The organism is Sphingomonas sp. 37zxx (assembly GCF_000786205.1).
Taxonomy (GTDB): Bacteria; Pseudomonadota; Alphaproteobacteria; order Sphingomonadales; family Sphingomonadaceae; genus Sphingomonas.
In genome coordinates, this window is the sequence record NZ_JROH01000008.1 from 1 (window position 1) to 54,436 (window position 54,436).

The 54,436-nt window shown below is 65.2% G+C and carries 61 protein-coding genes (1 of these 61 cut by a window edge); 28 read left to right on the plus strand and 33 right to left on the minus strand.

The features are described from left to right. Positions 1 to 108 precede the first annotated feature (108 nt). The 3 genes from QU44_RS04635 to QU44_RS04645 all read right to left on the minus strand — a co-directional run bounded on the left by QU44_RS04635 (position 109) and on the right by QU44_RS04645 (position 1,809). Positions 109 to 393 (minus strand): XRE family transcriptional regulator, encoded by a 285-nt coding sequence (locus QU44_RS04635; protein ID WP_033920494.1) that lies wholly within the window; start codon positions 391 to 393, stop codon positions 109 to 111. Then, positions 386 to 739 carry a type II toxin-antitoxin system RelE/ParE family toxin gene (locus QU44_RS04640; RefSeq protein WP_033920496.1) on the minus strand — a complete coding sequence of 118 codons (354 nt, stop codon included), beginning with the start codon at positions 737 to 739 and terminating at the stop codon, positions 386 to 388. The genes QU44_RS04635 and QU44_RS04640 overlap by 8 nt, the downstream gene beginning before the upstream one ends. A gap of 62 nt (positions 740 to 801) precedes the next feature. Beyond that, complete coding sequence (locus tag QU44_RS04645) at positions 802 to 1,809, minus strand: tyrosine-type recombinase/integrase (protein WP_081987864.1); 1,008 nt, start codon at positions 1,807 to 1,809, stop codon at positions 802 to 804. 220 nt (positions 1,810 to 2,029) lie between these two features. Here QU44_RS04645 and QU44_RS04650 point away from each other — a divergent pair, with 220 nt between their 5' ends. From QU44_RS04650 to QU44_RS04660, 3 genes are all read left to right on the plus strand, one after another. Then, positions 2,030 to 4,732 carry an ATP-dependent DNA helicase gene (locus QU44_RS04650; protein WP_033920497.1) on the plus strand — a complete coding sequence of 901 codons (2,703 nt, stop codon included), beginning with the start codon at positions 2,030 to 2,032 and terminating at the stop codon, positions 4,730 to 4,732. Between the two features lie 11 nt (positions 4,733 to 4,743). Further along, positions 4,744 to 5,283: a SixA phosphatase family protein gene (locus QU44_RS04655; protein WP_033920499.1), complete on the plus strand. Its 540-nt coding sequence runs from the start codon at positions 4,744 to 4,746 to the stop codon at positions 5,281 to 5,283. 86 nt (positions 5,284 to 5,369) lie between these two features. Next, positions 5,370 to 6,728 carry an ABC1 kinase family protein gene (locus QU44_RS04660; RefSeq protein WP_052134339.1) on the plus strand — a complete coding sequence of 453 codons (1,359 nt, stop codon included), beginning with the start codon at positions 5,370 to 5,372 and terminating at the stop codon, positions 6,726 to 6,728. Here QU44_RS04660 and QU44_RS04665 read toward each other — a convergent pair. From QU44_RS04665 to rpmF, 5 genes are all read right to left on the minus strand, one after another. Further along, positions 6,697 to 7,041: a MerR family transcriptional regulator gene (locus QU44_RS04665; RefSeq protein WP_033920500.1), complete on the minus strand. Its 345-nt coding sequence runs from the start codon at positions 7,039 to 7,041 to the stop codon at positions 6,697 to 6,699. The two genes, QU44_RS04660 and QU44_RS04665, sit on opposite strands and share 32 nt — an antisense overlap. 11 nt (positions 7,042 to 7,052) lie before the next feature. Beyond that, complete coding sequence (locus QU44_RS04670; protein ID WP_033920502.1) at positions 7,053 to 7,352, minus strand: integration host factor subunit alpha; 300 nt, start codon at positions 7,350 to 7,352, stop codon at positions 7,053 to 7,055. A gap of 99 nt (positions 7,353 to 7,451) precedes the next feature. Beyond that, complete coding sequence (locus QU44_RS04675; RefSeq protein WP_033920504.1) at positions 7,452 to 8,423, minus strand: beta-ketoacyl-ACP synthase III; 972 nt, start codon at positions 8,421 to 8,423, stop codon at positions 7,452 to 7,454. Then, complete coding sequence (plsX, locus tag QU44_RS04680) at positions 8,420 to 9,451, minus strand: phosphate acyltransferase PlsX (RefSeq protein ID WP_033920505.1); 1,032 nt, start codon at positions 9,449 to 9,451, stop codon at positions 8,420 to 8,422. Before plsX ends, QU44_RS04675 begins: the two co-directional genes overlap by 4 nt. Positions 9,452 to 9,479: 28 nt before the next feature. Then, complete coding sequence (gene rpmF, locus QU44_RS04685) at positions 9,480 to 9,659, minus strand: 50S ribosomal protein L32 (RefSeq protein WP_033920507.1); 180 nt, start codon at positions 9,657 to 9,659, stop codon at positions 9,480 to 9,482. A 213-nt stretch (positions 9,660 to 9,872) separates the two neighbouring features. On the opposite strand from rpmF, the gene QU44_RS04690 reads away from it, so the two are divergent. Continuing rightward, complete coding sequence (locus QU44_RS04690; protein WP_033920704.1) at positions 9,873 to 10,310, plus strand: MAPEG family protein; 438 nt, start codon at positions 9,873 to 9,875, stop codon at positions 10,308 to 10,310. Positions 10,311 to 10,405: 95 nt separating this feature from the next. On the opposite strand, the gene QU44_RS04695 is transcribed toward QU44_RS04690, so the two are convergent. Beyond that, complete coding sequence (locus QU44_RS04695; protein WP_033920509.1) at positions 10,406 to 11,068, minus strand: MBL fold metallo-hydrolase; 663 nt, start codon at positions 11,066 to 11,068, stop codon at positions 10,406 to 10,408. 78 nt (positions 11,069 to 11,146) lie between these two features. Between QU44_RS04695 and pabB the strand changes: the two genes are divergently transcribed. Genes pabB through QU44_RS04715 form a run of 5 tightly spaced genes read left to right on the plus strand, consistent with a single transcriptional unit; the run spans position 11,147 to position 15,492 of the window. Further along, the gene (pabB, locus tag QU44_RS04700; RefSeq protein ID WP_033920510.1) at positions 11,147 to 12,895 is read left to right on the plus strand and encodes an aminodeoxychorismate synthase component I; all 1,749 of its coding nucleotides are present in this window, start codon (positions 11,147 to 11,149) and stop codon (positions 12,893 to 12,895) included. A gap of 35 nt (positions 12,896 to 12,930) precedes the next feature. After that, on the plus strand, positions 12,931 to 14,133 hold the full coding sequence (locus tag QU44_RS04705; RefSeq protein WP_033920512.1) for a pyridoxal phosphate-dependent aminotransferase: 1,203 nt from the start codon (positions 12,931 to 12,933) through the stop codon (positions 14,131 to 14,133). 44 nt (positions 14,134 to 14,177) lie between these two features. Continuing rightward, positions 14,178 to 14,456: a hypothetical protein gene (locus QU44_RS18120; protein ID WP_156140935.1), complete on the plus strand. Its 279-nt coding sequence runs from the start codon at positions 14,178 to 14,180 to the stop codon at positions 14,454 to 14,456. 48 nt (positions 14,457 to 14,504) lie between these two features. Continuing rightward, positions 14,505 to 15,164 (plus strand): peptide-methionine (S)-S-oxide reductase MsrA, encoded by a 660-nt coding sequence (gene msrA / locus QU44_RS04710; protein WP_033920514.1) that lies wholly within the window; start codon positions 14,505 to 14,507, stop codon positions 15,162 to 15,164. A gap of 55 nt (positions 15,165 to 15,219) precedes the next feature. Further along, positions 15,220 to 15,492 (plus strand): CsbD family protein, encoded by a 273-nt coding sequence (locus QU44_RS04715; RefSeq protein WP_033920516.1) that lies wholly within the window; start codon positions 15,220 to 15,222, stop codon positions 15,490 to 15,492. Between the two features lie 138 nt (positions 15,493 to 15,630). Here the strand turns inward: QU44_RS04715 and dinB are convergent, their stop codons facing one another. Genes dinB through mgtE form a run of 3 tightly spaced genes read right to left on the minus strand, consistent with a single transcriptional unit; the run spans position 15,631 to position 18,558 of the window. Beyond that, positions 15,631 to 16,716 carry a DNA polymerase IV gene (gene dinB, locus QU44_RS04720; RefSeq protein ID WP_033920517.1) on the minus strand — a complete coding sequence of 362 codons (1,086 nt, stop codon included), beginning with the start codon at positions 16,714 to 16,716 and terminating at the stop codon, positions 15,631 to 15,633. Then, positions 16,713 to 17,117, minus strand: coding sequence for a DUF1489 family protein (locus QU44_RS04725; RefSeq protein WP_033920519.1), 405 nt, complete (start codon positions 17,115 to 17,117; stop codon positions 16,713 to 16,715). The genes dinB and QU44_RS04725 overlap by 4 nt, the downstream gene beginning before the upstream one ends. A 31-nt stretch (positions 17,118 to 17,148) precedes the next feature. Beyond that, positions 17,149 to 18,558, minus strand: a complete 1,410-nt coding sequence (gene mgtE, locus QU44_RS04730; RefSeq protein WP_033920521.1) for a magnesium transporter — start codon at positions 18,556 to 18,558, stop codon at positions 17,149 to 17,151. A gap of 137 nt (positions 18,559 to 18,695) precedes the next feature. Between mgtE and QU44_RS04735 the strand changes: the two genes are divergently transcribed. After that, positions 18,696 to 19,151 (plus strand): peptidylprolyl isomerase, encoded by a 456-nt coding sequence (locus QU44_RS04735; RefSeq protein ID WP_033920523.1) that lies wholly within the window; start codon positions 18,696 to 18,698, stop codon positions 19,149 to 19,151. A 213-nt stretch (positions 19,152 to 19,364) separates the two neighbouring features. On the opposite strand, the gene QU44_RS04740 is transcribed toward QU44_RS04735, so the two are convergent. Beyond that, a complete protein-coding gene (locus QU44_RS04740; RefSeq protein ID WP_033920525.1) occupies positions 19,365 to 20,255 on the minus strand; it encodes a LysR substrate-binding domain-containing protein in 891 nt (296 codons plus the stop codon). Between the two features lie 292 nt (positions 20,256 to 20,547). On the opposite strand from QU44_RS04740, the gene QU44_RS04745 reads away from it, so the two are divergent. After that, positions 20,548 to 22,839 (plus strand): CDC48 family AAA ATPase, encoded by a 2,292-nt coding sequence (locus tag QU44_RS04745; RefSeq protein ID WP_033920526.1) that lies wholly within the window; start codon positions 20,548 to 20,550, stop codon positions 22,837 to 22,839. Between the two features lie 28 nt (positions 22,840 to 22,867). On the opposite strand, the gene QU44_RS04750 is transcribed toward QU44_RS04745, so the two are convergent. Beyond that, complete coding sequence (locus QU44_RS04750; protein ID WP_052134358.1) at positions 22,868 to 24,130, minus strand: MFS transporter; 1,263 nt, start codon at positions 24,128 to 24,130, stop codon at positions 22,868 to 22,870. 172 nt (positions 24,131 to 24,302) lie between these two features. Here QU44_RS04750 and QU44_RS04755 point away from each other — a divergent pair, with 172 nt between their 5' ends. The 6 genes from QU44_RS04755 to QU44_RS04780 all read left to right on the plus strand — a co-directional run bounded on the left by QU44_RS04755 (position 24,303) and on the right by QU44_RS04780 (position 30,477). Beyond that, positions 24,303 to 24,950, plus strand: a complete 648-nt coding sequence (locus tag QU44_RS04755; RefSeq protein WP_033920529.1) for a class I SAM-dependent methyltransferase — start codon at positions 24,303 to 24,305, stop codon at positions 24,948 to 24,950. A 75-nt stretch (positions 24,951 to 25,025) separates the two neighbouring features. Then, complete coding sequence (locus tag QU44_RS04760) at positions 25,026 to 26,099, plus strand: type III polyketide synthase (protein ID WP_033920533.1); 1,074 nt, start codon at positions 25,026 to 25,028, stop codon at positions 26,097 to 26,099. Continuing rightward, positions 26,096 to 26,785, plus strand: coding sequence for a methyltransferase domain-containing protein (locus QU44_RS04765; RefSeq protein ID WP_033920538.1), 690 nt, complete (start codon positions 26,096 to 26,098; stop codon positions 26,783 to 26,785). Before QU44_RS04760 ends, QU44_RS04765 begins: the two co-directional genes overlap by 4 nt. After that, on the plus strand, positions 26,770 to 27,879 hold the full coding sequence (locus QU44_RS04770) for an NAD(P)/FAD-dependent oxidoreductase (protein WP_052134340.1): 1,110 nt from the start codon (positions 26,770 to 26,772) through the stop codon (positions 27,877 to 27,879). Before QU44_RS04765 ends, QU44_RS04770 begins: the two co-directional genes overlap by 16 nt. 4 nt (positions 27,880 to 27,883) lie before the next feature. Continuing rightward, complete coding sequence (msrB, locus tag QU44_RS04775) at positions 27,884 to 28,282, plus strand: peptide-methionine (R)-S-oxide reductase MsrB (RefSeq protein WP_033920550.1); 399 nt, start codon at positions 27,884 to 27,886, stop codon at positions 28,280 to 28,282. A 50-nt stretch (positions 28,283 to 28,332) separates the two neighbouring features. Beyond that, the gene (locus QU44_RS04780; protein ID WP_033920553.1) at positions 28,333 to 30,477 is read left to right on the plus strand and encodes a transglycosylase domain-containing protein; all 2,145 of its coding nucleotides are present in this window, start codon (positions 28,333 to 28,335) and stop codon (positions 30,475 to 30,477) included. Here QU44_RS04780 and QU44_RS04785 read toward each other — a convergent pair. From QU44_RS04785 to QU44_RS04795, 3 genes are read right to left on the minus strand one after another with little or no spacing between them, the layout of a single operon-like run. Continuing rightward, positions 30,450 to 31,082, minus strand: coding sequence for a YgjP-like metallopeptidase domain-containing protein (locus tag QU44_RS04785; RefSeq protein ID WP_052134341.1), 633 nt, complete (start codon positions 31,080 to 31,082; stop codon positions 30,450 to 30,452). The genes QU44_RS04780 and QU44_RS04785 overlap by 28 nt on opposite strands. A gap of 47 nt (positions 31,083 to 31,129) precedes the next feature. Next, positions 31,130 to 31,579 (minus strand): YcgN family cysteine cluster protein, encoded by a 450-nt coding sequence (locus QU44_RS04790; protein ID WP_033920554.1) that lies wholly within the window; start codon positions 31,577 to 31,579, stop codon positions 31,130 to 31,132. Then, positions 31,576 to 32,172, minus strand: a complete 597-nt coding sequence (locus QU44_RS04795) for an SCO family protein (RefSeq protein ID WP_231621611.1) — start codon at positions 32,170 to 32,172, stop codon at positions 31,576 to 31,578. Before QU44_RS04795 ends, QU44_RS04790 begins: the two co-directional genes overlap by 4 nt. Before the next feature lie 84 nt (positions 32,173 to 32,256). On the opposite strand from QU44_RS04795, the gene QU44_RS04800 reads away from it, so the two are divergent. Next, positions 32,257 to 32,883, plus strand: a complete 627-nt coding sequence (locus QU44_RS04800; RefSeq protein ID WP_231621612.1) for an ankyrin repeat domain-containing protein — start codon at positions 32,257 to 32,259, stop codon at positions 32,881 to 32,883. 18 nt (positions 32,884 to 32,901) lie between these two features. On the opposite strand, the gene QU44_RS04805 is transcribed toward QU44_RS04800, so the two are convergent. The 11 genes from QU44_RS04805 to QU44_RS04855 all read right to left on the minus strand — a co-directional run bounded on the left by QU44_RS04805 (position 32,902) and on the right by QU44_RS04855 (position 39,733). Continuing rightward, positions 32,902 to 33,384 (minus strand): MmcB family DNA repair protein, encoded by a 483-nt coding sequence (locus QU44_RS04805; RefSeq protein WP_231621613.1) that lies wholly within the window; start codon positions 33,382 to 33,384, stop codon positions 32,902 to 32,904. An 82-nt stretch (positions 33,385 to 33,466) separates the two neighbouring features. Further along, the gene (locus tag QU44_RS04810) at positions 33,467 to 34,252 is read right to left on the minus strand and encodes a cell wall hydrolase (protein ID WP_231621614.1); all 786 of its coding nucleotides are present in this window, start codon (positions 34,250 to 34,252) and stop codon (positions 33,467 to 33,469) included. Positions 34,253 to 34,299: 47 nt separating this feature from the next. Continuing rightward, positions 34,300 to 34,635, minus strand: a complete 336-nt coding sequence (locus tag QU44_RS04815; RefSeq protein ID WP_033920560.1) for a DUF1491 family protein — start codon at positions 34,633 to 34,635, stop codon at positions 34,300 to 34,302. After that, positions 34,632 to 35,093: a PaaI family thioesterase gene (locus tag QU44_RS04820; RefSeq protein WP_033920561.1), complete on the minus strand. Its 462-nt coding sequence runs from the start codon at positions 35,091 to 35,093 to the stop codon at positions 34,632 to 34,634. Before QU44_RS04820 ends, QU44_RS04815 begins: the two co-directional genes overlap by 4 nt. Beyond that, positions 35,080 to 35,538 carry a PTS sugar transporter subunit IIA gene (locus QU44_RS04825; RefSeq protein ID WP_033920711.1) on the minus strand — a complete coding sequence of 153 codons (459 nt, stop codon included), beginning with the start codon at positions 35,536 to 35,538 and terminating at the stop codon, positions 35,080 to 35,082. Before QU44_RS04825 ends, QU44_RS04820 begins: the two co-directional genes overlap by 14 nt. Before the next feature lie 35 nt (positions 35,539 to 35,573). After that, entirely contained in the window at positions 35,574 to 36,176 is a 603-nt protein-coding gene (gene hpf, locus QU44_RS04830) for a ribosome hibernation-promoting factor, HPF/YfiA family (RefSeq protein WP_033920562.1), read from the minus strand. 52 nt (positions 36,177 to 36,228) lie between these two features. Next, positions 36,229 to 36,909, minus strand: coding sequence for a DNA polymerase III subunit epsilon (dnaQ, locus tag QU44_RS04835; protein WP_033920564.1), 681 nt, complete (start codon positions 36,907 to 36,909; stop codon positions 36,229 to 36,231). 7 nt (positions 36,910 to 36,916) lie between these two features. Next, positions 36,917 to 37,516 carry a dephospho-CoA kinase gene (gene coaE / locus QU44_RS04840; protein ID WP_033920566.1) on the minus strand — a complete coding sequence of 200 codons (600 nt, stop codon included), beginning with the start codon at positions 37,514 to 37,516 and terminating at the stop codon, positions 36,917 to 36,919. Further along, positions 37,513 to 38,322 carry a shikimate dehydrogenase family protein gene (locus QU44_RS04845; protein ID WP_033920568.1) on the minus strand — a complete coding sequence of 270 codons (810 nt, stop codon included), beginning with the start codon at positions 38,320 to 38,322 and terminating at the stop codon, positions 37,513 to 37,515. The genes coaE and QU44_RS04845 overlap by 4 nt, the downstream gene beginning before the upstream one ends. Continuing rightward, on the minus strand, positions 38,319 to 38,915 hold the full coding sequence (locus QU44_RS04850) for a Maf family protein (RefSeq protein WP_081987872.1): 597 nt from the start codon (positions 38,913 to 38,915) through the stop codon (positions 38,319 to 38,321). Before QU44_RS04850 ends, QU44_RS04845 begins: the two co-directional genes overlap by 4 nt. Next, the gene (locus QU44_RS04855) at positions 38,912 to 39,733 is read right to left on the minus strand and encodes a pyruvate, water dikinase regulatory protein (protein ID WP_197054242.1); all 822 of its coding nucleotides are present in this window, start codon (positions 39,731 to 39,733) and stop codon (positions 38,912 to 38,914) included. Before QU44_RS04855 ends, QU44_RS04850 begins: the two co-directional genes overlap by 4 nt. Before the next feature lie 330 nt (positions 39,734 to 40,063). On the opposite strand from QU44_RS04855, the gene hemE reads away from it, so the two are divergent. From hemE to rho, 4 genes are all read left to right on the plus strand, one after another. Beyond that, entirely contained in the window at positions 40,064 to 41,098 is a 1,035-nt protein-coding gene (gene hemE, locus QU44_RS04860; RefSeq protein ID WP_033920714.1) for a uroporphyrinogen decarboxylase, read from the plus strand. Further along, the gene (locus tag QU44_RS04865; protein WP_033920572.1) at positions 41,095 to 41,550 is read left to right on the plus strand and encodes a CopD family protein; all 456 of its coding nucleotides are present in this window, start codon (positions 41,095 to 41,097) and stop codon (positions 41,548 to 41,550) included. The genes hemE and QU44_RS04865 overlap by 4 nt, the downstream gene beginning before the upstream one ends. Positions 41,551 to 41,610: 60 nt before the next feature. Next, complete coding sequence (locus tag QU44_RS04870; protein WP_033920574.1) at positions 41,611 to 41,976, plus strand: hypothetical protein; 366 nt, start codon at positions 41,611 to 41,613, stop codon at positions 41,974 to 41,976. A gap of 197 nt (positions 41,977 to 42,173) precedes the next feature. Next, positions 42,174 to 43,430: a transcription termination factor Rho gene (rho, locus tag QU44_RS04875; RefSeq protein WP_033920576.1), complete on the plus strand. Its 1,257-nt coding sequence runs from the start codon at positions 42,174 to 42,176 to the stop codon at positions 43,428 to 43,430. A 138-nt stretch (positions 43,431 to 43,568) separates the two neighbouring features. Here rho and QU44_RS04880 read toward each other — a convergent pair whose 3' ends face one another. Continuing rightward, positions 43,569 to 44,267, minus strand: coding sequence for a dienelactone hydrolase family protein (locus QU44_RS04880; RefSeq protein WP_033920578.1), 699 nt, complete (start codon positions 44,265 to 44,267; stop codon positions 43,569 to 43,571). Between the two features lie 105 nt (positions 44,268 to 44,372). Between QU44_RS04880 and QU44_RS04885 the strand changes: the two genes are divergently transcribed. From QU44_RS04885 to QU44_RS04910, 6 genes are read left to right on the plus strand one after another with little or no spacing between them, the layout of a single operon-like run. After that, positions 44,373 to 44,606, plus strand: coding sequence for a DUF6489 family protein (locus QU44_RS04885; RefSeq protein ID WP_033920579.1), 234 nt, complete (start codon positions 44,373 to 44,375; stop codon positions 44,604 to 44,606). A 1-nt stretch (position 44,607) separates the two neighbouring features. Continuing rightward, entirely contained in the window at positions 44,608 to 45,903 is a 1,296-nt protein-coding gene (gene mnmE / locus QU44_RS04890; RefSeq protein ID WP_033920581.1) for a tRNA uridine-5-carboxymethylaminomethyl(34) synthesis GTPase MnmE, read from the plus strand. A 54-nt stretch (positions 45,904 to 45,957) separates the two neighbouring features. Then, positions 45,958 to 47,799, plus strand: a complete 1,842-nt coding sequence (gene mnmG / locus QU44_RS04895) for a tRNA uridine-5-carboxymethylaminomethyl(34) synthesis enzyme MnmG (protein ID WP_033920582.1) — start codon at positions 45,958 to 45,960, stop codon at positions 47,797 to 47,799. After that, positions 47,796 to 48,416 (plus strand): 16S rRNA (guanine(527)-N(7))-methyltransferase RsmG, encoded by a 621-nt coding sequence (gene rsmG / locus QU44_RS04900; RefSeq protein WP_033920584.1) that lies wholly within the window; start codon positions 47,796 to 47,798, stop codon positions 48,414 to 48,416. The genes mnmG and rsmG overlap by 4 nt, the downstream gene beginning before the upstream one ends. Next, positions 48,413 to 49,195: a ParA family protein gene (locus QU44_RS04905; RefSeq protein ID WP_033920586.1), complete on the plus strand. Its 783-nt coding sequence runs from the start codon at positions 48,413 to 48,415 to the stop codon at positions 49,193 to 49,195. Before rsmG ends, QU44_RS04905 begins: the two co-directional genes overlap by 4 nt. Continuing rightward, positions 49,192 to 50,118, plus strand: coding sequence for a ParB/RepB/Spo0J family partition protein (locus tag QU44_RS04910; protein WP_033920589.1), 927 nt, complete (start codon positions 49,192 to 49,194; stop codon positions 50,116 to 50,118). The genes QU44_RS04905 and QU44_RS04910 overlap by 4 nt, the downstream gene beginning before the upstream one ends. Before the next feature lie 32 nt (positions 50,119 to 50,150). Here QU44_RS04910 and holA read toward each other — a convergent pair whose 3' ends face one another. The 4 genes in view from holA to QU44_RS04930 are tightly spaced (at most 13 nt apart) and all read right to left on the minus strand, a layout consistent with a single transcriptional unit that may run on beyond the window. Next, entirely contained in the window at positions 50,151 to 51,167 is a 1,017-nt protein-coding gene (holA, locus tag QU44_RS04915) for a DNA polymerase III subunit delta (protein WP_331377428.1), read from the minus strand. Then, the gene (lptE, locus tag QU44_RS04920) at positions 51,164 to 51,664 is read right to left on the minus strand and encodes an LPS assembly lipoprotein LptE (RefSeq protein ID WP_033920591.1); all 501 of its coding nucleotides are present in this window, start codon (positions 51,662 to 51,664) and stop codon (positions 51,164 to 51,166) included. The genes holA and lptE overlap by 4 nt, the downstream gene beginning before the upstream one ends. Continuing rightward, a complete protein-coding gene (gene leuS, locus QU44_RS04925; protein ID WP_033920593.1) occupies positions 51,661 to 54,246 on the minus strand; it encodes a leucine--tRNA ligase in 2,586 nt (861 codons plus the stop codon). Before leuS ends, lptE begins: the two co-directional genes overlap by 4 nt. A 13-nt stretch (positions 54,247 to 54,259) precedes the next feature. Further along, positions 54,260 to 54,436: the 3' portion of a DUF3576 domain-containing protein gene (locus tag QU44_RS04930; RefSeq protein WP_033920595.1), read on the minus strand. Its footprint extends 249 nt past the window's final position; the window shows 177 of its 426 coding nt (coding positions 250–426); its start codon lies beyond the right edge, outside the window; it ends in the stop codon at positions 54,260 to 54,262.

The following is a 54,436-nucleotide window of genomic DNA, read 5'->3' on the forward strand; positions in this document are numbered from 1 at the left end:
ATAGCCAAGCCCTTTTTCAGCAGCCTGCTAGAGGCTTGGGCTGCGAACCGAAGGTGCAGTTCGACGTCCGACCCTGCGTGTAAGGGGCCGTAAGACCTTCCGTCTGGGTCACACCAGTTGAAGTTGCACCCTGCGGCCCACGATCTCGGCTGCTCGTTGCAAGGTTTCGATGGTCACATTGCCGTCGGTTGGATCGAGCACGCGGTTCACCTGCGTGCGACTCGTGTGCATCAGCGTCGCAAGGCGGCTCTTGCTAAGCTTGCGCTCCTTCATCGCTTCGGCGAGCTGCCACGCGATCACCTCCTTGATTGCCTTCGCCTGAAATTCGGCGAGGACGCCTTGTTCCTCCAGGAAACTGTCCAGCGATGAACCTCGATGCTGGTTGTCAGCCATTCGTGACCTCCTTCATGCGCTCACGCGCCAATTTCAAATCGGCCGGAGGTGTCTTCTGCGCCTTCTTGATGAAGCCATGCAGCGCGAAAAGTTCACCGCCATGGAAGCAGAACAACGCTCTGGCGATGGTGCCATCCGGTAGGTTCGTGCGAACCTCGAACAACCCTTTGCTCATTGGCCGGACGAGTGGCATGCCCACTGGCCAGCGATATTGCACTCTCTGCAAATCGAGGCCGATCAGGCGACGATGCTCATCCGGAGCACCCAGCAACCAATCTCGGACCGGTTCATTGCCCATTTTGCTCTTATAGAAGACCAGCTCGATCTTCTGCGGCACCTGATCCACATCCGTACCTTATATAGTTCATGCACCTTATAAAGTGCAATGTCAATCTTGAAGTGGGCGAGTCAGCGTCGCGCTGACTTCTTCCGCACAGGGCGTCCCATCGCCGCCGCGATCCGACCAGACGACCGCTCGGCTGCTCGTTTCGCTGGACCCATCTGAACATGGGCATAGATCTGCGTCGAGCGCGGGTTCTTGTGGCCCAGGATGGCGCCGGTCAGCGCCAATGCCTGACCGGCGGATGTCGACGTCGATCCCATCGTGTGGCGGAGGGTGTGCGGCGTCACGTCGGGTAGCTCGGCGAGGGTCTTCACGCGTGGCCAAATCTTCTTGGTACCCTGATAAAATGACTCCCCCGTCGTCGACGGAAAGACGAAGTCGGACCCGTCCTGCTTGGCGATTGAGCGGAGGATTTCAACCGCGGCCATGCCCAAAGGGCGCACCGACCGCCCTGTTTTGGTGCTTCGCAGGATGAGGAACCCGCGCTCGAGATCGACCTCGCTCCAAGTGAGCTCCGCAATCTCGTTGCGGCGGCAACCGGTCAAGGCCCACAACCGTGAAATCGCGATCGCCTTCGGATTGGCCCCCTCGGCCTCGAGTTGATTGAACGCTTCGCCGAGACGTTGGACCTCTTCGACACTCAGGTAGCGCTCGTTTTGGTTGTCGGTTTTGCGCACAGCTGCTTTGTCGACCGGGTTTCGGTCGATGAGCTCGTACCGCATGGCAAAGCTGAACATCGCCGAGAGATCGCGCAACGCCTTCCGAGCCGCGCCTTCGCCCCCGCGAACGATGATCCTTTTGCGCGGTCCGACTTTCTCGTCCTTGGCGGTCTTCCCTGCGGTCACATCCTTGGCGAACTGTTCGACGTCGGGGATGCGAATGTCGCCCAGGCGCTTGCGGCCCAGCAGGGGAACGATGTGGTGATCAATCCGGGAGAGCGTGTATTGCTTGGTCAGCGGCTGCATCGGCTGGCCAATGCCAAATGCCAGCTTCGAAAGCTGCCCTCGTCGGGGTGCTGCTTGATCAGCCACGACGTGACCACATCCAGCGCCGAACCGCTGGTCGCCAAACATGCCGATCCTTGCCGCGCGTCAGCCAGTACGGGTCGATTAACCCAGGTCTCCTCCCGGCGCCTGAATCAAATCACCACACCCACACCAGCAGGCCTTGATCCTGGCGATCATACCTGGTCGCGGCAGACGTTTTCTTTCTGTTCCGTCTGGGGTAATGCTTGAAGGTGATCGATTACCCCCAACCCGTTCATGCTGAACTTGTCGAAGAGGGTAAGGCGCGATGACCCTCCCCCACCCCGCGCTCCACGCCAGCCATTCGGGCGTCTGGCTCGCCGACGCAGACGGGGTGCGCGAAGTTTCGCGCGGCGCGGCGATCCGCGCTGCCGCTGACACCCCGGTGATCCTGCTCAACGCGCCGCTGGTCGGCCAGCGGCTGGGCCATCCCGAATTGTCGGGACTCGACCTGCTCGAACTTTACGCCTTCCTCTTCCCCGCGCGCTTCATTGTGCCCACCCCCGCCGGCATCGCCCGCGCCTGCGCGCTGCCGGTGCCCGCCAGCGACGGCGAGATTGCCGCGATGCTGCGCGCTGCCGCGATCGCGCTGCTCGACATGGCAAGCGGCGACTGGCCCGAGCGCGAGGGGGCATGGACCGCCGCGCAATCGCTTGCCCGCGCGCGCTGGCCCTGGGCGCCCGTGGTCGGCCCGCGCCTGACCAAACCCGCCACCGCCGAACGCTGGCTGTTCTCCAAACTGCCCGAATGGGACGAAGCCGCGCCGCGCCCAGCCCCGCGCACCGTTCAGGTCGACGAGGATGCGGTGCTCACCCGCCTCCACGCGCTCACCGGCACCGGGGCCGAGATCCGCGCCGGCCAGCGCAGCTTCGCCACTACCGTAGCACAGGCCTTCGCCCCGCGCGCGATGCGCGACACCCCTAATATGGTGATGGCTGAGGCTGGCACCGGCATCGGCAAGACCCTGGGCTATCTCGCCCCCGCGTCGCTCTGGGCCGAGCGCGCGGGCGGCGCAGTGTGGGTGTCGACCTTCACCAAGGCGCTGCAACGCCAATTGGGGCATGAAGGCGCGCGGCTGTTCCCCGACGCCGCCGAGCGAAAGGCGCGGATCGTCACCCGCAAGGGGCGCGAAAATTACGTCTGCCTGCTCAATCTGGAGGATGCGTTGCAGGGCGGGTTCGCCGGGCGCGCGGCGATCCTGGCGCAGCTCGTCGCCCGCTGGGCGGCCTATACCGCCGATGGCGACATGATCGGCGGCGATCTGCCCGGCTGGTTGCCGCAGTTATTCCGCCGCAACGGATCGACCGCGCTGACCGATCGGCGCGGCGAGTGCGTCTATGCCGGCTGCCCCCATTACCGCAAATGCTTCATCGAACGCGCCGCCCGCGCCAGCGCCGACGCCGATATCGTGATCGCCAATCACGCCCTGGTGATGGTGAACGCCGCACGCGGGCGCGAAGCAACGACCCGCCCCACCCGCTATGTCTTTGACGAAGGGCATCACCTGTTCGAGGCCGCCGATTCGATGTTCGGCGTCGCGCTATCGGGGGCCGAGACGATCGAGGTCCGCCGCTGGATCATGGGGCCTGAAGGATCGGGCCGTGGCCGCAGGCGAGGGCTGGCGGCACGCTTGTCCGACGTCGCAAGCTATGACGAACAGGGCGGCGTCGCGATCGGCGAGGCGGTCGATGCGGCGCGCGCGCTGCCCGCCGATGGCTGGATCGGCCGCGTGCTCGAAGGCCAGCCTTTCGGCCCGATCGAACATCTGCTCGCCGCCGTGCGCGGCATGGTCTTCGCGCGCGACGAAAGCGGCGGGGTCGATGCCGGCTATGGCCTTGAGACCGAGCTGGCCGAGCCTGATCCTGCCTTGATCGAGGCCGCCGCCGCCGCCGCGGTCGCGCTCGACGCGCTGCTTCGCCCGCTGGTGGTGCTCGGTCGCCGGCTCGAAGCCGTGCTGTCCGACGCTCCCGATTGGCTCGATGGCCAGGCACGCGCACGGATCGAGGGCGCGGTGGCGTCGCTTGGCTGGCGCGCCGACATGGTCGGGGCGTGGAGCGCCTTGGTCGCCCGCATCGGCGGCCCCGCCGACCCCGATTTCGTCGATTGGCTCGCGGTCGAACGCTATGAAGGCCGCGAATTCGACATCGGCATTCACCGCCGCTGGCTAGACCCCACCCGCCCCTTTGCCGATGCGGTGCTCAAGCCGGCGCATGGCGTGCTGATCACCTCGGCGACGTTGCGCGCGGGCGGTGACTGGGACATCGCCGATGCGCGGGTGGGCGCGCCGCATCTGATCCGCCCGCCGCTGCATTTCGAGGCGCAAAGCCCGTTCGACTATGCCGGCCAGGCGCAGGTGCTGATCGTCACCGACATCAAACGCGGCGACCTGCCCGCGCTCGCCAACGCCTATGCCCGGCTAATCGTCGCCTCGGGCGGCGGCGCGCTCGGGCTGTTCACCGCGATCCGGCGCTTGCGCGGTGTCCATGCCCGCATCGCCGATCGGCTGGCGCGCGAGGGGCTGACCCTGCTCGCGCAGCATGTCGATCCGATCGACACCGGCACGCTGGTCGACATCTTCCGCGACGAGCCGGCAAGCTCGCTGATCGGCACCGATGCACTGCGCGACGGCGTCGACGTGCCCGGGCGTTCGCTGCGGCTGGTGGTGATGGAGGGGGTGCCCTGGCCCAAGCCCAGCGTGCTCCACGCCGCGCGGCGACTGGCCAATGGCGGCAAGGATTATGACGACCGGCTGGTGCGCGCGCGGCTGGCGCAGGCGTTCGGCCGGCTGATCCGCCGCGCCGACGATCACGGCGCGTTCGTGCTGCTGTCCTCGGCCTGCCCGACGCGCCTGCTCACCGCTTTCCCCGCCGGCACCCCGATCCGCCGAGTCACGCTCGACGAAGCGGTCGAGATATCGCGCGGGCTGGCCATCGCCGCGACGCTGGGGCAAGAGAACCGCGAGACAGCCTGACGGAGACGACGATGCCCAGCCTGACGTTGCTTCGCCACGCCAAATCGAGCTGGAACGACCCCGTCACCCGCGATTTCGATCGCCCGCTCAACGCGCGCGGCCAGAAAGCCGCCAGGACGATCGGCCAGCATCTTCGCGCCGACCACATCGCCTTCGACCATGTCGTCGCCTCCCCGGCGGTCCGGGCGATCGAAACGCTCGACCAATTCTACACCGGCTATGGGCAGAAGCTGGAGCCCGTCTGGGATCGCCGTATCTATCTGGCCTCCGCCGCCACGCTGCTCGACGTCTTGCATGGCTTGCCTGCCCAGGCGCAGCAGGCGCTGATGGTCGGCCATAATCCGGGGCTTGAGGATCTGGTGCTGCTGCTGGTCGCGGAATCGCACGACAATGCCCTGCGGAACGAAGTCGAGCTGAAATACCCCACCGCCGCGCTGGCCGTGCTCGAATGGGACGGCGGCTGGGCCGAGGCCACTGAAGGGGCCGCGCGACTCACCCGCTTCGTGCGCCCGCGCGATCTCGATCCGGCGCTCGGCCCCGACGACGACTGACCCGCCGCGATACCACCGATAGGTCAGCGTTGATCGCAGCGCCGCCGCCGCCATATCGGGCCTGTCTGTACCGCGAGGATTTTCCCATGACCGACTCCCGCGATACCCGCGGCCGCGCCGTTCCCGCCAGCCGGCTGGCGCGCTTCGGCGCGTTCGGCAAGCTTGCGGGCGGTCTTGCCGGCGGCATGATGGCCGAAGGCGCACGCCGCCTCGCCGATGGCCAGCGCCCCAGCATGGGCGAAATGATGCTGACGCCGCGCAACATCACCCGGGTCGCCGACCAGCTCGCGCACCTGCGCGGTGCGGCGATGAAGCTGGGGCAGATGATTTCGATGGACGCAGGCGACGTGCTCCCCGCCGAACTCACCGACATCATGGCACGGTTGCGCGAGCGCGCGCACCATATGCCACCAGCGCAATTGCAGACGGTGCTGATCGCCGCCTGGGGCAAGGATTGGCGCACCCGCTTCCAGCATTTCGAAGCGCATCCGATGGCCGCCGCCTCGATCGGCCAAGTCCATCGCGCGACGCTGCCCGATGGTCGCTTGCTCGCGATCAAGGTGCAATATCCCGGCGTCGCCGCCAGCATTGATGCCGATGTCGACAATGTCGCGACATTGCTTCGCGTCTCGGGGCTGATGCCCAAGCGCCTGGACATCGCGCCCCTGCTTGCCGAGGCCAAGCGCCAGTTGCACGAAGAAGCCGATTACATCCGCGAAGGCGAACAGATCGAGCGGTTCGGCGCGCTGCTCGCCGATGACTCGCGGTTCAAGGTGCCAGCGCTCGAACGCTCGCTCACCACGCCGCAGGTGCTGGCGATGGAGTATGTCCCCGGCGTCGCAATCGAAAGCATCGTCGATGCGCCGCAGGCCGAACGCGATTCGGCAATGCACGCGATGATCGAGCTGGTGCTACGCGAATTGTTCGAATTCGGCTGGATGCAGACCGATCCCAATTTCGCCAATTACCGGATTCAGCGCGAAACCGGACGAATCGTCCTGCTCGATTTCGGGGCAGCGCGTCCGGTCACCCCCGAAACGCGCGATGCCTATCATGCGCTGCTGATGGCGGGGCTGGACGGCGACCGCGATCGCGCGCGGGATGCCGCGGTCGCGTCGGGGTTCCTGGGCGAAGCGGCAGTGCAGCGCCACCGCGCGCTGATCGACCGGATGATCGACGTGGTGATCGGCGAACTCGGCCGCCCCGGTGCATTCGACTTTGCCGATCGTTCGTTCGTCGGCGTGCTGCGCGAACAGGCGATGACGATGGCGAATGATCGCGACACCTGGCACATCCCGCCGGTCGAAACATTGTTCGCCCAGCGCAAGATCAGCGGCACTGCTTTGCTTGCGGCCCGGCTGAAGGCGCGGGTGGAGGTGACCGGGATGGTCGAGCGGTATCGCGACGCTGCGTTCAGCGCCGATCGCGTGCCAGTGCCTGGCTAAGCCGGTCGCGAATCCTGATCAGCGGCAATTGTCGCTGGCTTGCTGGCGTCCTGGTCTTGCCCGCCCCCTCGGCGGCCAGCAATCGCTGCACCCCCAGGATGGTATAGCCCTCCTGGTTCAACAAACGCTGGATCCGCCGCACCAATGCGACATCATCGGGCCGATAATAGCGCCGCCGGCCCGCGCGTTGGATGGGGCGAAGCTGGGGAAAGCGTTGTTCCCAATAGCGTAGCCGGTGTTGCGGCAGCCCGGTTTCGATCGCCAGTTCGCCGATCGTGCGAAACGCAGTTGCCGCTTTATCCGAACCCGCCATCTAATCGTCCGTCAGGCCCCCGCGACGATCCGCTCACGCATCATCTGGCTGGCCCGAAAGGTTAGCACGCGGCGCGGTGCGATCGGCACTTCGACCCCGGTCTTGGGATTACGACCGATACGTTCACCCTTGTCACGCAGGATGAAGCTGCCAAATCCCGAAATCTTGACGTTCTCGCCCTTGGCCAGTGCCTCGCACATATGGCCGAGTATATCTTCGACCATCTTCGAGGAATCGGTACGCGAAAGCCCTACCTCGCGATGCAATGCATCGGCCAGATCGGCCCTGGTCAGCGTGCCGCTCGATTCCATACCAACTGATCCTTCAACCTGTTCTTAATATTATAGCTAGCACATCGTGCAAATGGAGCAAATACAGTCGGGTGATAGCATTATCCGGTTCGGCGCGACTTAATAACGGACGATCGCCGCGCCCCAGGTGAAGCCGCCGCCCATCGCCTCCAGCACCAGCAAATTGCCGCGCTTGATCCGTCCGTCGCGCACCGCGACGTCGAGCGCCAGCGGCACCGATGCTGCCGAAGTATTGGCGTGCTGGTCGACCGTGACGATCACCCGCTCGGGCGGCAGGCCCAGCTTGCGCGCGGTGGCATCGAGGATACGCGCATTCGCCTGATGCGGCACGACCCAGTCGACCTCGCTGGCATCATGCCCCGATACTGCCAGCGTCTCGGTCATCACCGCCGCCAGATTGACGACGGCATGGCGGAACACCTCGCGCCCCTTCATCCGCACCTTGCCGACCGTGCCGGTGGTCGAGGGGCCACCATCGACATAGAGCAGCTGGTTATGCCGCCCATCGGCATGCAGCCGCATCGCCAATATGCCGCGATCGGCTTCACCCTCGGCCAGCTCCTGCGCTTCGAGCACGATCGCGCCCGCACCGTCGCCGAACAACACGCAGGTGGTGCGATCCTCCCAGTCGAGGATTCGCGAAAAGGTTTCGGCTCCGATCACCAGCGCCCGCCGCGCCGCGCCCGACCGCAGCATCGAATCGGCGACCTGCAGTGCGTAGAGGAAACCCGAACACACCGCGCCGACGTCGAAGGCGACGCAATCGTCGATGCCAAGTGCCGCCTGCACCTTGGTCGCGGTCGCGGGGAAGGTCTGGTCGGGGGTCGCCGTCGCCAGCACGATCAGGTCGATCGCCTGCGCCTCGATCCCGGCGGCGGCCAGCGCCGCGCGGCAGGCATCGATCGCCAGGGTGCCGGTGGTTTCACCCTCTCCCGCGACATGGCGGAAGCGGATGCCGCTTCGCTCGACGATCCATTCGTCCGAGGTATCGACGGTTTCGGCGAGTTCGGCATTCGAGACGCGGCGCTGCGGCAGCGCCGAACCGGTACCGGTAATGATCGACCGAATCACGCTGCCTTTGCCTCGAAATTACCCATGTCGTCGGCGATTCGCCGCCCCAGATCGTCGCGCGCCAGCTTGGCTGCCACCGCGATCGCGTTTTCGATGCCGATCGCATTGGCACCGCCATGACTCTTCACGACCAGGCCGTTGAGCCCCAGGAACACCGCGCCATTGTGATTATTGGGATCAAGATGATCGCGCAGCAATTCGGTCGCAGGCTTCGAGATCAGGAAGCCAACCTTCGATCGAATCGAGCTGCGAAAGGCGCGCTTGAGCAGGTCGGCGACGAATCGCGCGGTGCCTTCGGCGGTCTTGAGCGCGATATTGCCCGAAAAACCGTCACACACGATCACATCGACTTCGCCGCGCGACAGCCGGTCGCCTTCGATGAAGCCGACGAATTCCAGCGGCAGATGCGGCGCGGCACGGATCGCGGCGGCGGCATCGCGAATGATGTCGGTGCCCTTCAGATCCTCGGTGCCGATATTGAGCAGCGCGACTCGCGGCCGCTCTAGATCGAGCGCGGTACGCGCATAGGCCGCGCCCATCACCGCGAACTGCACCAGATTGCGCGCATCGCACTCGGTGTTCGCGCCCAGATCGAGCATCACGGTGTCGGTTTCGCCGAGCGAAGGCATCAGCGCCGCCAGCGCTGGCCGGTCGATCCCCGGCATGGTGCGAAGCGACAGCTTGGCCATCGCCATCAATGCACCGGTATTGCCCGCCGACACGGCGGCTGCGGCGCGGCCAGCCTTTACCTGCGCGATGGCGATGCCCATCGACGTGGTCTTGGCGCGGCGAATCGCCTGGCTCGGCTTGGCATGTGATTCGACCACTTCGGGCGCGTGCAGCACTTCGGCTGCCGCGCTCAAATTGGGGTGGCTGTTCAGCCCGTCGCGAATCGCGGTTTCGTCACCGACCAGCACGAACTGCATGTCGGGGAAGCGAGAGCGCGCACGCGCGACGCCGGCAAGCATGACAGCCAAGCCACCGTCACCGCCCATCGCATCGACGGCGATCCGTGTACTCGACCCCATCTAGCTACCGCCTCTTGGGTGACGTGGCTTACGCCCCGATCGCCAAAATTTCACGGCCGTTATAATGGCCGCACGAACCGCACAGGATATGGGGACGCTTCAGTTCGCCGCAATTGGGGCATTCCTGAAACGACTCGACCGACAGCGAATCGTGCGACCGGCGCATGCCGCGCTTCGACGGCGACGTTTTTCTTTTTGGAACGGCCATGTCGGCAAACCTTCTACGATATTCATCAAAACGTTCGGGGTCGCGATACGCTGCGCCGGCAATAGGGGCAAGCGGCACGGGCAAGCCGGCCGCATACCGGACCGGCGGCCGGGCAGGTCACGAAGCGAGGGTGCGCCTATACCGATTTCCCACGCGGTTGCAAGGCTTGGGCTGTCGTGCGAGGCTTCTGGCAAGACAATGGGGGCAGATGCGATGCATGGTTTGATGTTGCCGATCACGTTGACGACCGTCGGACTCGCCGCCTTGATCAACCTGTGGCTGGGCATCCGCACCATCCGCGTCCGATTGAGCGACGGTGTCGCGCTGGGCGATGGCGGCAACAGCAATCTGCTCGCCCGGATGCGCGCGCAGGCCAATTTCGCCGAATACACGCCGATCGTGCTGCTGCTGATCGGCGGCATCGAGCTGGTTCGTGGCCCCTCGACGCTGCTGGGGGTTGCGGCGGTGGTGTTTCTGATTGGTCGGCTGTTTCACCCCTTCGGCATGCAGGGGCGGCTGTGGCCGCGCCAATTGGGGATGATCACGACGCTGACGGTCACCGCGCTGCTGGCGGGCTATGCGATCTTCATCTCGCACAGCCCCGAACCGCGCGCGATCGAAACCCCCGCGCCCACCGCCCTGAAAGGCTGAGCCCCTCCGCCTTCGTCACCCCGGACTTGATCCAAGGGTCGATGCGATTCGCTGTCACAACGCGGCACGCTGGTTGCTCATGGCTCGATGCCGGATCACCCCTGCGCCAACACCCGATCGGCAACAAACGGGTTGGTCAGCCGCTCGACCCCGAACTGGCTTGGCTCGCCATGGCCGGGCAAAAACACCGTATCGTCGCCCAGCGGCCATAATTTGGTCACCACCGAATCGATCAGCGCCTGGGTATCGCTCAGCGGAAAATCGGTGCGGCCGACCGATCCCTTGAACAACACGTCGCCCACCACCGCCAGTTTCGATTCGGGGTGGTGAAACACGACATGCCCCGGCGTGTGGCCCGGCGTTTCATAAACATCCAGCACCAGCTCGCCCACCGTGACCATATCCCCCTCGACCAGCCAGCGCGCCGGCTCGAACGGCACGCCGCGAATGCCATAGTTGCGCCCGTCCTCGTCCAGCCGGGCGATCCAGAAGCGATCGGCCTCGTTCGGCCCTTCAATCGGCACGCCCAGCGCGTCGGCAAGCGGCTTAGCCTCGCCGCAATGGTCGATATGGCCATGCGTCAGCAGGATTTTTTCGACCGTCACCTCCGCCTGCGCGATCGCGGCGTGAATGCGCGGCAAATCACCGCCGGGGTCGATCACCGCCGCGCGCATCGTCTTGGTACACCATAGCAAGGTGCAGTTCTGCTGGAGCGGGGTGACGGGGATGATCGCGGCGCGAAGCGGATGGTCGGTCATGTCGCACGGCATAGGCACCACGCGCATGTACCACAACCGCCCTTGCCCCCGCGCCCGCATCGCGTCAGTGCTGGTGCGATGATGCCCTCCGCACCTTTCGTCCTGCTCGACGACGCGCGTCCGGGGGGCACCTCGCGACTATATCGCGATCCGGTGCAGGTGCTTGCCACGTCAAGCGTGGCGGAAATCCCGGCGATGCTCGAGCAGATCCGCGCCGCAACCAGGGCCGGGCTCCACGCCGCTGGATTCCTGACCTATGGAGCCTCGCCCGCGTTCGAAGCCAAGGCACCGCCAAGCGCGCACGATCCGCTGCTGTGGTTCGGTCTGTTTGGCGATCCAGCGCCGTTCGACCCTGCCACCCTGCCCGAGCCGCGCGGTGCCTGGGTCGGCGCTGCCACCCCGCTGATCGATCGCGGCACCTATCTGCGTCAGGTCGCGGCGGTGCAGGCGTTGATCGCCGCCGGCGACATCTATCAGGCCAACCTCACCTTTCGCGCGACGGTGCGGCTCACGGGCGATCCGCTTGCCGCCTATGCCCGGCTGCGCGCCGCCTCGGGTGCCGGCTGGGGAGCGATCATCGCCACGGGAGAGGCAATGCATTTGTCGCTTTCCCCCGAGTTATTCTTCGCGCTCGAGGGCGGCAAGCTGACCGCGCGCCCAATGAAGGGCACCGCCCCGCGCCAGGCCGATCCCGCCGCCGACGATGCCGCAGCCACCGCGCTGCGCGACGATCCCAAGCAACGCGCCGAAAACCTGATGATCGTCGATCTGATGCGCAACGACCTGTCGCGGATCGCGGTGCCGGGCAGCGTCGCGGTGCCCGAATTATTCGCGGTCGAACGCTACCCCACCGTGCTTCAAATGGTGTCGACCGTCACCGCCGACCTCGCCCCCGGCCATGACGCCATTGATGTGCTGGCGGCGCTGTTCCCCTGCGGATCGATCACCGGCGCACCCAAATTGCGCGCGATGCAGGCGATTGCCGAGATCGAATCCGGCCCGCGCGGCCTGTACACCGGCGCGATCGGCTGTTTCGACCCCGGCGGCGATGCGCAATTCAACGTCGCGATCCGCACGCTGACGCTGCACGGCGACCAGGCAACGCTTGGCCTGGGTTCCGGGATCGTCGCCGATTCGGTCGCCGCTGACGAATGGGACGAATGCCTCGCCAAGGGCGCGTTCCTTACCGCAGCACCGCGCGCGTTCGACCTCATCGAAACCATGCGCTTCGACCCGCGCCAGGGGATCGCCTTGCTCGACCGGCATTTCGAACGGCTGCGGGCAAGCGCCAAGCATTTCGGCTTCTCCTTCGATCGCCACGCCACCCGCAACGATCTGCAAGCCGCCACCTTCCGCCTAGAATCGGCTGCCAAGGTCCGGTTGCTGCTTGCCCCCAGCGGCACCGTCGCGATCGAGGTCGCACCGCTGCCACCGCCGCCGACCGCCCCGGTGCAGGTCGCGCTGGTGCCGCACATTGTTTCGCCCGCCGATTTCCGCCTGCGACATAAAACCAGCGACCGTGCCTTTTACGACGACCCCCGCCGCGCCTCGGGCTGTTTCGAAGTGATCTTCGTCGATCCCGAAGGTTTCGCCACCGAAGGCAGCTTCACCAGCATCTTCGTCGAGCGCGACGGCATCCTGATCACCCCGCCGCTGTCGCGCGGCCTGCTCCCCGGCGTGCTGCGCGCCGATCTGATCGCCACCGGCCGTGCGATCGAGGGTGAGCTTACCCCCGCCGACCTCGCGCACGGCTTCTTCATCGGCAATGCGCTGCGCGGACTGGTATCAGCAGTTACGGTTGCGAACCCATCGGACGCGAGCGTATAGGCCGCGCGCGCCTCCTTCCCCGAAAGCCCACGCCCATGAAGCCCTCCGCCGCGCTCGACCGCATCAGCCCCTCGGCGACCCTCGCGATCACCTCGCGCGTGCTCGACCTGAAGCGTGCGGGCGTCGATGTGATCGGGCTTGGCGCTGGCGAACCCGATTTCGACACCCCCGATTTCGTCAAGGAAGCCGCGATCGCCGCGATCCGCGATGGCAAGACCAAATATACCAATGTCGACGGCACCGCCGAGCTGAAGGAAGCCATCGCCGCCAAATTCGCGCGCGACAACGGGCTGACCTATGCCGCCAACCAGATCACGGTGAATGTCGGCGGCAAGCACACTTTGTTCAACGCGCTGGTCGCGACGATCAACCCCGGCGACGAAGTGATCGTGCCTGCCCCCTATTGGGTGAGCTATCCCGACATCGTCGAATTCGCCGGTGGCAAGCCGGTGTTCATCGCGGCAGGGGCCGATCAGCAGTATAAGGTCACGCCCGAACAGATCGAGGCGGCGATCACGCAGAACACCAAATGGCTGATCCTCAATTCGCCGTCGAACCCCACCGGCGCGGCCTACACCGCCGATGAGCTGCGCGCGATCGGCCGCGTGCTCGAACGCCATCCGCATGTGTGGATCATGGCCGACGATATGTACGAACATATCGTCTATGACGGTTTCGAATTCGCCACGATCGCGCAGGTCTGCCCGACATTGTACGATCGCACACTGACGGTGAATGGCTGTTCCAAGGCTTATGCGATGACCGGCTGGCGGATCGGCTTTGCCGGCGGCGCGCCCTGGCTGATCAAGGCGATGGCCAAGCTCCAGTCGCAATCGACCTCGAACCCCTGTTCGATCGCGCAAGCCGCCGCCACCGCCGCGCTGAACGGCGACCAGTCGTTCCTGAAGGAGCGCAACGCCGCGTTCCAGATCCGCCGCGACCTGGTCGTCGGCATGCTCAATGCAATCCCCGGCATCACCTGCCCCACGCCCGAGGGTGCGTTTTACGTCTATCCCGAATTTTCGGCCCTGATCGGCAGCCAGACGCCCGGCGGCGTGGTGATCGACAATGACGAAGCGTTCGTCACCTATCTGCTCGACGAAGCCAAGGTTGCCTGCGTTCAGGGCGCGGCGTTCGGCGTCTCGCCGGCGATGCGGATCAGCTACGCCACCAGCGATTCGTTGCTCCGCGAAGCCTGCACGCGGATCGCGACCGCGGTCGACGCACTGAAACGCTGAGTTTCCACTTGCGCTGCATTGCAGCGCAGCAATCCGAACCTTAGATGAACGATCACGCAAGCGGTCGTTCACCGCGCACCCTTATAGAGTTGCTGGCAAGGCATGGGGACATTTCCCGTGCCCGGACCGATCGTCGCACAAAGGCGCTGCCTTTGGCCCAGCAAGGAAGAAAGACGATGCTCAAGTTCCTGCGCGCCGGCTATTTTCGGCATTTCCTCAGCGGCTTCGCGATCGGCGCCATCGGCCTGGTCGCGGCGCAGACCGCACAGTCCGAAAGCCCGTCGCCGCATGCGGCCAGCATTGTGGCCGAATCGGTCGGCTGACCCTATCTGGATAGCATTGGGCGATCCGCCCCGCCCCGGAGCAGCCCCATGTTGAAGCCGATCCTGATCGTCGCCGCCATCGCTGCCGCTGCGATCGCGGTGTTGCCCGTCGCCGGTCATGCCGAGCGCGCCGTGCCGATCCCCGCCCCCGCGATCGACGTTCCTGCGGCCAAGGGTCAGGCAGTGGCGATCTTTGCCGGTGGCTGTTTCTGGGGGCTGGAGGCGGTGTTCGAACAGGTGAAGGGCGTGCGCCAGGTCGTCAGCGGCTATGCCGGCGGCACCCGCGACACCGCGAACTATGCCGCGGTCAGCAGCGAAAAAACCGGTCATGCCGAAGCGATCCGCATCGTCTATGACCCCGCACAGGTGAGTTACGGCACCTTGCTGCGCGTCTTCTTCTCGGTCGCGCACAACCCAACTGAATTGAATCGCCAGGGGCCGGATACCGGCCCCAGCTATCGCTCTGCGATCTTCCCGCAAACACCGCAGCAAAAGACGGTGGCGCAGCGCTATATCGCGCAACTCGGCCAGACCAAGGCATGGGACAAGCCGATCGTCACCCGGATCGAAAGCGGCGGCTTCTTCCCGGCAGAGGCCTATCACCAGGATTTCTACCGCAAAAATCCCTATCATCCCTACATCGTGCGCTGGGACAAGCCCAAGGTCGCGGCGTTCCGCGCCGGTTTCCCCTCACTGGTGCGCGGCTGACGCAACCTTCGATCGCCAAGCGCGTAGTAGCGCCGACGTTGCACAGGAGATTGCCGTGAATCAGAACATCCTAGAAGGCACTGGCCGCGACATTGGCGGCTCGCTCAAGCAGGCAGCCGGCGACGTGCTCGACCGCAATGACCTCAAGGCCGAAGGTTCGGCGGACAAGTTCGGCGGCAAGACCCAAAAGGCAGCCGGCCACGCCCAGGCCGCGGTCGAGGACATTGCCGGCCCCGTCGTCGATTTCGTTCGCCGCCAGCCCTTGATCTCGCTCGGTATCGCCGGCGTGCTCGGCTATCTGTTGCTGTCGGGCGGTCGCAAGGACTGATCGCAACCCGAACCGTTCTTCCTGAGTAGGGACTGAGCGAAGGCGAAGGCCCGTATCGAAGGACATGCCCCAACCGGGCGGATGCTTCGATACGCCGCTTCGACAAGCTCAGCGTCTACTCAGCACGAACGGGGCTTCCTACCCCAGCGGCAACCCCGGCTGTAAATCCTCCTGCGCCGCCTCCCCAAGCGCCGACAGCGTCAGCCCCAACAGCCGCACCGGCATTTCGACCGGATACAAAGCGCGCAACAGCAGATCGCCCGCCGCGCCAAACGCCGCGCGGTCGCTCACTCCTGCCGCCAGCGTCCGCGCCCGCGTGATCGTGCGAAAATCATTATACCGCAGCTTCAGCGTCACGCGCCGCCCCCATGCTTGGTGCCGCTCGATCCGCACCCACGCGGCATCGGCCACGCGCTCAATCGCTGCGTGCAGCGAATCCCAATCGGACAGGTCATGTTCGAACGTCCGCTCGGCTCCGATCGACTTTGATTCGCGATTCACCCGCACCGGGCGGTGATCCTCGCCCCGCGCCGCCGCATAAAGATAGTCGGCGAAACTGCCGAACGCGCGGCGCATCTCGTCGATCGTCAGCCCGGCCAGATCGGCCCCGGTCGAAATGCCCATCCGCTCCATCTTGGCGGCGGTCACCGGCCCCACGCCGTGAAACCGCCGCACCGGCAGGCTGCCGACGAACGCCGCGCCCTGCCCCGGCGGGATCACGCACAGGCCATCGGGCTTGTTCTGGTCCGACGCCAGCTTGGCGATGAACTTGTTGTACGAAACACCCGCCGACGCGGTCAGCCCGGTTTCGGCGGCGATCCGCTCGCGGATGGCGGCGGCCGTATCGCGCGCCGATCCGATTCCCGCCAGATCGGCACTGACGTCGAGATACGCCTCGTCCAATGACAGCGGTTCGATCAGCGGGGTGAACTCGGCAAAGATCGCGCGGATCTGCCGCGACACCGCGCTGTAGACGTCGAATCGCGGCGGCACGAACACCAGTTCGGGGCATCGCTTGGCGGCGGTGACCGACGGCATTGCCGATCGCACCCCGAACTTGCGCGCTTCATAGCTTGCCGCCGCCACCACGCCGCGGGCACGCGATCCGCCCACCGCCACCGGCTTGCCGCGCAATTCGGGAAAGTCGCGCTGCTCGACCGATGCGTAAAAGGCATCCATGTCGATATGGATGATCTTGCGAACGCCTTGCGCGGCTGCGGTCACAGCAGCGCTAAGGCGTGCAATTCCCCGATCAACGCCGACGGCATCGCCGCAATTGCCGCGCCTGCCTCCCCCAGGTCGCGTGGCGCATCGGCTGCCTCCAGATAGCGCCAGCCCTGATGCGCGCGCTTGGGCCGCGCCTCGACCAGCACCAGCGCGGGGTCTAGCAGGATCGCTACCCGCCCGCCCTCTGCCTCACCGAACCCCAGGATCGGCGATCGCGCGACCAATTGATGCTTCAGGATCCAGAACAAAGATCCCTGCCCCGCGACCTCGGCATGCCGTTTGGGCAGGTAGCGGGTGGTGAGGAACACCGGCCCCATCTCGGCCCGCGCGGCCAGGCGGCTACGCAAATGGTCAACGCTGTCGGCGGCGAACGCCACTTTGGTCAGGTGCAACGGCATCGGCTGCACTTGGGCAGCCGCACGGTTTCGATCAACCCATCGAGACCAGGCCGCTGAGCACCGCGAGGCCAAGAAACGCCAGGAACCCCATCGAATCGGTCACCATCGTCACGAACACCGACGATGCGACCGCCGGATCCTGCTCCAGCCGTTCGAGCACCACCGGCACCAGCACCCCGGCAAGCCCCGCGACCAGAATGTTGAGCAGGATCGCCGACGCGATCACCATCCCCAGCATCGGACTGGCATAGAGCAGCGCCGCGCCGCTTCCCAACAGCACCGCGATCGTCAGCCCGTTCATCAGCGCGACCAGGATTTCGCGGCGGATCGTTCGCAGCGTGTTCGATTTGGTCAACTGGTTGGTCGCCAGCGCGCGCACCGCGACCGCCATCGCCTGCGTGCCCGCATTGCCGCCGATCGACGCGACGATCGGCATCAGCACCGCCAGCGCCACCATCTGCTCGATCGCCCCACCAAACGCCGCGATGATCCCTGAGGCGAGCAACGCGGTGAACAGGTTGGCGATCAGCCAGCGGACGCGCGCGCGATAACTGTCGGCGATCGGCTCGTTGATGTCGCCATCGCCCGCGCCCGACATCAGCAGCGCGTCTTCGCCCGCTTCCTGGCTGATGATGTGAACGATGTCGTCCACCGTCACCACCCCCACCAGCCGCCCGCTCGAATCGACCACCGCCGCTGAAATCAGCGCATATTTCTGGAAGCGAAGCGCGACTTCCTCCTGGTCCATGTCGACCGGGATCAGCGTCTGTTCGCGCTTCATCACGTCGGTCATCGCCACCACGCGCGGGGTGCGAAGAACCCAGGAAAGATTGCAGGTGCCCACCGGCCGATGCGCCGGATCGACGACGAAGATTTCCCAGAAATCGGTGGTCAGCTGATCGTCGCCGCGCAGATAATCGAGCACGTCGCCGACGGTCCAATGTTCAGGCACCGCGATCAGCTCGCGCTGCATCAACCGGCCCGCCGATTCCTCGGGGTAGGACAGTGCCTCCTCGATCGCCGCGCGATCATCGGGGTCGAGCGCGCGCAGCACCGCGCGCTGGTCTTCCTCGTCCAGATCCTCGATAATCGCGACCGCGTCGTCGGTGTCGAGTTCGCCCGCAATGTCGGCGAGCTGGCGCGGGTTGAGCGCCTCGACCAGGGCATCGCGCACCCAGTCGTTCATCTCGGCGAGCACGTCGCCGTCGATCCGCTCCGAAATCGCCGCCGCCAGCGATGCGCGCATGTCGGCCGGCGCGATTTCGATCAGATCGGCGATGTCAGCGGCGTGCAGCGGCTCGACCAGCGCATTCGCGCCCTCGGTATCGCCGGCCTCGACCGCCTCCAGGATTGCGCGGACAAAGGCCGGTTTCAGCCGGTCGTCCTCGTCCAGCCCGGTTTCGCGCAGCTCGTCGATGGGGGGAAGCTCGGCCTCACTCATGTCGTGCCCTCCCGTTACGCTGCGCCAATACCCGGCCTTAGCCCAGCCGATTCGGACTGCCAATGCGCACCCGGTCGTTGCCAGCACCGGCAGGGGCGCTTAAGGGGCGCGCAGTTGATTTCCCGGAGAATGCTGTAATGTCCGACGCCCCCGCTACGCTGACCCTCACCCTCGATGGCGGCGATGTCACGATCCGCCTTCGCCCCGATCTTGCCCCCAACCATGTCGAGCGGATCACCACGCTGGCCAAGCGCGGCTTCTATGACGGCGTCGTCTTTCACCGCGTGATCGACGGCTTCATGGCGCAGGGCGGCGATCCCACCGGCACCGGCACCAGCGGTTCGGACCTGCCCGACGTCGCCGCCGAATTCAGCCGTGAGCCGCACAAGCGCGGCGTATGCTCGATGGCGCGCACGATGAACCCGAACAGCGCGAACAGCCAGTTCTTCATCTGCCTCGACGATGCGACCTTCCTCGATGGGCAGTACACCGTGTGGGGCGAAGTCACCGACGGCATGGAGCATGTCGACGCACTGCCAAAGGGCGAGCCACCGCGCGCACCGGGCAAGATCGGCAAGGCGACCGTCGCCTAAAACATGATCCGCGCGCGTTGGGTGGCGCTAGCCGTCCAGCGCGCACGACATGTGGATCAAAGGCGGCTCGCATGGATGCCGGATCAAGTCCGGCATGACGAATAAGAAACTCGTCACCCCGGGCTCGACCCGGGGTCCATGCGAATAGCGTTCCGCGCGCGATACACCCCTGAAAAACGGCACGGCGGCAAGGCCGCACCCGGCCTGCTGAAGCTAAGCCTCCGGCTCAGGCCCCATCACCTCGACCAGCCAGTCGTGGAAGATCTTCACCGGCCGGGTCGTCAGCGCGCGCGGGCGGCAGACGAACCAATAGCTGTAATCACTCGCCACCGGCTCGAACAATCGCACCAGCCGCGGATCGCGCGCGCCTTCGTAATGCATTTCCAGCATGAAGGCGACGCCAAGCCCCTGCGCCGCCGCCTCGAGCATCAGCGGCCCCGAATCGAAATGATCGACCGCTTGGGGCTCGAGCGTCGGAAATCCCGCCGATCGTCGCCACTCGATAAAGGTATCGGGCATGTCGCGATGCACCAGCGCAGTCAGTCCGCCCAATTGCTCAGGGGTGGTGATCGGTTTTGGTCCTTCCAGCAGCGTCCTTGCCCCGATCACATAGACCCGGTTGCGGTCGAGCCGCCGTGCATACAGCGCCGGATCGACCTCCTGCGCCAGGATGATCGCGGCATCGAGCGTATCGCCCAGCCGCGCCTGTCGCCGCCCAGCGGTATCGACATCGATGTGCAGTTGCGGATGCGCGCGTCGCAATTCGCCCAGCCGCGGCATCAGCCGCTGCGAGGCATAAAGCGGCAGCACACCCAGACGCAGTCGCAGCAATTCGGCGCTGCTGCTCATCGATTCGACCGCGTCGCTCATCGCGTCGAGCGCGGGGGCAATCTGCGCCAGCAGCCGCTCGCCATCGGCGTTCAGCAAAATCGCCTGGTGCCGCCGTTCGAACAGCGGCTTGCCGATGAACCGCTCAAGTGCCTGCACCCGGCGGCTGAGGGCAGGCGAAGACAATGCCAATTCGACCGCAGCCGCCTTGATCGACCCAAGCCGCGCCACCTGGACGAACGCTTCGATGGCGGAAAGGGGTGGAAGGCGGCGCATGCTGGTGATTGTGCATCGCACCAGTGGGAAAATCCATGCCCTTGCACATGTCGTGCGCGCAAGCAGGCAAGCGATTGCAGTTTATGCAATCATCATACAATTATTCGCACTTGCGAAAATTCATGCTGCACTGCACATAGGTGAGGCCTTTCAGGCATCCTCTCCTAAACCTTTCACGGCCGGTCCCCAGGGATCGGCCTTTTTTTTGGTCCGATCGACATTCCTCTCGCGTCGGCGGAACCCCGCCCCCATCTCGCCCGCTTCCTAATCCCACGCGGGAGAGAACGATATCATGGCCGACGACGAAGACAGCCGCACGCGCAAGCTGCAAGTGGCCAATGCCCGATCCGAAGACAGCGGTCGCGGCGTCGCGCATCTGCCGCGCGCCCATATGACGGCGCTTGGCCTGTTGGAGGGCGATGTCATTGAGATCGTTGGCAAGCGGGTTACGCCAGCGCGCGCCGTGCTGCCCTATGCCGAGGATGAGGGGCTCGAAATCCTCCGCCTCGACGGGTTGCAGCGCGCCAATGCCGGGGTCGGATCAGGCGATTTCGTCGAAGTGCGAAAGGTCGAATCGAAACCCGCGACTCGAGTCGTGCTGGCACCGGCTTCGGCCAATCTGCGGCTTCAGGGGTCGGCAACCGCCCTCAAGCGCACCTTCCTCAATCGTCCCCTGTGCCAGGGCGACACTGTGTCGACCGTCGGGCAACAGCGAGTCGCGAACATCCCGCCCAATGTCGCACAGCATCTGCGCGCGCCGGCCTATGCGCTGCAGGAAATCCGCCTCGCGGTGATCTCGACGGTCCCGCGCGGCGTCGTCCATATCGACGACGCCACCGAAATCGAGCTTCGCGCCGATTACGAAGAGCCAAAGGAAGCGCGCCGCGCCGACGTCACCTATGACGATATCGGCGGCATGACCGCGACGATCGACCAATTGCGCGAGATGGTCGAATTACCGCTGCGCTATCCTGAATTATTTCAGAGGCTTGGCGTCGATCCGCCCAAGGGCGTGTTGCTGCACGGCCCCCCCGGCACCGGCAAAACCCGGCTGGCGCGCGCGGTCGCCAATGAATCCGACGCCGAATTCTTCCTGATCAACGGGCCGGAGATCATGGGTTCGGCTTATGGCGAATCCGAAAAACGGCTGCGTGAGGTGTTCGAGGAGGCAACCCGCGCGGCCCCCTCGATCGTGTTCATCGACGAGGTCGATTCGATCGCCCCGCGCCGTGACCGCGTTCAGGGGGAGGCCGAAAAGCGGCTGGTTGCGCAATTGCTTACCTTGATGGACGGGCTCGAATCGCGCGCCAATCTGGTCGTCATCGCCGCCACCAACCGGCCCGAGGCGATTGACGAGGCGCTTCGCCGTCCCGGTCGCTTCGATCGTGAGATCATCGTCGGCGTTCCCGACGAGCGTGGCCGGCGCGAGATTCTGGGCATCCACACTCGCGGCATGCCGCTGGCCGAGGATGTCGACCTCGACGAGCTTTCGCGCACCACCTATGGCTTTGTCGGTGCCGATCTTGCCGCGCTCACCCGCGAGGCGGCGATCGATGCGGTGCGCCGGATCATGCCCCGCCTGAACCTCAGCGACCAGACGATTCCCGCCGAAGTGCTCGACACGCTGTCGGTCAGGCGCAGCGACTTTATCGAAGCGCTCAAGCGGGTCCAGCCTTCGGCGATGCGCGAGGTGATGGTGCAGGTGCCGCAGGTGCGCTGGAGCGACATCGGCGGCATCGATGCGGCACAGGAACGGCTGCGCGAAGGCGTCGAGCTGCCGATGCGCGAGCCCGCCGCGTTTCGCCGGATGGGAATCCGCGCCGCACGCGGCTTCCTGCTCTATGGCCCGCCCGGCACCGGCAAGACCCTGCTCGCCAAGGCGGTGGCACGCGAATCGCAAGCCAATTTCATCGCCATCAAATCGAGCGACCTGCTCAGCAAATGGTATGGCGAAAGCGAACAGCAGATCACCCGGCTGTTCGCCCGCGCGCGCCAGGTCGCGCCGTGCGTGATCTTCATCGACGAACTCGATTCGCTGGTGCCCGCACGCGGCAGCGGTGCCGGCGAGCCGCAAGTGACCGAGCGCGTGGTCAACACCATCCTTGCCGAGATGGACGGGCTTGAGGAACTGCAATCGGTGGTGGTGATCGGCGCGACCAACCGGCCCAATCTGATCGACCCGGCGCTGTTGCGTCCGGGCCGTTTCGACGAACTGGTCTATGTCGCGGTGCCCGATGCCGCCGGGCGCAAGCGGATCCTCGAAATCCAGACCGAAAAAATGCCGCTTGCGGGCGATGTCGATCTGGCATCGATCGCCAATCGTGCCGAACGCTTCACCGGGGCCGATCTCGAGGACATTGTCCGCCGCGCCGGGCTGATGGCGCTGCGCGAATCGATCGCCAGCACGCAAGTGAACATGCGCCATTTCGAAGCAGCCTTGGGCGAATCACGCGCAACGGTGACGCCCGAGATGGAGCAGGAATATGAGCAAATGGCATCGCGGCTGAAGCAGGATTCGGTGTCGCTGCAACCGATCGGCTTCATCGCGCCGGGGATGCTCCAACCGCGCGGTGCAAAGGACTAGGCGAGGAAGGATTCCCCGCCTGAGGGGATCAACGCTGCCGCAACGTCGCCCAGGCATAGCCCAGCAACAATACGAGTGCGGCCGCTGCCACCAGATAGGGCAGCGGCCGCCATAGTTCATACAGCCCCACCCCGATCGACGGCCCGAGCACGAACGCCGCGCCGTTCACCGACGTCACCTTGCCCGCGACCGATCCTTGCGCCGCCGGCCCCACCGCCAGCGATGCCCCGGCGGTAAAGCCCGGCCGCAGGAAGCCGAACCCCATCGACGCCAATCCAAAGCCCATCGCAATTCCGTACAGCGACGCCGCATTGCCGACCGCGACGCACCCCAATGCGGCGAACACGCACCCGGCAAAGATCAATGCGGCGGGCTTGAGGTTCAGCAACGGGATAAAGCCCCATTGCACCAGCAGCGACGCCCCCGCACCGATCATCAGCACGATGCCGGTCGGCCCCAGCGCCTCGATCGGCGGCACTGCCAGCCGGTCGATGATCAGGAATCCGATCGCCTGGCCGGTCATCGCCTGGGCATGCCCCATCACCAGCCCTATGATCATCCAGGCGCGGATCCGCGCGTCGAAAAAGCCGATCTGCTCGATATTGGGTTGCGTGGCGGCGGTGATCGCCGCGCCCGAAGACTGGCCGCCGATCGATGGATAGCTTTGCGCCGCGCCATGCCCCTCGGTCAGTTCGTCCGCGCCGTTATCGTCGGTCGATCGGTCATCGGGCAGCATCCGCCACACCACGATCGTCATCGCCAGCCCGAACAGCCCGAACAGATATGCCGGCCCCGACAGCCCCACCTCGACCGCGCCGATGCTGCCCAGCACCAGATACGGCCCGATCGCCGGCCCCAGGATCGTTCCCAGCCCGAATGCCGAGCCCAGCAAGGCCAGCGCCTTGGTCCGTTCCTCGCGCGTTGTCTGCCCCGCCACCATCGCCTGCACCGCCGGCGGTGCCGCCGCGCCCAGGCTGCCATAGATCATCCGCCCGCCGACAAAGGCGACGAACGCCGCGGTAGGCGCGATCCAGCCGTTGATACCGGCCATCAGAAACACGGCGCAAACGAACAGCGACAGGGTGAAACCGCACAGTCCCAGCAGCACCATCGCCCGCCGCCCACGCCGATCCGATCGGTTGGCCCAAAATGGGGCAGCCACCACCCACAACAGCGCCGAGATCGAAAAAGCGGCGGCAACCGCGCTATCGGCCACCCCCAATGACCGCCCGAGCGCGGGCAGCACCGATTGCAGCGCGGTATTCCCTGCCGCGATGGTGAGCATCACCATAAACAACAGGGCAAAGGTGCGATCGAGCCGTTCCACCCCCCTGGATTAACCGCCCAGCGGATCGGTGCAAGCCATCGCACGCTGCAACCGCAGGACGTCGCCGATCGTTACAACTTTACGACTCCGTCATGACACGGCATGGTCGCCACACTTTTCCCAGCATGAGTTTGCGATGACCCCTGTAACGACGACGCCTTCCAGTCGCGCCGCCCGACGATCGGATGCGACCCCTTCGCCCTGGGGCATGTTCCTGCGCGGTTTTATCAAACACCCGGTGATGGTCGGTTCGATCGTGCCATCATCGAAGAAGTTGATGGATCGCATGCTCGATCGGGTCGATTGGTCGGCGACCAAATTATTCGTCGAATATGGCCCGGGCACCGGCAATTTCTGCAAGGCAGTGCTCGAACGCCTCGCCCCCGATGCGACCTTGCTGGCGATCGACACCAATCCCGATTTCGTTCGCTATCTGCGCCAGACGATCCGCGACCCGCGCTTGATCGTGGTGCTAGGATCGGCCGCCGATGTGCGGCAGATCATCGCCGATCATGGTCACACCCATGCCGATTATGTTCTGTCGGGCCTGCCCTTCTCCACCTTGCCTGCCGGAGTCGGCGACGCGATCGGTCTTGCGACCCGCGATGTGATTCGGCCAGGCGGCGCTTTTCTGGTCTATCAGTTCACCACCAAGTGCCGAGATTTCTTCGATGCGCATTTTGGCCGTATCGACCATGCCCTCGAATGGTGGAACGTACCGCCAGCTCATCTGTATTGGGCGTGGGCCGACGATGCGCTGTGCGAGATTGACCTTGCCGCCTGATTGTCGCCCATAGGAAGAGGCCGCCTGATCGGGTAGCAAAAGCACGGCGTATCCAGCGCCCGATAGCGAGGGCATGTGCAGCCAGTTGACGCCTGTTTGAATGCCGTCGCTACTGCGGTGCCGAGTCACGACATTCACGCGGCCTTTATCGATTGGGCGCAGCGGCGAATCCCCGATCGGCGCGATGCCATCCTGTTTCGCCGAATGGCCGATCGTGCGGGCATCCGCCATCGCTGGTCGGTCTTGCCCCCCACCGGCTCGGGCGGATCGCCGGTGGCCCCCGATGGCTTTTATGGCGGCGGTCGCCTGCCCGGCACCGCCGAACGGATGGACCTCTATGCCACAGCGGCACCGACGCTTGGCATCGCCGCGATCGAAGCCTTGGCGGAACGCGCCGACCTTTCGGGCGTCACCCATTTCGTCGTCGCCAGTTGCACCGGCTTTGTCGCGCCCGGCATCGACCAGGTCATCGCCCGCGCCATCGGCTTGCCCCCCAGTGTCGAGCGGCTGCTGGTCGGCTTCATGGGCTGTTACGCCGCGGTAGCTGCGCTGCGAAGCGCGCGGCATATCGTCCGGTCCGAGCCTGCGGCGCGCGTGCTGGTGCTGTGCGTCGAACTTTCGACGCTGCATTTGTCCGACACCGCCGAACTCGAACCGTTGCTGGCGATGCTGCAATTCGGCGACGGTGCCGCCGCCGCTTTGGTCAGTGCCGACCGCCACGGGCTGGCGATCGACGCGCCGTTCGCCACCACCCTGCCCGACAGCGACCAGCTGATCCGTTGGAACATCACCGATCAGGGCTTTGTGATGCATTTGTCGGGCGAAGTGCCCGCGCGAATCGCCGCTGGGCTCGGTGACCCCGATTTCGTGGCGGCGCTGACGGGGGGACGCGATCCGCAGGCGATCGATGCCTGGGCGGTGCATGCAGGGGGCCGGTCGATCCTCGATTCGGTCGAACGCGCGCTGGCGCTGCGCCAGGGCATGCTCGCCGATTCGCGCGACGTGCTCGATTCCTTCGGCAACATGTCGTCGGCAACCTTGATGTTCGTGCTCGAGCGAACGCTTGCCCGGCCGGTCGATCATGGCGTTGCGCTCGCCTTCGGCCCCGGTCTTGCCGCCGAGGGGTTCGCATTTCGGAGCGTTCGATGAACCTCGCACAGCGCGCCATTGCCGATGAACTGATGGACGCGCCCGACCTGGCCCCCGAAACCTATGCCGCCGTGCTGCGCGACCTGGCAAAGGTGAACGCGATCACGCTGGCGGCGCGGCCGACGCTGGCGTTTCTCGACCAGATTGCCGAGCGCGCACGCAGCATCCGCATCCTCGATGTCGGCTATGGCGATGGCGACATGCTACGGCGAATTGCGGCCTGGGCGGTACGGCGCGGCGTCACCGTCGATCTGGTCGGTATCGACCTCAACCGCCTCAGCGAACAGGTCGCGCGCGCCGACACCCCCGCGCACCTGCCGATCACCTATCGCACCGGCGATTATGCCGATCTGGCGGGCCAGGGCTGGGATGTCGTGCTCAGCAGCCTGGTCGCGCATCACATGACGCATGATCAGCTCATCGCGTTTCTGCGCTTCATGGACCGCGAAGCGCGGCTGGGCTGGTTCGTCAACGACCTGCATCGCCATGGTTTCGCCTATGCCGGTTATCCGCTGCTTGCGCGGCTGATGCGCTGGCATCCCATCGTTCGCCACGATGGCCGCCTGTCGATCGCGCGATCCTATCGCCCCGGCGAATGGCCGCCGATCCTGGCCGAGGCCGGGCTGGCCGATGTCGAAGTCCGCCGCGCCTTTCCGTTCCGATTGTGCCTGTGCAAGCGCCGCTGATCATAGGGGCCGGCCTGGCAGGCTGTGCCGCCGCCATCACCCTGGCTCGCTCGGGCACGCCGCCGCTGATCCTAGAACGCAGCGCCGAAACCGGCGATGCGATCTGCGGCGGCTTCTTAAGCTGGCGCTCGCTCGACGCGCTCGAGCGGCTGGGAATCGACCGAAGCGCGCTGGGTGCCGCCGATGTGAGCCAGGTCCGGCTGTTCGCGGGCAAACACACCGCCACCGCCGCGCTGCCGCACACCGCCAAAGGCGTGTCGCGCCGCCATCTCGATACGCTGATGCAGGCACGGGCAGTCACGGCGGGGGCAACGCTCGATCGCGGCGTCGCGGTGCGTGCGTTTGACGGCGGCAAGCTGCGGCTGGCCGATGGCGGCGAACTCAAGCCCGCCACGCTGTTTCTGGCGACCGGCAAGCATGATCTGCGCGGCCTTGCCCGCGACACACCGTCGCTTGCCGACCCGACCATCGGGCTTCGCACCCGCATCCCCGCCGCCCCCGGCCTTGCCCGGCTGGTGCGCGGCGCGATCGAGCTGCATTTGTTCGATCGCGGCTATGTCGGGATGATGCTGCAAGAGGATGGCAGCGCCAATCTGTGCCTCGCGGTGCGCCGGTCCCGCATGCGTGCCGAGGGCGATCCTGCGGCCTTGCTGGCGGCGATCGGGCACGAAATCCCTGCGCTTGGCGATCGGCTGGCCTATGGCAGCGGCGCGATAGATGCGATCGCCAACGTCCCCTATGGCTGGCGCGCGCTGGCAGCCCCGCTGGCGGCGTGGCGGCTGGGCGATCAGGCGGCGGTGATCCCCAGCCTGGCGGGCGAAGGCATGGGCATCGCGCTCGCCAGCGGCATCGCCGCCGCCAATGCCTGGGTCGCCGGTGCCAGCGCCGACACCTTCCAACGCGGCTTGGCCGCCCAGACCCGCGCCCCAGTCGCCCGCGCGCGCATGCTGCGTGATCTGGCCGAACATCGCGCCGGTGCGCGGCTGTTGCTTGCCGCCACCGCAGCCATCCCCGGAGCCGCCGGCCTCGCGGCAACGCTAACCCGCATCACCCACCGGCCCATTGACGTCACCGCTGCGGCACAACACATTTAAGGCTATGCAAAAGCTCAACCTGTCCGAAGCCGAATGGCGCGATCGCCTGACCCCCACCCAATATCATGTCCTGCGCGAAGCGGGCACCGAACGCGCGTTTTCGGGCGAATTGAACGCCAACAAGGCCGATGGCCTCTATCATTGCGCCGCCTGCGAACTGCCGCTGTTCGACAGCGACGACAAGTATGATTCAGGGTCGGGCTGGCCCAGCTTCACCCGCCCCTTGAGCGCCGATGCGGTCGAGGATCGCCGCGACACCAGCCACGGCATGTTACGGATCGAAAGCCTGTGCGGGCGCTGTGACAGCCATCTTGGCCATGTCTTCCCCGATGGCCCGCCGCCGACCGGCCAGCGTTACTGCATGAACTCGGTATCGCTCGAGTTTCGCCCGCGCGACGCCTGAAGCTCAGCCTCTTGTGACCGGGCGACTGAGCGCGTATCCAGCACCCACTCATGGCAACCGCGACTAAAAAGACCCGCGCGCCGCGCTGGCGCCGCTTCGCGGTCTGGACCCTTGGCACTGGCGCGGCGCTTGCGCTGATCGGGCTGATTGCCCTGGTGATCGCGGTCTATACCGCGCGTTCGTCGCTGCCGTCGTTCGACACGCTCAAATCATCGCCCAACGGCCAGATGATCCGGGTGCATGCCGCCGACGGCACGGTGATCGTGTCGCTGGGGCCAAGCTATGGCGAATGGATCGAATATGCCGACATTCCCACCGTCATGCGCCAGGCGATGGTCGCGGTCGAAGATCGCCGCTTTCGTTCGCATTGGGGGGTCGACCCGATCGGCATCGCGCGATCAGTAAAGCTTGCCTATCAATATCGCGGCACCGACCGGCGCTTGCAGGGCGCCTCGACGATCACCCAGCAGGTGGCGCGCACCGTCTTTCTGTCGAACAAATATGATTTCGGGCGCAAGATCCGCGAGATCATCCTGGCGCTGGCGATCGAGCGCAAGTTCAGCAAGGATCAGATCCTCGAACTCTATCTGAACAAGGTATATTTCGGCGGCGGAGCCTATGGCATCGACGCCGCCTCGCGCCGTTTCTTCGCGCACCCGGCAACCAATTTGTCACTGTCCGAAGCGGCGGTGATCGCAGGCCTGGTCAAGGCACCCTCGCGCTATTCACCCACCGCCGATGCCGAAGCGGCGCGCGGACGGGCGGGCGTGGTGCTCGACGTCATGGTCGAAACCGGCGCGATCACCCGCTCGCAAGCGGCAAGGGCCGAACCGTCCGAGGTCAAGCTCGCGCCCGAGCCCAAGCGCAACAGCGTCCGCTATTTCACCGACTGGGCCTTGCCCCAGCTCGAAATGCTGATCGACGAAACCGACGCCCCGCTCGACGTGTGGACGACGCTCGATTTGTCGATGCAAGCCAGTGCCGACGCCGCCATTCGCGAAAATGCGCCCGCCGGCGTGCAAGGCGCGCTGGTCTCGCTCGACCGCGACGGCGCGGTGCGCGCGATGATCGGCGGCAAGGATTATGTCTCGTCCAACTATAACCGCGCGACCCAGGCAACGCGCCAGCCGGGTTCGGCATTCAAGCTGTTCGTCTATCTCGCGGCGCTCGAAGCCGGGGTGAAGGCCGACGATCAAGTCGTCGACGAACCGGTGACGATCAACGGCTGGAGCCCGCGCAACAGCTCGGGCCGCTTTGCCGGGGCGATGGATGTCCGCTCGGCCTTTGCCTATTCGGTCAACACCGTTGCGGCGAAGCTGGGGCAGGAAGTCGGCTTCGCCACCGTCGCCGATATGGCGCGCCGTTTTGGCATCACCACCCCGGTCGATACTCGCCCCGCGATGGTGCTGGGCACCAGCGATGTGCGGCTGATCGACATGACCCGCGCTTATGCCAGCGTGGCACAGCGCGGCGTCGCGGTCACGCCCTATGGCATCACCCGAGTCACCGCCAATGGTGCGGTGATCTACGCGCACGAGGTCGATACCTCGCGCGTGCTGGTCGCCCCCTATGTCGCCGCGCAAATGACCGACCTGCTGCAAACCGCCGTCGCCACCGGCACCGGGCGCGCCGCGTCGATCGGTCGCCCGGTGGCGGGCAAGACCGGCACCACCAGCTCGAACAAGGATGGCTGGTTCATGGGCTTTTCCAGCGGCCTCACCACCGGCGTGTGGATGGGCCGCGACGATGCTCGCGCGGTCGGCGGCCTGCAAGGCGGCACCGCCCCGGCCAAGGCGTTCGCCAGCTTCATGCGCAGCGCGGTCGCCAAACGTCCGCCCGAGCAGTTTGAAACCGAGGTTACCTTGCCCGAATGGCAGCTGGAGCCCGATGATGAATCCTATTTCGGCGAACCCGATAACGGCTTGTTCGTCGACGAGTATGGCATGCCGATCGCCTCGGATCGCGAGGCTACGCCCGATGGCCGCGGCGTCTATGTGACACCGGGCGAGGAAGAATCGGCACCGCCGCCGCCAGCAGAACGCGAAACCCTCGACGCCGATTGGATCAACCGCGCGCTTGGCCGCAATCCGCCGCCGCGCCGCGAGCGTGACGAACGCGCCATTCCGCCGCCGACAGCCCGCGATACCCCGCCCCGCGACCAGCGCGTTTACGAGGACGAACGCCCGAACCAGTGAAGGCCAGCGCCATGCCGGCGTAGCCATGCCATCGCCGGGGCCGGGTCATCGCCCAGCAGCCGCGCCGTCGCGGCGTGAAAGGCCGGGCTGTGGTCCATGTGCAGCCGGTGCGCCACCTCATGCGCGACCACCGCGCGGCGGACAAAGACCGGCGCAAACACCAGCCGCCAGCTAAAGCGGATCGCCCCGGTCGAGGTGCAACTGCCCCATCGCGTGCGCGGATCGCCGATCGCCACCCCCGCAATCGCAATGCCCGCCGCGCCGGCAATCGCGCGCGTATCGGCATCGAGCAGCGTTAGCGCCTCACGCTTCAGCCATGCCTCTACCCGTGCGCCCACCCGGTCAGCGGGACCGCCGACGATCAGCAGCGCCCCCTCGCGCACCGGCACCCGCCGCGCTGGCTCGCGCCAGGCGATGCACAGCCGATCGTCGCCAAATGGTATTTCCGCGCCATCGCAGAACGGTATCGCCGCCGGCAGCCGCGCGCGTTGCGCCTCGATCCAGCCCCGCTTTTCCTCGGCCCAGGCAAGCGCGGTGCGTGCCGATCCGCGCTTGGGAATGGTCAGCCGCACACGCCCGCTGGCCGGATCGATCGACAGCCGCATGCCCCGGGCACGGGGGTGGCGGACGACATCGATGTCGTCCGGCGCGCTCACAATTCGCGGTCGATCAGATGATGTTCGAGGTCGCCGGCGTCATTTTCCGAAATCGTCCAGCCGCGCACCGATACGCCCGCGCGATGCACCGCATCGCGATCGCCGCACACCAGATAATGCCATTCGGGCAGCGGCAGGAACTCGGCGCGCAGCCGATAGGCACAGGTCGATGGCAGCCAATGGATCCGATACACCGCCTTTGGCGTCAACCTGACGCAATCGGGCACATAGGCGCGCCGATTGCGATAGTCGCTGCACTGCGCGGTTGCGGTATCGAGCAATTTGCACGCGACATTGGTCGCCGCCAGCTCGCCGGTATCCTCATCCTCGAACTTGTGCAGACAGCATTTGCCGCAGCCGTCGCACAACGCTTCCCATTGTCCGCGATCGAGCTTTTCGATCGGGACATCGCCTTCCCAGAAACGACCGCTGGCAGGTGCGTTCAACGTACCCAGCGCTTCAACACATCGACCACGGCCTGCGGGCTTTCATCGGCTGGGATCAGCGCGATCGGCTGTCCCTCAGGCCCCATCAAATAGGTAATGCGGGTGTGATCGACCAGATAGGCGTCGGGATTGGGCGAATCGCGCTTGGTCGCCATGCCGGCATAGGATTTCAGCACCGCGGTGATCGCCTCTTGCGAACCCGTCAGCCCCACCGCGCGTGGATGGAAATTGGCGACGAACTCGCCCACCACCGCCGGCGTATCGCGCGCAGGATCGACGGTAATGAAGATCGGCACCACTTTTGCCGCCAGCGCCGGATCGCTCGCCTCGAATTGTTTCAGCCCCGCGCCGATATTCTGCATGTCGATCGGGCAGACATCGGGGCAAAAAGTATAGCCGAAATACATCACGCGATATTTGCCGGCAAAATCGGTGTCGCGCACCGTCTGTCCCTTGGCATCGGTCAGTGTGAATGGTCCGCCGATGCGGGCACCGGCCAGCGGCGGCTCGGTCAACGGCTCCGAAGCCTGCTGTCCGCACGCGGCGAGCAGCAGAAACAACAGGGCGGCGAAGTGGGTTTTGAACTCGTTCATGGCACCGCCAGCCATGATCTGATAGATCGCCGGATGCAAGCTGCAGACCTTGCGACCTGCGTTACCGATTGGGGAAATCTGCCCGTGACCATTACCGCCCGCGCCGCCCGGCTCGCCCTTGCCTTCTCGCTGGTGACATTGCCCGCGACCTTCGCCGCGCCGGTTGCCGCACAGCAATTCTCGGCCGGCTACAAGTTTCTGAAGGCAGTGCGCGACGCCGACGGGGCCGAAGTGAACAAGATCCTGGGCGAACCCGGCCAGTCGATCATCAATACCAAGGATCGCTCGACCGGCGAAGGCGCGCTGCACATCGTCGCCAAGCGCAGCGATGCGACCTATCTTCGCTTCCTGCTGCAAAAGGGGGCCAATCCGAACATGACCGACGAACGCGGCAACACGCCGATGATGCTCGCGGTCGAAAACGGGTTCAGCGAGGGGATCGACGCGCTCAAAACCTATAAGGCAGACCCCAATATCGCCAATCACAGCGGCGAAACCCCGCTGATCCGGGCGGTACAGATGCGCCGCTTCGAAATCGTGCGCGATCTGTTGGCGGCAGGTGCCGATCCCGATCAGACCGATGTCATCGCCGGGCTGTCGGCGCGCGAATATGCCGTTCGCGACGCCCGCTCGCCCGCCATCACCAAATTGCTCGCCGACGCCCCAAAACGCGCCCGCGCCCCGGCGGGAGCAGCAGGCCCACGGCTGTAACATCCTCGGCAATATCGCTTACAGACCGGCTGCAAACCCGATCGTTTCGGGATCGACCGCCCCCATCACCCGCCGCGCCGCCCGCCTGGCGAACGCAAGCGTGCATTTGCGCCGGGTAGCGGCGGCCAGCGAATGCGTCCGCGCCTCGCGCAGGATCGCAGCATCATAGCGATCGGCAACGATCACGCCGGCACGCTCGGGCAGAAACGCCTCGCGCTCGAGTGGTGCCGCGTCGAAGCCCTCGGGCACTGCCCAGAAAAAGCGGTCGCAATGGTCCAGATAGTCGGTCCATTTGCCGTCGCCCAGCAGATCGGCACGCGACACCTTGATCTCGACGATGACGATCCCGCCATTGGCATCGATCGCCATCAGATCGGCACGCCGCCCGCCAGCCAGCGGCATTTCGGCGATGGCGACGCAATCATGGCGCAACAACATCCGCGTCACCCCGCGCACCACATCGGCAGCGCAGGGTGACAAGGGTAGGGCAGGGGCAAGCATCATGCCCGCCTTTTAGAACATTACACGAACAATGAAAAGCCAGGGCAGCGCGGCTACTCGCCTGCCTGCCCCTCGGCATCGCTCAACGGTAAAAGATGTGGTTTCCCAGCGACGCCACTTTGGCGCGGTTCCAGCGCGGTGACACATGCCGCGCGTGGAAGAACATCGCATTCGACGCGCTGCTTTCCCACAATTCATCGCGCGCTACCTTGGCAACCGCAATTGCCGTGCGCCACGCGGCTGACCCAGTCGAAACGCTGGGCAGACGCCCGCCGCGAACGAAGGAAAACTGGCCGCGTTGCTTCAGCACCGAACAGGCGGTGTTAGGAAAACGCCCGGATTCAGAACGGTTCAGGATCACTTCGGCGACGGCAAGCTGGCCGTGCAGCGGTTCGCCCTTGGCCTCGTAATAAATGCCGATGGCCAGGCAGCGCAGCTCTTCATCGGGACTATCGGGCACGCTTTGCGCGGCAACCGCATCGGCAAGCGAAGCAAAATCAGCTTCCACCGCGTCAGGTTGCGCCAGGGTGGGCGGCCCTTCATCCCCTTCGCTGGTCCATTCAGCGGGCACGATCGGTGCGGGCGGAATAGGAAGCTGTGCGGGCTGGGCGATGATATTGGTTTTAATCTCGGGCCGATCAGCGACCATCAACTCGCTATTGGCGAGTTCATAGGCGAGGCCCGGTGTCGTGGCACATACCATGATGGCCGCGCAAAGAGTCACAGCCACCGATCCGGCGGCACGTGCAAAAAGCTTCATTGTCGAACTAAAAAATGCGGTGGATGCGCTAACGACGACTGACAAGTCAGCGCCGATCGGACAGTCCCCCGACTGCGTAACCGTACGGGATCGCACCCCGTTCGACACAACGCTTCCGAAACGAATTTCGCCTATCTATCGCCTGCGATTTATTGTCAATCGTTAACGATTATGTCCGCGACCAGTCGTTCCGCCGATGCGACGTCCACCTCGACCACCCACAGGTCGGGATCGTTACGGCGCCGTCGTTGCCAATATTCGGTCGCCGCCGGCGAATCGGCATCCGCCGGCCCCGCCACGATCAGTGCTGGAATACCGTTGCGCCCGTAACCGCGTTCATAGAATCGGGCATGTTCGCCGCGATCGAGCGCCAGCACCAGGATCGCGCCGCCCATCGCCTCACCCCGGGCCAGCACCATCGCGCTGCCCCCGGCATCATGCGTCTGGCGCACCAATGCGCTCACCCGCACATGGCTGGCCAACCGGCTCATGCCGCCTGATATCCGGGCAACCCGGCTAGCGGGATGCGCGATCGCATGAACGTGCCGGTGCCGCGCGCCGCCTCTTCGCCGTCGCCCGCGATCAGTCGCGCATCGGCGACGAACACCCGCCGCTGGCCGCTGATCCAGCGCCCCTCGGCAATCACCGGCCCCTCACGCAACGGCGCGGTGAACAACAGGTTGAACTGAGTCGTCAGCAGGAAACGGTCGGTGACCAGGCTGTTGGCGGCATAAAAGGCGGCATCGTCGAGCATCTTGAAATAGCTCGTGCCATGCGCCGCGCCTGCGGCATGGAAATAGCGCGGATCGATCGTGAAATGGATCCGCGCCAGCCCCGCCTCGGGTATCTCCAGCCGCGACTCAAATAAACGATTGATCGGCGCGGCAGCATAAAGCGATTCGAGCGCGCGGTGATGCGCCTCCGCGCCCGAGGGTTCAGGCAGCGGCATCGCGGGTTTCCACCCCTGTCAGCAGCGCGAACAATGCATCGGTCGATGCCGCGCCGCGCAGTTTCTCGGCCAGCGTCCGATCGCGCAGCAACCGCGACACCCGGGCCAGCGCCTTCAGATGATCGGCCCCGGCATCGACCGGGGACAACAGCATGAACACCAGATCGACCGGCAGGCCATCGACTGCATCGAAATCGACCGACTGTACCAGCCGTACGAACATCCCGCGCACCCGATCGAGCGTTTCGATCCGGGCATGCGGAATCGCGATGCCGCCGCCAAAGCCGGTCGACCCCAGTTTCTCGCGCGCCGCCAGCCGTTGGCCTACCAATTTGGTATCCAGCCCCAGCCGCTCACCCGCAAGCGCTGCCAGTTGCTGGAACAACGGCTTTTTGCCGCTCACCGAAACGCCCGATACGACCGAGTCATGCGTCAGTATTTCGATCGGATCGGGCGGTACCGCGCTCCCTGCGAAATCGCTCACGAAGCGCGGTTGGGCTCGACCCAGCCGATCGTGCCGTCATTGCGGCGATACACCATATTGAACGCGCCGGTGCCGCTGTTCTTGAACAGCATCGCATTGGTGTGGCGCAGGTCCAGCATCATCACCGCATCCGAAACCGTCGCTTCGGGCACATCGACGCGGGTTTCGGCGATGATCAGCGGCGCGTCGGCCTCGACCTCTTCGACTTCGTCGGGCGTGCTGCCAAACACCGTATAGCCGGCATTGTCGTAGCTATTGTCATAGGCCATGCTCTCGGCAACCGCATTGGCCTGGCCGGCATTGCGGTCCTTCAGCCGGCGCATGTAGCGGCGGAGCTGCTTTTCGATCTTGTCGGCAGCCCCGTCGAACGCGCCATGCGCTTCCTGGCCGTTATTGGCGCTCTTGAGCACCAGCCCCTGCATTACATGCGCGACGATGTCACAGGTAAAGCCATGATCATGCGGCCCCTTGCCGAACACCACCTGCGCCGAGATCGCGCGGGAGAAATACTTGTCGGCAATCGCCTGGAGCCGGTCGGTGACCTGCTGCTGGAGTGATCCGCCCGTTTCGACCTGGTGGCCCGAGACGCGAACTTCCATGACAATCTCCTGAGTTACAAGGGGTGCGACCTAGGGTCGCGCAATACCGTCGTCAACCAGACGCCCAGAGCGGCTCCTTCAGCTCGGCGATGAACGCGGCATGCCGCGCCAGCTCGTCTGCCGATGCGGCAAACACCCGTGGCGGGCGGGTCGCGACAATGCTCGGATCGGCAATTTCGATCGTTTCGACTGCGACATCCTCGACCAATCCCAGCCCGATCTGCCGCCCGCCCGACAATTCGACATAGACCTGCGCCAGCAATTGCGCGTCGAGCAGTGCGCCGTGCAGCACGCGCCGGCTACGGTCGACGCCGAAGCGGCTGCACAGCGCATCGAGCGTATGTTTTGCGCCGGGCAGTTTCTGGCGTGCGATCTGCAGCGTATCGACCATCCGCGACATCGCCACCTTCGGCCTGCCGCAGCGGTGCAATTCGCCGTTCATAAACGCAAAATCGAACCCGGCGTTGTGCGCGACCATCGGCGAATCGCCGATGAAATCGAGCAGCGCCTCGACCTCTTCGTGGAACAGCGGCTTGTCGCGCAAAAAGGCGTCGGACAGGCCGTGTACCGCCTGCGCCTCGGGCGGCATCGGTCGTTGCGGATTGAAATAGACGTGGAAAACTTCGCCGGTCTCACATTGGTTGACCAGCTCGACACAGCCGATCTCGACCACCCGATCGCCTGCTGCAAAGCTCAGGCCGGTGGTTTCTGTATCGAAGACAATTTCACGCATCCCAACCTTATTCTCCCGGCGGCCCGGCAACGCAAGCGATCACGCGCGCAACCGCCGCGCGGGTCTCGTCGAGCGTCCCGCCGGTGGGGATCACGAAATCGGCACGCGCGCGTTTTTCGGCATCGGGCAGTTGCCGCGCCAAGATCGCTGCGAATTTGTCGGGCGTCATGCCCGGCCGCGCCAACACCCGTGCGCGCTGCACTTCGGCGGGGGCGGATACCACCGCGATCCGATCGACCTGCGACCAGCCCTGCTTTTCGAACAACAGCGGAATGTCGAGCACGACCAGCGGCTTGTCGGCAAAGGACGCCATGAAATCGTTGCGTGCCGCCGCCACCATCGGATGCAATATCGCCTCCAGCCGGGCCAGTGCCGCGTCATCGCCGAACACCGCCGCTCCCAGCGCGGCACGATCCAACCCATCCGGCCCGGTACTGCCGGGGAACGCAGCTTCGATCGCCGGCAGCGCTGCCCCGCCCGGCGCTTGCAGCCGATGCACTTCGGCATCGGCATCGAACACCGGCACACCGGCACCGGCAAACATCGCCGCAACGGTCGATTTTCCCATCCCGATCGACCCGGTAAGGCCCAGGATGAGGGGCTTCATGCCGTCAGCAGGGCGCGAAGCTCGGCATCCTTGTCGCGCGGCGCTTCGACCCCAAAAAACAGCTCAAACGCCAACGCCGCCTGGCCGATCAGCATTTCCAGCCCGTCGATCGTCGCCAGCTCGCGCGCTCGCGCCGCCGCCAGCAATGGCGTCTCCAGCGGCGCATAGACGATGTCATAGACGATCGCGTGATCGGGCAGTGGGTCGAGGTCGATGTCCAGCTTTGCCTGCCCCGCCATCCCCAACACGCTGGCATTGACCAGCAGATCGACCGGCGGCAGCGGCGTATCGAGCGGCACGATGTCGCCCTTCAGCTTGAAGGCCGCCAGCAGCCCCGCTCCTTTGAGCGGATTGCGCGCCATCAGCGTCACATGCGCAGCACCGATCCGCGACAGCGCGAACAGGATCGCGCGCGCAGCTCCCCCCGATCCGACCAGCGCGACATGCGCGCCCACCAGATCGGTCGCCCCCAGTGGCGCATAGAAACCGGCAGCATCGGTATTGGTCGCGACCAGCGCGTCATCTTCGCTGCGAAATACCGTGTTCACCGCGCCGATCGACTGGCGCAGGCCAGCCGGATCGGGAAGATGATCAAGCGCGGCCTCCTTGTGCGGCAGCGTGACATTACATCCGCGCCAGTCGGGATCGGCGGCGCGCTCGGCGAAATAGCCCGCCAAATCGGTGCTTTCGACCCGATGCCGCGCATAACGAGCCTCGATCTCCAAGGCGTCGAGCCAGAAACCGTGGATGATCGGCGACTTCGAATGATCGATCGGATCGCCGATCACCTCTGCATAGCTCGTCATGCCGTCAACACTCCTCGAACGCGCAGATAATCGACCAGCGGCAATAGCGGCAGGCCCAAAATGGTGAAATGATCGCCCTCGATGCGCGAGAAAAGCTGCACGCCAGGCCCTTCGATCCGGTAGCAACCGACACAGCCGGCGATCGCTGGCCATTCGGCATCGAGATAGGCTTCGATAAACGCATCGGACAAGGGCCGCACCGTCAGCCGCGCGCGATCGACATGCCGCCACACCGGATGGCCGCGCTCGACGATCACCGCCGCCGAATATAGCGCATGCGTCGCACCGGCCATCCGCCGCAAATGGTAGGCGGCATCGGCGCGGTCCACCGGCTTGTCGAGCAACGTCCCGTCGGCAAGCTCGACCACCGAATCGCAACCAAGCACCAGCCCCGCCCCCGCCAGCCGCGACACCTTGCTCGCCTTCAGCTCGGCAAGCGCATCGGCGGTATCGCGCGCCGACAGCCCTTGCGCGGCGAAGCTCGCCTTGGCGGCATCCTCATCGACCTGCGCCGCGACCGCCTCATGGGGTATGCCCGCAGCCGTCAACATCGCGCGCCGGCTCGCGCTCTGCGAAGCGAGGATCAGGGTCATGCGTCGCGCTGCGCGGCGGCGCGTTCGTTGCACAGGGTAATAATCGCCGCTGCGGTTTCCTCAATCGAACGCCGGGTGACGTCAATCACCGGCCAGCCATTATCGGCAAACATCCGCCGCGCGAACGCGACTTCGCGCGCCACCGCCTCCTGGTCGACATAAGCGGTCTCGGGTGCCTGGTTCAGCGACAGCAGCCGGTTGCGCCGCACCTGGATCAGCCGGTCGGCGCTGGTAGTCAGCCCGACGATCAGCGGGTTCTTCAAGCTGAACAGCTCGCGCGGCGGCGGGCTTTCGATCACGATCGGGATGTTAGCGGTCTTATAGCCGCGATTGGCGAGATAGATCGACGTCGGCGTCTTCGACGATCGCGAAACGCCGGCGAGCAGAATATCGGCCTCTTCCCAATCCTCGGCGGCGATGCCGTCGTCATGCGCGATCGTGAACTGGATGGCATCGACCCGCGCGAAATAGGCGGCGTCCAGGATATGCTGCCGCCCCGGCCGCGCCTTTGCCTCCTGCCCCAGCAAGCCCGACAGCGCATGGCTGACTCCGTCGAGCGGCGCGATCGCAGGCAAGCCCATCGCGCGGCATCGCGCCTCGAGCGTGCGGCGCACTTCCTTGTTCACCAGCGTGAAGATCACCAGCCCCGGATTCTGTGCGATTTCCTGCAAAATGCGTTCGAGATGGGCTTCGCTCCGCACCATCGGCCAGAAATGCCGCAGCGTTTCGACATCGTCGAACTGCGCCAGCGCCGCCTTGGCGATGTTTTCCAGCGTCTCGCCGGTGGAGTCGGAAAGGAGGTGGAGGTGGAGCCGCATCACCGCTTGAACCGATCTGTGGATAACATGCGGACAGTGGCTAGCGTAACCCGGCCCCGCGGCCAAGCCGTGCAAAAGCGGGGGTTCGATCCCCAGTTCATCCACAATCCCTGCCGTGCCGCACCGATTTGTCCCCAAGCTGTGGAAAACGGGGACGGCTGACTCGACTCATTGAGTCGGTGCGGCTCGCTGCCGGTCAAGCTGTTGGCAAAAACCGCATGACCGCTTAAGCCCCGTTATCCACGCGCCATCTTCCATCAACATCCTTTTTCAAGAATCTTCTTAAGTATGAAGGAAGGCAGACCGAATCCCGTGCAGACCCCCGTCACGATCAAAAAGCCCCTCCTCGCGACCTTGCTCGGCGAGAAACAGTCGGTTGCCCCCGTGTGGCTCATGCGACAGGCGGGCCGCTATCTGCCCGAATATCGCGCGCTTCGGGCCGAAAAGGGGGGATTTCTGGCATTGGCGATGGACCCGCCGTCAGCCGCCGAGATCACGATTCAGCCGATCCGCCGCTTCGGCTTCGATGGCGCGATCCTGTTTTCGGACATTCTGACGGTGCCGATGGCGCTCGGCCAGGACCTCTGGTTCGAAACCGGCGAAGGGCCGCGCCTTGCCCCCACCGCCGACGATCATGCCGCGATCGAAGCGCTGGTGCCGCCCAGCGAAGACGTGCTGGCCCCGGTCTATGAAACGGTGCGCCAGGTCGCGGCGATGCTGCCACCCGAAACCACCTTCCTGGGCTTCGCTGGAAGCCCGTGGACGGTCGCGACGTACATGATCGCAGGCCAAGGCTCGAAGGATCAGCATAAGGCCAGAAGGCTGGCTTACGGCGATCCTGTGGCCATGCAGCTATTGATCGATCGAATCATCGCGGTGACGATCGACTATCTGGCCAAACAGCACGAAGCCGGGGTCGCAGCGGTGCAGTTGTTCGACAGCTGGGCTGGCAGCCTTTCACCGGCGCAGTTCGAACGCTGGGTGATCGCGCCCAATGCAGCGATCGTGGCGGGGCTGCGGTCACGCTGCCCCAACCTTATCATCATCGGCTTTCCCAAGGGGGCAGGGGGCAAGCTTGCCGCCTATGCCCGCGAAACCGGGGTCGATGCGATGGGTATCGACGAAACCGTCGATCCGGTCTGGGCCAATCGCGAACTGCCCGCCGACATGCCGGTGCAGGGCAATCTCGACCCGCTGGCGCTGATCGCCGGCGGCGCGGCGCTCGACGCGGCGATCGATCACATCCTGGATGCGTTCGCCGATCGCCCGCATGTGTTCAACCTGGGGCATGGCATCCTGCCCGACACGCCGATCGCGCATGTCGAGCAATTGCTGGCGCGCGTTCGCGGTAGTGTCGCGCGATGACCGGCTTTCTGGGCCAGGCCTATCCGTGGATGAAGGCGGCGCATCTGATCTTCGTCATCTTCTGGATGGCGGGGCTGTTCATCCTGCCGCGCTATCTGGTCCATCACCAGGAAGGGCTGGCAATCGCCGGTGAACCCGAACGCTGGATCGCGCGCGAAGCAAAGCTGCGAAAGATCATCCTGACCCCTGCCTTGGTGGTCGTCTGGGTACTGGGGCTGCTGCTCGCCGCCAATCTGGGGCTGTTCGCGGGAGAAACCGGGCTGGGCTGGTTGCATGCCAAGCTGCTGCTGGTAACGCTTTTGTCGGGCTATCATGGCTGGGCAGTGGGCTATAGCCGCAAGCTGGCGGCAGGGCATCCGACGCTTGCCGACCGGCAGTTGCGGATGCTCAACGAAGTGCCCGCGATCGCCGTAACGCTGATCGTCATTCTGGCGATCGTCAAACCTTTCTGATCAAGGCGATCCGGTATGTTGTTTCCCCTTCTAGCGCTCACCCTGGGAGCGGCTGCCCCCATGCCAACAGCGCAGGATGCACAGACCGCTGACGTCATCTGCGTCGCGGTATTCGGGGCGATCGCCAATACCGTGCCTGAGCCGCAACGCGCCGGCGTACTTGCCGGAACGATGTATTATGTTGGTCGGATCGACGCGCGCGATCCCGCGCTCGATCTGCAAAAGGCGATATTGGCGGTGTTGCCGTCGGAGGAATCGGGGCTGAACGCCTTTGTTAAGGAACATACCGGCCGCTGCGGCAGCCAGTTGCAGGACAATGTCAGGCGGCTGGCGTCGGTGGGCGGCGCGGTGCAGGCGCGCGCCAAGGCCGATGCTACCAAGGCTGACGGCGCCAAGCCCAGTGATGCCGCGCCGCAAGGCCGCTGAGCCCCTGCCAATTGGCGATCTGCCGATCCGACTTGACTTGATTTCCCCGCGAACCTAATCGAGAGGCCTGTAACCGGCGGCGCACCCGCGCTTGCCGGTGACTGTCTCCCTCCAGCCTCGCCCGTGTGCCGAACCCTTTGCGTTCCGCCGATCGACGCTACCCCAAGCTTTCCTGCCCAGACCGGACACCTCAGCGCATGCATCTCAAGGACCTCAAGAAAAAACCGCCTTCGGAACTCGTCGAAATGGCCGAAGGGCTGGGGATTGAGGGCGCGTCGACGATGCGCAAGCAAGACCTGATGTTCGCGATCCTGAAGGTGCAGGCCGAACAGGGCGAGATGATCATGGGCGTCGGCACGATCGAAGTGCTGCCCGATGGCTTCGGTTTCCTGCGCAGCCCCGAGGCGAGCTATCTTGCCGGCCCCGACGACATCTATGTCTCGCCCAACCAGGTTCGCAAAATGGGCCTGCGCACCGGCGATACCGTCGAAGGCGAAATCCGCGGTCCCAAGGACGGCGAACGCTATTTCGCGCTGACGCGGCTGGTGTCGGTCAATTTCGACGATCCCGACGTCGTCCGCCACCGCGTCAATTTCGACAATCTGACGCCGCTCTATCCCGACGAGAAGCTGACGCTCGATCCCGCTGACCCCACGGTCAAGGACAAATCGGCGCGCGTCATCGACATCATCTCACCGCAGGGCAAGGGGCAGCGCGCCCTGATCGTCGCCCCGCCGCGCGTCGGCAAGACCGTGCTGCTGCAGAACATCGCGCGCGCGATCACCGACAACCACCCCGAGGTGTTCCTGATCGTCCTGCTGATCGACGAGCGGCCCGAGGAAGTCACCGACATGCAGCGCAGCGTGAAGGGCGAGGTTATCAGCTCGACCTTCGACGAACCCGCGCAGCGCCACGTCCAGGTGTCGGAAATGGTGATCGAAAAGGCCAAGCGCCTGGTCGAGCACAAAAAGGATGTGGTGATCCTGCTCGATTCGATCACCCGCCTCGGCCGCGCTTACAACACCGTGGTGCCGTCATCGGGCAAGGTGCTGACCGGCGGTGTCGACGCCAACGCGCTCCAGCGCCCCAAGCGCTTCTTCGGCGCCGCGCGCAATATCGAGGAGGGCGGCTCGCTCTCGATCATCGCCACCGCGCTGATCGACACTGGCAGCCGCATGGACGAAGTGATCTTCGAAGAGTTCAAGGGCACCGGCAACTCCGAAATCGTCCTCGACCGCAAGGTCGCCGACAAGCGCATCTTCCCTGCGCTCGACGTCGGCAAATCGGGCACGCGCAAGGAAGAGCTGCTGGTCGACAAGGGCAAGCTCAGCAAGATGTGGGTGCTTCGCCGAATCCTCATGCAGATGGGCACCATCGATTCAATGGAGTTCCTGCTCGACAAGATGAAGGATTCAAAGACCAACGAAGATTTCTTCGACAGCATGAATCAATAGCCGAGTGCGGCCCGAAATAGCGTCGCTATTTCAGGACTCGCACCGGCTCGGCCGGCGGTGCCGAAGGCAACCGACCGACGTCAGCACGGGCTTTGCCCGTGCAGTAAGCTCCCCTCCCTGCAAGGGAGGGGAGAATTCCTACCCCAGATGCTCGGCGAAAAACGCCATCGTCCGCGCATCGGCCAGGTCAGCCGCCTCGGGCGACCGCCGATTGCCCATCTCGGCCGCGAAACCGTGATCTTCGCCGGCATAGTCATGCAGCGTCACCTTGGGATGGTCATCCAGCCCCTCGTGCATCTTGGCCTGCGTCTCCGGGCCGACGAAGTGATCGTCCTTGGGGATGTGCAGCATCACCGGTTTGGCGATTGCATTCGCTTCGCCCAACAGCCCGTCGACCCCCACCGCATAATAGCCGACACTCGCATCGGCATCGGTGCGCGCGGCGGTCATGAATGCCAGGCGTCCACCCAGGCAATATCCGACAACGCCAACCTTGCCGCCTTCGGCCAGATGGCTGCGCGCGGTGCGGATCGTCGCTTCGATGTCGGCGATGCCCTTGTCCTGGTCGAACTTGCCCATCAGCCCCAGTGCCTGTCGCATTTCGGCCTCGACATCGGGATTAAGCTCGATGCCGGCTTCGAGCCGCCAGAACAGATCGGGCGCGATCGCCAGATAGCCTTGGCTCGCCAGCTTGTCGCATTTCTGGCGGATGCCGGGATTTACGCCAAAGATTTCCTGGATCACGATGATCGCGGCGCGTGCGGTGCCTTCGGGTTCGGCGACATAGGCGGCGAAACTGCCGCTATCGTCGAGGGCGGGTATCGAAATGTCGGCCATACGAACTCCTGAAATGATGCAGTCTGATCCGGCGATAGGCGGATGCCAGTCTATCGCCTAGAACGGTCTTGCGACGTTGTCGTTGCGAAGCTGGAGACTGTGCCGATGAAGATCAATGTCGAGGTCGATTGTACGCCAGAGGAAGCCCGCCGTGCGATGGGCCTGCCCGATTTCACGCCGGTGCATGAACGCTATGTCGCGATGATGGTCGAAACCGTCGACAAGGGCGTCAGCCCCGAAGTGCTCGAATCGATGATGCGCAGCTGGGCACCGATGGGCGAGGCCGGGCTGAACTTCTGGCGGCAGATGTTCGATATCTCGGGCAAGCGGCCTGAATAACATGGATACCATCTATGCGGTGTCGAGCGGCCATCCGCCCGCCGCCATCGCGGTGCTGCGCGTGAGCGGCCCCGATGCCTTTGCGATCGTCGAGGCGCTGGCAGGGTCCCTGCCGCCGCCGCGCGCCGCCAGATTGCGCTCGCTGCGCGATCCGGCCGGCGGCTCCTTGCTCGATCAGGCGATCATCCTGGTGTTTCCGGGGCCGGCCACCGCCACCGGCGAGGATCTGGTCGAACTGCATCTGCATGGGGGCAGGGCGGTGGTGCGCGCGGTCGAGGATGCACTTGCCGCCGATCCGCGCAGCCGTGCCGCCGAAGCCGGCGAATTCACCCGCCGCGCCTTGCTACATGGCCGGATCGACCTGACCCAAGCCGAGGGGCTGGCCGATCTGCTCGCCGCCGAAACCGAGATGCAGCGCCGCGCAGCCATCACCGCCAGTGGCGGCATGTTGCGCCGCACCATCGACGAACTGGCAACGGGCTTGCTTATGCTTTCGGCGCAGGCCGAAGCATTGCTCGACTTTTCCGACGAAGCCGATGTCGCCGACGATGAATCGGCAACCGCCCGTTTGCGAGACGGCATCGGCGATCTAGCAGGCGTGCTGCGAACATTATTGGCAGCGCCGACGGTCGATCGACTGCGTGACGGGTTCGACGTCGTGCTCGCAGGGCCACCCAATGCCGGTAAGTCGACCCTGATCAATGCGCTGGCGAAACGCGAAGTAGCGATTGTCTCGGACATCCCCGGCACCACTCGCGATCGGATCGAAGCGCATGTGAACGTGGGCGGCTATGCCATCCGTCTGTCGGATACGGCGGGCCTCGCCGACGAAACCGATGATGTGATCGAGCGGATCGGCATCGAACGATCTCACGCGGCGATGGCACAGGCCGATCTGGTGTTGTGGCTAGGAGATGCCGAGATGCCGGTCGAAGATGCCCAGCGCGGGTTGGCGCTGCATCCGCGCTGCGACGTTGCCGGCCGCGAAGCTGTGCCAGTTGGGCGGCTAGCGGTATCGGCGCGGAGCGGGGCGGGGATTGCCGATCTTTGGCAAGCGATCATCGACCGGCTGGCAATGCTGGCACCTCCCGTCGACACTGCCGCCCTCAACCGGCGGCAGCACGAACTGTTGACCATCGCATGCGACGCGCTTGATGCGGCACGTAGCGAGGCTGAGTTGCTGCTGGTCGCCGAACATCTCCGCCTCGCGCGCAACGCCTTTGATCGCATCACCGGTCGCGCCGATGTCGAGGCGATGCTCGACCAGCTTTTCGGACGATTCTGCATCGGTAAATGATGTTCCACGTGGAACAGCTTTGACGGTGGCGCATCGGGGTTCTAATCATCGGTCATGATCTATGATGTGATTGTGATCGGCGGTGGCCATGCCGGCACCGAAGCCGCCGCTGCGGCTGCACGGCGGGGCGCTCGGACGCTGCTGCTCAGCTTCGACCGCAGCACCATCGGCGCGATGTCGTGCAACCCGGCGATCGGTGGGCTGGGGAAGGGCCATCTGGTCCGCGAAGTCGACGCCCTTGACGGGTTGATCGCCCGCGCCGCCGACGCCGCCGCGATTCATTATCGTATGCTAAACCGAAGCAAGGGTAGCGCGGTGCAGGGGCCGCGCATCCAGGCCGATCGCAGGCGTTATGCCGCCGCGATTCAGGCGATGCTCGCGCGCCAGCCAAACCTCACCATCGGCGAAGGTGAAGCCACTGCACTGCTGCTCCACCCAGACGGCAGTGTCGGCGGCATCACTCTGGCCGACGGCAGCACGATCAACGCGCGCGCCGTCGTGCTCGCGACCGGCACTTTCCTCGGCGGTCGCATCTTTCGCGGTGAAGAGCGTGCAGAAGGTGGCCGGATCGAAGAGCGCGCCGCTACCCGGCTCGCCCAGCAATTGCGCGATCAGGGTCTGCCGATGGCACGGCTTAAGACCGGCACGCCGCCCCGGCTCGATGGGCGCACGATTGACTGGGCGCGCCTTGCCCAGCAGCCCTCCGACGACGAACGCTGGACGATGTCGCCCGTGTCGACGCCCGATGCCCGGCTGCCCCAACTATTCTGCGCGATCACCCGGACCAATGATCGTACCCACGACATTATCCGCGCCGCCTTGTCGCGCTCTCCCTTGTTCACCGGCGCGATCGACGCGCAGGGACCGCGCTATTGCCCTTCGATCGAAGACAAGATTCACCGCTTCGGCGATCGCGACGGCCACCAGATTTTCCTCGAACCCGAAGGGCTCGATGATCCGGCCATCTACCCCAATGGCATATCGACCTCGCTACCCAGCGATGTTCAGGCGGTGATGATCGCCTCGATCGAAGGGCTCGAGCGCGCCACGATCACTACGCCGGGCTACGCGGTCGAATATGATCATATCGATCCGCGTGCGCTGGCAGCGACGTTGGCGGTTCGCAGCGCTCCCGGCTTGTTCTGCGCCGGCCAGATCAACGGCACCACCGGTTACGAAGAAGCGGCAGGGCAGGGGCTGGTCGCCGGCCTGAACGCCGCCGCGCATGCGTGTGACTTGGCACCGGCAATGTTCGACCGCGCCGCCAGCTATCTCGGCGTGATGATCGACGATCTGGTGTTGCAGGGCGTGACCGAGCCGTATCGGATGCTCACCGCCCGCGCCGAATATCGCCTGCATCTTCGCGCTGACAACGCCCAAAGCCGTCTGACGCCCTTGGGCCTCGCACTTGGCTGCATCACCCCGCAACGTGCGGCGCACTTCGCCGCGGTCCAGGCCGAGCGGAAGCGGCTTGATACCGCATTGGAACAGCCCTGGTCGCCGCACGCGCTCCGCTTGCGCGGGGCGGATGTCGCGCTCGATGCCGGGCGACGAAGTGGTGCCGACTGGCTTCGCTTTCCTGCCGTGCAGCCGGAGCATGTCCTCGATTCGCTCGAAAGCTTCGGCCCCGCCATTCTCAGCGAGGCAGTGCAGGACGCGCATTACGCCCCCTATCTCGAACGCCAGGCCGCCGAGATCGCGACGATGCGCGCAAATGATTCAATCCCGATCCCGCCGCAACTCAGTTTCACCAAGGTGCCCGGCCTGTCGGCGGAAATGGCCGAGCGTCTATCGGCTGCCCGCCCAGCCACCATCGGTGCAGCCGCGCGAATCCGCGGGATCACCCCTGCCGCGATGACCGCAATCCTCTTGCACGCAAAGCGCCAGGCCGCATGACCGAAGACGACGCCAAAACCTGGGTCAGCACCCATTGGCCTGCCGAATCGGTCGAACGGCTCGCCGCCTATGCGGCACTCGTCCGTGCGGGCGCGGCCACACAAAACCTGGTTGCGCCGTCGACGCTCGATCATTTCTGGGCGCGGCACATCGTCGATTCGGCGCAGCTCGTGTTGCTCGCGCAGGCGCATACCGCGAAGGGCGGCTGGATCGACATCGGCAGCGGTGCCGGCCTTCCCGGTATCGTCGCTGCGATCTTGCAATCACGCCCCGTGCTGCTGGTCGAACCGCGTCGCCGCCGTGCCGATTTCCTTACCGAGACCGTCGATGCATTGGGCCTCTCAGCCACCGTCGCTCAGTCGCGAATCGAGGTCGTCAAGGCGGCAGGGCCGACGTCGATCCTGTCGGCCCGCGCGGTCACCGCACTCGATCCGCTGTTTGATTCGGCATCGCACCTCGCCGACAAAAATACGCTTTGGCTGCTGCCGAAAGGGCGTTCGGGCCAATCGGAGTTGGAATTAGCGCAGCACAGGTGGCATGGCATGTTTCACGTGGAACAGAGCGTCACCGCAGCGAATTCGGTGATCGTGGTCGCGAAAGGGGTTATGCTTCGATGATCGTCGTAACCGTTGCGAACCAAAAGGGCGGGGTGGGCAAGACCACGACCGCCATCAATGTCGGCACCGCGCTCGCCGCGACCGGGCTGCGCGTGCTGCTGATCGACCTCGATCCGCAGGGTAATGCCTCGACCGGCCTTGGCATCGGTCGCAATGATCGCGAACGCTCGAGCTATGATCTGCTCGTCGGCGATACTTCGCCCGAAGAAGCCGCGATCGCTACGCGCGTGCCCCGGCTCGACATCGTGCCCGCGACCGTCGATCTCTCGGGTGCCGAAATCGAACTGATCGAGTTTGAAGCGCGCACCCATCGCCTCGACCAGGCGATCGCTCGCGGCGCCCAGCATTGGGACGTCGTGCTGATCGATTGCCCGCCATCGCTTGGGCTGTTGACGATCAACGCAATGGTTGCATCGCATGCGTTGCTCGTGCCGCTGCAATGCGAATTCTTCGCGCTTGAGGGATTGAGCCAGTTGCTCACCACCGTCGAACGGATTCGCAGCCGTTTCAATCCCGGCCTGTCGATCCTCGGCGTCGTGCTGACGATGTATGATCGCCGCAACCGGCTGACCGATCAGGTGTCCGATGACGTCCGCACCGTGCTCGGCAAAGTGGTGTTCGAAACCGTGATCCCGCGTAACGTCCGCCTGTCCGAAGCGCCAAGCCACGGCATGCCCGCGCTCATCTACGACTATAAATGCGCCGGTTCGCAGGCCTATATTGCGCTTGCTCGCGAAGTGATCAGCCGGCTCCCCAACCTAACCAAGGCAGCAGCATGACCGATCCGGCCCCCGCTTCGTCGCCGCGCAAGCTGCGTCCCGGTCTCGGTCGCGGTCTCAGCGCGCTTTTAGGGGATGCCGCGCCTGCGCGCGACGCACCCAATGAAGATGGCAGCATGCCAACGGCGTCGGGCTTGCGGATGCTGCCGGTCAGTTCGCTCACCCCGCATCCAGGGCAGCCGCGCCGCCATTTCGACGAAGCCGCACTCGAAGACTTGGCGCAATCGATCGCGCAGCGCGGGCTGATCCAGCCGATCGTCGTGCGCCCGCACGGCAAGGATTATCAGATCGTCGCTGGCGAACGCCGCTGGCGCGCGGCGCAGCGCGCCCGGCTGCACGAGGTGCCGGTGATCGTCCGCGACCTCGACGATGCCGAAACGCTCGAAATCGCCCTGGTCGAGAATATCCAGCGTCAGGATCTCAACGCAATCGAAGAGGCCGATGCCTATCACAAATTGATCGAAGCCTTTGGCCACACCCAAGAGGCGCTCGCCAAGCTGGTCGGTAAATCGCGCAGCCATGTCGCCAATCTGCTTCGCCTGCTCGACCTGCCGGTGATGGTGCAGAAACAGGTGATCGAAGGCGCGCTCACCATGGGTCACGCCCGGGCCCTAATCAACGCCCCAGACCCGGAAACGCTGGCCGAGCGAGTCATCACCAAGGGGCTGTCGGTACGCGAGACCGAAAAGCTCGCGCGCGAAAAACAAGGTGGCGGCAGTCCGAGAAAGTCGGGCGGCGGGCATGATCCCGTCAGCTCCGATGGCAATGCCGATATCGAAGCGCTTGAACGCCAGCTCGGCGACGTCCTGGGCTTGGTCGTGCGGGTGGCGCATGCCGGGCAGGGGGGAGTGCTGACGATCAGCTACTCAACGCTCGACCAGCTCGACATGGTCTGTCAGCGGCTCAGCGGCGACGTGATCTAGAATCTAGGTCGCGGCCTATCCCCTGTTCGTGCTCAGCCGAACCGCGCCGCCGCCCGCGCGATCGCCAAACACTCGCCTTCGGCCAATATCGTCCCCGCGTTCGACGGCGCGACAATCGCCCGTTCGGCCGCGCGAACCCGGTCGATCGCGCGCGCCAGTTGCGGCGATGACCATTTCCGCAACGCCTTGACGACATTCGGCTTTTCTTTCCAAAAGACGCGATTGCGCTCGACGACGGCCTCGATCCCTTCGCCGCCATCGACCTCGCGCCGCATCTCGGCCAGCGCCATCAGCCGCCGCACCAATTGCCGCAGCATCGGAATGTTCGCATTTTCCGCGCTCACCAGATGCAGCGCCGCCGCCGCGCCCGGTGCGTCGCCGCCGATCACTGCCTCGATCGCCGCGAACATCCCGCTTTCGTCGAGATCGGCCCCGATTGCCTCGATCGCATCGAGATCGGCGTCGATCGGATTGTCGGGCGAAGCGTCGACGAACAACGCGAGCTTTTCGATCTCCTGCGCCAGGATCGCACGATCGCCGCCGGTCGCCGCCAGCAATCGCTCGCCGACATGCGCGCCCAATCGCAGCCCGTGGTCGCGTGCGATACCCTGTACCATCCGTACCGCTTCCTGCCCCTCAGGCACGTAGAAGGCGCAGGCAGCGGCCGTCCGTGCGCCCTCGGCCAGCTTCACGATCTTGCCTGATTTCTTCACCGTCGGCGCGATCGCCACCACCGGATTGCCCGCACGCTCGGCGGCCAGCAGCAGCGTGAACGCCTCGAGACATTCCTCGCCAGCCCCCGACACGCGAATATAGCGCCGATCGCCAAACAACGACATTGATGCTGCTTCATCCGCCAGCCGTCCGGGGTTGTTCTTCAGAAAACCGCCGTCGAAATCGACGCGCTCAGCGCCGTCGCCCAGCGACTTGGCCAGCCGCCCTGCCAGTTCATTGGCGCTCGCTTCGTCGGGGCCGTGGAGCAGGTACAGCCGCGTATCGGCGTCGGGCGCCTCCAGGCGCGCGCGCATCGCCTGCGGCTTGAGGTTCACTCCACCCCGTCGGTGCGCTGCGCGTACAGCGCAATCCGCGCGACGATCTGGTCGGCGACGATTCCCGACAGCCGCTCCAGCGCGGTCTGTTCGGCAGCGATCGTCGCATATTCGGAGCCGACGACGTCGATCCCGGCGTCCGACCCCGCAGTGGCATCGACCAGCACCCCGCCATTGGCGAGATCGACGAGTTGATAGCGCGCGCGCAACGTCCGCCGCTCGCGCGTGATGGTATCGTTCTGCCGCACGCCAAGGCCAATAATCTGGTCGTCGAGCACCACCTGCAACTGGTATCGTGCGCTGCCATTGTCGCCGCCCGCCAGCCGATCACGCAAGGCATTGGCCATCAGCCAGCCCTGCTGCCCCTCGATCGGCGCAACCTCGACCGAGGTGAGTGTCTGCCGCACCGCACCATTGGGGCCGCCGCCATAAAGCGGCTGCATCCCGCAACCGGGCAGCGCGGCGGCCAGCGCCAGCAGTGCGATCAGCCGCTTCATGCGACCAGATTGACCAGACGGTCGGGCACGACGATCACCTTTCGCGGCGGTTTGCCGTCCAGCACCCGTAGCACATTGGGCGATGCCAGCGCAGCGGCTTCGACGTCCTCGCGCGCCATGCCCTTGGGGACCGTCAGCGTATCGCGAAGCTTCCCATTGACCTGGATCGCGATCGTCACTTCGTCCTCGATCAGCAGCGCCGGATCGACTTCGGGCCAGGGTGCGTCGGCGATCAGCCCCTCGGCCCCCATCGCCGCCCAGGCTTCTTCGGCGATATGCGGCGTCATCGGCGCGACGATCCGCATCAACGCGCGGATCGCGGCGGTACGCGATGCCGAAGGCGCTGCCTTCTCGATCGCGCTCACCAGTTCGTAGAGTTTGGCGACCGACTTGTTGAACTGCAGCGCCTCGATGTCGCCCGCGACGCCAGCGATCGTCTGGTGCAGCTTGCGATCGAGCGGCTTGTCCTGGCCTTCCGCCGGTTCCACCGTATCGAACAGCCGCCACAGCCGCTGGACGAAGCGCCACGCCCCCTCGATCCCGCTCTCGGACCATTGCAGGTCGCGCTCGGGCGGGCTGTCCGACAGCATGAACCAGCGCACCGCGTCGGCGCCATATTGGTCGACGATGCCGGTCGGATCGACGGTGTTCTTCTTCGACTTCGACATCTTCTCGATGCGGCCGAGCGTGATTGCCTCGCCGGTCGCGATCTCGGTGCCATCGCGTACTTCCTCGGGCGATAGCCATTTGCCGCTCGCCGACTTGTACGTCTCGTGCGTCACCATCCCCTGCGTGAACAGTCCCGCAAACGGCTCGGCGACATCGAGCTTGCCGATATGCCGCAGCGCCCGCGTCCAGAATCGCGCATATAGCAAATGCAGGATCGCATGCTCGACCCCGCCGATATATTGCGCCACCGGCAGCCAGCTTTCGGCCACCGCCTTGTCGAACGGCTTGTCCTTGGGCTGGCTGGCGAAGCGGATGAAATACCACGATGAATCGACGAAAGTGTCGAGCGTGTCGGTCTCGCGCCGCGCGGGCTTGCCGCACGTCGGGCAATCGACATGCTTCCAGGTCGGATGCCGGTCGAGCGGATTGCCCGGAATGTCGAAGCTCACGTCCTGTGGCAGCACCACCGGCAGTTGATCGGCAGGCACCGCCACCGCGCCGCAATCGTCGCAATGGACGACCGGGATCGGCGTCCCCCAATAGCGTTGCCGCGACACGCCCCAATCGCGCAGCCGCCATACAGTGGTGCCATGCCCCCAGCCTTCGGCCTCGGCGCGCCCGATCACCGCGCGCTTGGCGGCGTCGATGTCCATCCCGTCGAGGAATCGCGAATTCACCAGCGCGCCGGGGCCGGTATAGGCTTCGTTGCCTTCAAACACCGGATCGGTGGCATCGCCATTGCAGACGACGCGCGTGACCGGCAGATCATATTTCCGCGCGAAGTCGAGATCGCGCTGGTCGTGCGCCGGCACGCCGAACACTGCGCCGGTGCCATAGTCCATCAGCACGAAATTGGCGATGTACACCGGCAATTGCCACGTCGGATCGAACGGATGCGTCGCGGTCAGCCCGGTGTCGAAACCCAATTTTTCCTGCGTTTCGAGTTCGGCGGCGGTGGTGCCCCCCTGCTTGCACCGCGCGATGAACGCGGCGACTTCAGGGTCGTGGGCAAGGGCTTGCGCGATCGGATGATCGGCGGCGACCGCAACGAAACTCGCGCCAAAGATCGTGTCAGGGCGGGTGGTGAAGACTTCGACCGACTGCTCCCCTCCCGCCTGCGGGAGGGGCTGGGGGAGGGAATGTTCGGGCGGTTGGGTCGAAGACAGGCCCTCCCCCGACCCCTCCCGCAGGCGGGAGGGGAGGTTCAGCCCAAAGCTGAACTGCAGCCCCACACTCTTGCCGATCCAGTTCTCCTGCATCAGCCGAACCTTGTCGGGCCACTTGTCGAGCGACCCAAGCCCATCGAGCAATTCATCAGCAAAATCGGTGATCTTCAAAAACCACTGCGACAATTTCCGCCGCTCGACCAGCGCGCCCGAACGCCAGCCACGCCCGTCGATCACCTGTTCATTGGCAAGCACGGTCATGTCGACCGGGTCCCAATTGACTGCGCTCTCCTTGCGATACACCAGCCCGGCGGCATAGAGATCGAGGAACAGCGCCTGCTCATGCCCGTAATAAGCCGGATCGCACGTCGCGAGCTCGCGCGTCCAATCGAGCGCGAAGCCTAGCCGCTTGAGCTGCGCGCGCATCGTCGCGATGTTTTCGTAGGTCCAGCCGCCCGGATGGACGCCGCGCTCCATCGCCGCATTCTCGGCGGGCATCCCAAAGGCGTCCCACCCCATCGGGTGGAGCACTTCCATCCCCTGCATCCGCCGGAAACGCGCCAGCACGTCGCCCATCGTGTAATTGCGGACATGACCCATATGGATTTTCCCCGAAGGATAGGGAAACATTTCCAGGACATAGCTTTTGGGCTTGGGGCTGTCGTCGCGCGCGGCAAAGGTGGCGCGGTCTTCCCACACCTTTTGCCACGCCGCATCCGCCTTCAGCGCGTTGAAGCGTGACGCCATAGGGGGTCTATCCTCAGCCAGCGATTGCGGAGCGGCGCAAATCGCGAGCGCGCGTCAGGATCACGTCTTCGAGCTTTTGCACCGTCGCGGCCTGCACCGGCGCTGCCACCCACTGGCCACCGCGATTGACTTCGCGCAGCGCCGCCACCCGCACCGCATCGGCGCGCAGGTCGGTATCGAGGATCGACAC

Excerpts from the sequence above, each read along its gene's own strand:
- QU44_RS04635 (WP_033920494.1), bottom strand. The coding sequence starts at position 393 with ATGGCTGACAACCAGCATCGAGGTTCATCGCTGGACAGTTTCCTGGAG.
- QU44_RS04645 (WP_081987864.1), bottom strand. The coding sequence starts at position 1,809 with ATGTTTGGCGACCAGCGGTTCGGCGCTGGATGTGGTCACGTCGTGGCT.
- QU44_RS04650 (WP_033920497.1), top strand. The coding sequence starts at position 2,030 with ATGACCCTCCCCCACCCCGCGCTCCACGCCAGCCATTCGGGCGTCTGG.
- QU44_RS04655 (WP_033920499.1), top strand. The coding sequence starts at position 4,744 with ATGCCCAGCCTGACGTTGCTTCGCCACGCCAAATCGAGCTGGAACGAC.
- QU44_RS04660 (WP_052134339.1), top strand. The coding sequence starts at position 5,370 with ATGACCGACTCCCGCGATACCCGCGGCCGCGCCGTTCCCGCCAGCCGG.
- QU44_RS04665 (WP_033920500.1), bottom strand. The coding sequence starts at position 7,041 with ATGGCGGGTTCGGATAAAGCGGCAACTGCGTTTCGCACGATCGGCGAA.
- QU44_RS04670 (WP_033920502.1), bottom strand. The coding sequence starts at position 7,352 with ATGGAATCGAGCGGCACGCTGACCAGGGCCGATCTGGCCGATGCATTG.
- plsX (WP_033920505.1), bottom strand. The coding sequence starts at position 9,451 with ATGGGGTCGAGTACACGGATCGCCGTCGATGCGATGGGCGGTGACGGT.
- rpmF (WP_033920507.1), bottom strand. The coding sequence starts at position 9,659 with ATGGCCGTTCCAAAAAGAAAAACGTCGCCGTCGAAGCGCGGCATGCGC.
- QU44_RS04690 (WP_033920704.1), top strand. The coding sequence starts at position 9,873 with ATGCATGGTTTGATGTTGCCGATCACGTTGACGACCGTCGGACTCGCC.
- QU44_RS04695 (WP_033920509.1), bottom strand. The coding sequence starts at position 11,068 with ATGACCGACCATCCGCTTCGCGCCGCGATCATCCCCGTCACCCCGCTC.
- pabB (WP_033920510.1), top strand. The coding sequence starts at position 11,147 with ATGATGCCCTCCGCACCTTTCGTCCTGCTCGACGACGCGCGTCCGGGG.
- QU44_RS04705 (WP_033920512.1), top strand. The coding sequence starts at position 12,931 with ATGAAGCCCTCCGCCGCGCTCGACCGCATCAGCCCCTCGGCGACCCTC.
- QU44_RS18120 (WP_156140935.1), top strand. The coding sequence starts at position 14,178 with ATGAACGATCACGCAAGCGGTCGTTCACCGCGCACCCTTATAGAGTTG.
- msrA (WP_033920514.1), top strand. The coding sequence starts at position 14,505 with ATGTTGAAGCCGATCCTGATCGTCGCCGCCATCGCTGCCGCTGCGATC.
- QU44_RS04725 (WP_033920519.1), bottom strand. The coding sequence starts at position 17,117 with ATGCCGTTGCACCTGACCAAAGTGGCGTTCGCCGCCGACAGCGTTGAC.
- mgtE (WP_033920521.1), bottom strand. The coding sequence starts at position 18,558 with ATGAGTGAGGCCGAGCTTCCCCCCATCGACGAGCTGCGCGAAACCGGG.
- QU44_RS04735 (WP_033920523.1), top strand. The coding sequence starts at position 18,696 with ATGTCCGACGCCCCCGCTACGCTGACCCTCACCCTCGATGGCGGCGAT.
- QU44_RS04740 (WP_033920525.1), bottom strand. The coding sequence starts at position 20,255 with ATGCGCCGCCTTCCACCCCTTTCCGCCATCGAAGCGTTCGTCCAGGTG.
- QU44_RS04745 (WP_033920526.1), top strand. The coding sequence starts at position 20,548 with ATGGCCGACGACGAAGACAGCCGCACGCGCAAGCTGCAAGTGGCCAAT.
- QU44_RS04750 (WP_052134358.1), bottom strand. The coding sequence starts at position 24,130 with ATGGTGATGCTCACCATCGCGGCAGGGAATACCGCGCTGCAATCGGTG.
- QU44_RS04755 (WP_033920529.1), top strand. The coding sequence starts at position 24,303 with ATGACCCCTGTAACGACGACGCCTTCCAGTCGCGCCGCCCGACGATCG.
- QU44_RS04765 (WP_033920538.1), top strand. The coding sequence starts at position 26,096 with ATGAACCTCGCACAGCGCGCCATTGCCGATGAACTGATGGACGCGCCC.
- msrB (WP_033920550.1), top strand. The coding sequence starts at position 27,884 with ATGCAAAAGCTCAACCTGTCCGAAGCCGAATGGCGCGATCGCCTGACC.
- QU44_RS04780 (WP_033920553.1), top strand. The coding sequence starts at position 28,333 with ATGGCAACCGCGACTAAAAAGACCCGCGCGCCGCGCTGGCGCCGCTTC.
- QU44_RS04785 (WP_052134341.1), bottom strand. The coding sequence starts at position 31,082 with ATGCGGCTGTCGATCGATCCGGCCAGCGGGCGTGTGCGGCTGACCATT.
- QU44_RS04795 (WP_231621611.1), bottom strand. The coding sequence starts at position 32,172 with ATGAACGAGTTCAAAACCCACTTCGCCGCCCTGTTGTTTCTGCTGCTC.
- QU44_RS04805 (WP_231621613.1), bottom strand. The coding sequence starts at position 33,384 with ATGCTTGCCCCTGCCCTACCCTTGTCACCCTGCGCTGCCGATGTGGTG.
- QU44_RS04815 (WP_033920560.1), bottom strand. The coding sequence starts at position 34,635 with ATGAGCCGGTTGGCCAGCCATGTGCGGGTGAGCGCATTGGTGCGCCAG.
- QU44_RS04820 (WP_033920561.1), bottom strand. The coding sequence starts at position 35,093 with ATGCCGCTGCCTGAACCCTCGGGCGCGGAGGCGCATCACCGCGCGCTC.
- hpf (WP_033920562.1), bottom strand. The coding sequence starts at position 36,176 with ATGGAAGTTCGCGTCTCGGGCCACCAGGTCGAAACGGGCGGATCACTC.
- dnaQ (WP_033920564.1), bottom strand. The coding sequence starts at position 36,909 with ATGCGTGAAATTGTCTTCGATACAGAAACCACCGGCCTGAGCTTTGCA.
- coaE (WP_033920566.1), bottom strand. The coding sequence starts at position 37,516 with ATGAAGCCCCTCATCCTGGGCCTTACCGGGTCGATCGGGATGGGAAAA.
- QU44_RS04845 (WP_033920568.1), bottom strand. The coding sequence starts at position 38,322 with ATGACGAGCTATGCAGAGGTGATCGGCGATCCGATCGATCATTCGAAG.
- QU44_RS04850 (WP_081987872.1), bottom strand. The coding sequence starts at position 38,915 with ATGACCCTGATCCTCGCTTCGCAGAGCGCGAGCCGGCGCGCGATGTTG.
- QU44_RS04855 (WP_197054242.1), bottom strand. The coding sequence starts at position 39,733 with ATGCGGCTCCACCTCCACCTCCTTTCCGACTCCACCGGCGAGACGCTG.
- QU44_RS04865 (WP_033920572.1), top strand. The coding sequence starts at position 41,095 with ATGACCGGCTTTCTGGGCCAGGCCTATCCGTGGATGAAGGCGGCGCAT.
- QU44_RS04870 (WP_033920574.1), top strand. The coding sequence starts at position 41,611 with ATGCCAACAGCGCAGGATGCACAGACCGCTGACGTCATCTGCGTCGCG.
- rho (WP_033920576.1), top strand. The coding sequence starts at position 42,174 with ATGCATCTCAAGGACCTCAAGAAAAAACCGCCTTCGGAACTCGTCGAA.
- QU44_RS04880 (WP_033920578.1), bottom strand. The coding sequence starts at position 44,267 with ATGGCCGACATTTCGATACCCGCCCTCGACGATAGCGGCAGTTTCGCC.
- QU44_RS04885 (WP_033920579.1), top strand. The coding sequence starts at position 44,373 with ATGAAGATCAATGTCGAGGTCGATTGTACGCCAGAGGAAGCCCGCCGT.
- mnmE (WP_033920581.1), top strand. The coding sequence starts at position 44,608 with ATGGATACCATCTATGCGGTGTCGAGCGGCCATCCGCCCGCCGCCATC.
- mnmG (WP_033920582.1), top strand. The coding sequence starts at position 45,958 with ATGATCTATGATGTGATTGTGATCGGCGGTGGCCATGCCGGCACCGAA.
- rsmG (WP_033920584.1), top strand. The coding sequence starts at position 47,796 with ATGACCGAAGACGACGCCAAAACCTGGGTCAGCACCCATTGGCCTGCC.
- QU44_RS04905 (WP_033920586.1), top strand. The coding sequence starts at position 48,413 with ATGATCGTCGTAACCGTTGCGAACCAAAAGGGCGGGGTGGGCAAGACC.
- QU44_RS04910 (WP_033920589.1), top strand. The coding sequence starts at position 49,192 with ATGACCGATCCGGCCCCCGCTTCGTCGCCGCGCAAGCTGCGTCCCGGT.
- lptE (WP_033920591.1), bottom strand. The coding sequence starts at position 51,664 with ATGAAGCGGCTGATCGCACTGCTGGCGCTGGCCGCCGCGCTGCCCGGT.
- leuS (WP_033920593.1), bottom strand. The coding sequence starts at position 54,246 with ATGGCGTCACGCTTCAACGCGCTGAAGGCGGATGCGGCGTGGCAAAAG.